Origin of the sequence: Pseudanabaena sp. BC1403 (assembly GCF_002914585.1) — a bacterium.
Taxonomy (GTDB): domain Bacteria; phylum Cyanobacteriota; class Cyanobacteriia; order Pseudanabaenales; family Pseudanabaenaceae; genus Pseudanabaena.
In genome coordinates, this window is the sequence record NZ_PDDM01000012.1 from 115,344 (window position 1) to 159,958 (window position 44,615).

General features: G+C 41.2%; 45 protein-coding genes and 1 pseudogene. 12 read left to right on the forward strand and 34 right to left on the reverse strand.

The genetic code is table 11. The annotated features are described in order from the left end of the window. Positions 1 to 84 precede the first annotated feature (84 nt). Entirely contained in the window at positions 85 to 2,868 is a 2,784-nt protein-coding gene (locus CQ839_RS12650; RefSeq protein ID WP_103668638.1) for a TrlF family AAA-like ATPase, read from the reverse strand. A gap of 211 nt (positions 2,869 to 3,079) precedes the next feature. Beyond that, positions 3,080 to 3,364 (reverse strand): DNA-binding protein, encoded by a 285-nt coding sequence (locus tag CQ839_RS12655; protein WP_103668639.1) that lies wholly within the window; start codon positions 3,362 to 3,364, stop codon positions 3,080 to 3,082. A 188-nt stretch (positions 3,365 to 3,552) separates the two neighbouring features. On the opposite strand from CQ839_RS12655, the gene gltX reads away from it, so the two are divergent. Continuing rightward, entirely contained in the window at positions 3,553 to 4,989 is a 1,437-nt protein-coding gene (gene gltX / locus CQ839_RS12660; RefSeq protein WP_103668640.1) for a glutamate--tRNA ligase, read from the forward strand. Between the two features lie 236 nt (positions 4,990 to 5,225). Here gltX and CQ839_RS12665 read toward each other — a convergent pair whose 3' ends face one another. The 10 genes from CQ839_RS12665 to CQ839_RS12710 all read right to left on the reverse strand — a co-directional run bounded on the left by CQ839_RS12665 (position 5,226) and on the right by CQ839_RS12710 (position 17,739). Next, positions 5,226 to 6,173 (reverse strand): DUF1152 domain-containing protein, encoded by a 948-nt coding sequence (locus tag CQ839_RS12665; RefSeq protein ID WP_103668641.1) that lies wholly within the window; start codon positions 6,171 to 6,173, stop codon positions 5,226 to 5,228. A 45-nt stretch (positions 6,174 to 6,218) separates the two neighbouring features. After that, positions 6,219 to 8,999, reverse strand: coding sequence for a GAF domain-containing protein (locus tag CQ839_RS12670; RefSeq protein ID WP_103668642.1), 2,781 nt, complete (start codon positions 8,997 to 8,999; stop codon positions 6,219 to 6,221). A 232-nt stretch (positions 9,000 to 9,231) separates the two neighbouring features. Continuing rightward, positions 9,232 to 9,546: a DUF3067 family protein gene (locus CQ839_RS12675; protein WP_103668643.1), complete on the reverse strand. Its 315-nt coding sequence runs from the start codon at positions 9,544 to 9,546 to the stop codon at positions 9,232 to 9,234. 257 nt (positions 9,547 to 9,803) lie between these two features. Continuing rightward, positions 9,804 to 10,715, reverse strand: a complete 912-nt coding sequence (gene murQ, locus CQ839_RS12680) for an N-acetylmuramic acid 6-phosphate etherase (RefSeq protein ID WP_103668644.1) — start codon at positions 10,713 to 10,715, stop codon at positions 9,804 to 9,806. Continuing rightward, positions 10,712 to 10,897 carry a PCP reductase family protein gene (locus CQ839_RS12685; RefSeq protein WP_103668645.1) on the reverse strand — a complete coding sequence of 62 codons (186 nt, stop codon included), beginning with the start codon at positions 10,895 to 10,897 and terminating at the stop codon, positions 10,712 to 10,714. The genes murQ and CQ839_RS12685 overlap by 4 nt, the downstream gene beginning before the upstream one ends. A 127-nt stretch (positions 10,898 to 11,024) precedes the next feature. After that, a complete protein-coding gene (locus tag CQ839_RS12690) occupies positions 11,025 to 12,611 on the reverse strand; it encodes a CHAT domain-containing protein (protein WP_103668646.1) in 1,587 nt (528 codons plus the stop codon). A gap of 29 nt (positions 12,612 to 12,640) precedes the next feature. Next, positions 12,641 to 13,993, reverse strand: coding sequence for a cytochrome P450 (locus CQ839_RS12695; RefSeq protein WP_103668647.1), 1,353 nt, complete (start codon positions 13,991 to 13,993; stop codon positions 12,641 to 12,643). Between the two features lie 178 nt (positions 13,994 to 14,171). Continuing rightward, positions 14,172 to 14,666 (reverse strand): hypothetical protein, encoded by a 495-nt coding sequence (locus CQ839_RS12700; protein ID WP_103668648.1) that lies wholly within the window; start codon positions 14,664 to 14,666, stop codon positions 14,172 to 14,174. Positions 14,667 to 14,793: 127 nt separating this feature from the next. Then, a complete protein-coding gene (locus CQ839_RS12705) occupies positions 14,794 to 15,270 on the reverse strand; it encodes a hypothetical protein (RefSeq protein ID WP_103668649.1) in 477 nt (158 codons plus the stop codon). A 144-nt stretch (positions 15,271 to 15,414) separates the two neighbouring features. Beyond that, positions 15,415 to 17,739 (reverse strand): NACHT domain-containing NTPase, encoded by a 2,325-nt coding sequence (locus CQ839_RS12710; protein ID WP_103668650.1) that lies wholly within the window; start codon positions 17,737 to 17,739, stop codon positions 15,415 to 15,417. Between the two features lie 540 nt (positions 17,740 to 18,279). Here CQ839_RS12710 and CQ839_RS26025 point away from each other — a divergent pair. The 3 genes and pseudogenes from CQ839_RS26025 to CQ839_RS12725 form a co-directional block, all read left to right on the forward strand. After that, positions 18,280 to 18,602: pseudogene (locus CQ839_RS26025) on the forward strand (sterol desaturase family protein); the annotation flags it as partial. Between the two features lie 141 nt (positions 18,603 to 18,743). Continuing rightward, on the forward strand, positions 18,744 to 18,926 hold the full coding sequence (locus CQ839_RS12720) for a CsbD family protein (RefSeq protein ID WP_103668651.1): 183 nt from the start codon (positions 18,744 to 18,746) through the stop codon (positions 18,924 to 18,926). A 116-nt stretch (positions 18,927 to 19,042) separates the two neighbouring features. Continuing rightward, positions 19,043 to 19,195 (forward strand): lmo0937 family membrane protein, encoded by a 153-nt coding sequence (locus CQ839_RS12725; protein WP_103668691.1) that lies wholly within the window; start codon positions 19,043 to 19,045, stop codon positions 19,193 to 19,195. Between the two features lie 75 nt (positions 19,196 to 19,270). Here CQ839_RS12725 and CQ839_RS12730 read toward each other — a convergent pair whose 3' ends face one another. After that, a complete protein-coding gene (locus CQ839_RS12730) occupies positions 19,271 to 21,808 on the reverse strand; it encodes an EAL domain-containing protein (RefSeq protein WP_103668652.1) in 2,538 nt (845 codons plus the stop codon). Positions 21,809 to 21,831: 23 nt separating this feature from the next. Then, the gene (locus CQ839_RS12735; protein WP_103668653.1) at positions 21,832 to 22,566 is read right to left on the reverse strand and encodes a sirohydrochlorin chelatase; all 735 of its coding nucleotides are present in this window, start codon (positions 22,564 to 22,566) and stop codon (positions 21,832 to 21,834) included. Positions 22,567 to 22,615: 49 nt separating this feature from the next. On the opposite strand from CQ839_RS12735, the gene hflX reads away from it, so the two are divergent. Beyond that, complete coding sequence (gene hflX / locus CQ839_RS12740) at positions 22,616 to 24,286, forward strand: GTPase HflX (RefSeq protein WP_103668654.1); 1,671 nt, start codon at positions 22,616 to 22,618, stop codon at positions 24,284 to 24,286. Positions 24,287 to 24,310: 24 nt separating this feature from the next. On the opposite strand, the gene CQ839_RS12745 is transcribed toward hflX, so the two are convergent. The 6 genes from CQ839_RS12745 to CQ839_RS12770 form a co-directional block, all read right to left on the reverse strand. Then, a complete protein-coding gene (locus CQ839_RS12745; RefSeq protein WP_103668655.1) occupies positions 24,311 to 24,880 on the reverse strand; it encodes a Uma2 family endonuclease in 570 nt (189 codons plus the stop codon). Positions 24,881 to 24,888: 8 nt separating this feature from the next. After that, the gene (locus CQ839_RS12750; RefSeq protein WP_103668656.1) at positions 24,889 to 25,488 is read right to left on the reverse strand and encodes a Uma2 family endonuclease; all 600 of its coding nucleotides are present in this window, start codon (positions 25,486 to 25,488) and stop codon (positions 24,889 to 24,891) included. Positions 25,489 to 25,624: 136 nt separating this feature from the next. Next, on the reverse strand, positions 25,625 to 25,894 hold the full coding sequence (locus CQ839_RS12755) for a type II toxin-antitoxin system RelE/ParE family toxin (protein WP_103668657.1): 270 nt from the start codon (positions 25,892 to 25,894) through the stop codon (positions 25,625 to 25,627). A 14-nt stretch (positions 25,895 to 25,908) separates the two neighbouring features. Continuing rightward, a complete protein-coding gene (locus CQ839_RS12760) occupies positions 25,909 to 26,130 on the reverse strand; it encodes a hypothetical protein (RefSeq protein ID WP_103668658.1) in 222 nt (73 codons plus the stop codon). Between the two features lie 112 nt (positions 26,131 to 26,242). Beyond that, positions 26,243 to 28,651 (reverse strand): tetratricopeptide repeat protein, encoded by a 2,409-nt coding sequence (locus CQ839_RS12765; RefSeq protein ID WP_103668659.1) that lies wholly within the window; start codon positions 28,649 to 28,651, stop codon positions 26,243 to 26,245. After that, positions 28,641 to 28,979 carry a nucleotidyltransferase family protein gene (locus CQ839_RS12770; protein WP_258040724.1) on the reverse strand — a complete coding sequence of 113 codons (339 nt, stop codon included), beginning with the start codon at positions 28,977 to 28,979 and terminating at the stop codon, positions 28,641 to 28,643. Before CQ839_RS12770 ends, CQ839_RS12765 begins: the two co-directional genes overlap by 11 nt. A 689-nt stretch (positions 28,980 to 29,668) precedes the next feature. On the opposite strand from CQ839_RS12770, the gene CQ839_RS25135 reads away from it, so the two are divergent. Next, positions 29,669 to 29,812, forward strand: a complete 144-nt coding sequence (locus tag CQ839_RS25135; RefSeq protein WP_181016191.1) for a hypothetical protein — start codon at positions 29,669 to 29,671, stop codon at positions 29,810 to 29,812. Between the two features lie 63 nt (positions 29,813 to 29,875). Here the strand turns inward: CQ839_RS25135 and CQ839_RS12780 are convergent, their stop codons facing one another. From CQ839_RS12780 to bchM, 5 genes are all read right to left on the reverse strand, one after another. Further along, positions 29,876 to 30,142, reverse strand: a complete 267-nt coding sequence (locus CQ839_RS12780; protein ID WP_103668662.1) for a hypothetical protein — start codon at positions 30,140 to 30,142, stop codon at positions 29,876 to 29,878. 163 nt (positions 30,143 to 30,305) lie between these two features. Further along, entirely contained in the window at positions 30,306 to 31,817 is a 1,512-nt protein-coding gene (ilvA, locus tag CQ839_RS12785; protein WP_103668663.1) for a threonine ammonia-lyase, biosynthetic, read from the reverse strand. Between the two features lie 326 nt (positions 31,818 to 32,143). Continuing rightward, positions 32,144 to 33,094, reverse strand: a complete 951-nt coding sequence (hemC, locus tag CQ839_RS12790; RefSeq protein WP_103668664.1) for a hydroxymethylbilane synthase — start codon at positions 33,092 to 33,094, stop codon at positions 32,144 to 32,146. A 220-nt stretch (positions 33,095 to 33,314) separates the two neighbouring features. Then, positions 33,315 to 33,974, reverse strand: coding sequence for a restriction endonuclease subunit R (locus tag CQ839_RS12795; RefSeq protein ID WP_103668665.1), 660 nt, complete (start codon positions 33,972 to 33,974; stop codon positions 33,315 to 33,317). Positions 33,975 to 34,088: 114 nt separating this feature from the next. Further along, entirely contained in the window at positions 34,089 to 34,796 is a 708-nt protein-coding gene (gene bchM / locus CQ839_RS12800) for a magnesium protoporphyrin IX methyltransferase (RefSeq protein ID WP_103668666.1), read from the reverse strand. A 120-nt stretch (positions 34,797 to 34,916) separates the two neighbouring features. Between bchM and sppA the strand changes: the two genes are divergently transcribed. Beyond that, positions 34,917 to 35,927 carry a signal peptide peptidase SppA gene (gene sppA / locus CQ839_RS12805; protein ID WP_103668667.1) on the forward strand — a complete coding sequence of 337 codons (1,011 nt, stop codon included), beginning with the start codon at positions 34,917 to 34,919 and terminating at the stop codon, positions 35,925 to 35,927. Between the two features lie 67 nt (positions 35,928 to 35,994). Further along, positions 35,995 to 36,993, forward strand: coding sequence for a 2OG-Fe(II) oxygenase (locus CQ839_RS12810; protein WP_103668668.1), 999 nt, complete (start codon positions 35,995 to 35,997; stop codon positions 36,991 to 36,993). Positions 36,994 to 37,065: 72 nt separating this feature from the next. On the opposite strand, the gene CQ839_RS12815 is transcribed toward CQ839_RS12810, so the two are convergent. Together CQ839_RS12815 and CQ839_RS12820 are read right to left on the reverse strand one after the other, a co-directional pair. After that, positions 37,066 to 37,305 (reverse strand): hypothetical protein, encoded by a 240-nt coding sequence (locus CQ839_RS12815; protein WP_103668669.1) that lies wholly within the window; start codon positions 37,303 to 37,305, stop codon positions 37,066 to 37,068. Positions 37,306 to 37,609: 304 nt separating this feature from the next. After that, positions 37,610 to 37,747 carry a photosystem II reaction center protein K gene (locus CQ839_RS12820; protein ID WP_103668670.1) on the reverse strand — a complete coding sequence of 46 codons (138 nt, stop codon included), beginning with the start codon at positions 37,745 to 37,747 and terminating at the stop codon, positions 37,610 to 37,612. A gap of 106 nt (positions 37,748 to 37,853) precedes the next feature. Here CQ839_RS12820 and CQ839_RS12825 point away from each other — a divergent pair, with 106 nt between their 5' ends. Further along, the gene (locus CQ839_RS12825) at positions 37,854 to 38,312 is read left to right on the forward strand and encodes a hypothetical protein (RefSeq protein WP_103668671.1); all 459 of its coding nucleotides are present in this window, start codon (positions 37,854 to 37,856) and stop codon (positions 38,310 to 38,312) included. Between the two features lie 111 nt (positions 38,313 to 38,423). Further along, positions 38,424 to 38,699 carry a MoaD/ThiS family protein gene (locus tag CQ839_RS12830; protein ID WP_103668672.1) on the forward strand — a complete coding sequence of 92 codons (276 nt, stop codon included), beginning with the start codon at positions 38,424 to 38,426 and terminating at the stop codon, positions 38,697 to 38,699. A 41-nt stretch (positions 38,700 to 38,740) separates the two neighbouring features. Here CQ839_RS12830 and CQ839_RS12835 read toward each other — a convergent pair whose 3' ends face one another. Beyond that, the gene (locus CQ839_RS12835; protein WP_103668673.1) at positions 38,741 to 39,049 is read right to left on the reverse strand and encodes a hypothetical protein; all 309 of its coding nucleotides are present in this window, start codon (positions 39,047 to 39,049) and stop codon (positions 38,741 to 38,743) included. 178 nt (positions 39,050 to 39,227) lie between these two features. Here CQ839_RS12835 and CQ839_RS12840 point away from each other — a divergent pair, with 178 nt between their 5' ends. Next, a complete protein-coding gene (locus CQ839_RS12840) occupies positions 39,228 to 39,872 on the forward strand; it encodes a 4'-phosphopantetheinyl transferase superfamily protein (RefSeq protein WP_103668674.1) in 645 nt (214 codons plus the stop codon). A 44-nt stretch (positions 39,873 to 39,916) separates the two neighbouring features. Here CQ839_RS12840 and CQ839_RS12845 read toward each other — a convergent pair whose 3' ends face one another. The 5 genes from CQ839_RS12845 to CQ839_RS12865 form a co-directional block, all read right to left on the reverse strand. Then, positions 39,917 to 40,603, reverse strand: coding sequence for a hypothetical protein (locus CQ839_RS12845; protein WP_103668675.1), 687 nt, complete (start codon positions 40,601 to 40,603; stop codon positions 39,917 to 39,919). Between the two features lie 73 nt (positions 40,604 to 40,676). Further along, a complete protein-coding gene (locus CQ839_RS12850; protein WP_103668676.1) occupies positions 40,677 to 41,324 on the reverse strand; it encodes a Uma2 family endonuclease in 648 nt (215 codons plus the stop codon). A 156-nt stretch (positions 41,325 to 41,480) separates the two neighbouring features. Beyond that, positions 41,481 to 41,831, reverse strand: a complete 351-nt coding sequence (locus CQ839_RS12855) for a DUF1257 domain-containing protein (RefSeq protein ID WP_103668677.1) — start codon at positions 41,829 to 41,831, stop codon at positions 41,481 to 41,483. Positions 41,832 to 42,005: 174 nt separating this feature from the next. Next, a complete protein-coding gene (locus CQ839_RS12860) occupies positions 42,006 to 43,529 on the reverse strand; it encodes an AAA family ATPase (protein ID WP_103668678.1) in 1,524 nt (507 codons plus the stop codon). A 77-nt stretch (positions 43,530 to 43,606) separates the two neighbouring features. Further along, the gene (locus CQ839_RS12865) at positions 43,607 to 43,924 is read right to left on the reverse strand and encodes a hypothetical protein (RefSeq protein ID WP_103668679.1); all 318 of its coding nucleotides are present in this window, start codon (positions 43,922 to 43,924) and stop codon (positions 43,607 to 43,609) included. Between the two features lie 126 nt (positions 43,925 to 44,050). Here CQ839_RS12865 and CQ839_RS25705 point away from each other — a divergent pair, with 126 nt between their 5' ends. Then, the gene (locus tag CQ839_RS25705) at positions 44,051 to 44,185 is read left to right on the forward strand and encodes a hypothetical protein (protein WP_258040726.1); all 135 of its coding nucleotides are present in this window, start codon (positions 44,051 to 44,053) and stop codon (positions 44,183 to 44,185) included. Here the strand turns inward: CQ839_RS25705 and CQ839_RS12870 are convergent. Continuing rightward, positions 44,175 to 44,426, reverse strand: a complete 252-nt coding sequence (locus CQ839_RS12870; RefSeq protein WP_103668680.1) for a DUF4926 domain-containing protein — start codon at positions 44,424 to 44,426, stop codon at positions 44,175 to 44,177. The two genes, CQ839_RS25705 and CQ839_RS12870, sit on opposite strands and share 11 nt — an antisense overlap. Positions 44,427 to 44,615 lie beyond the last annotated feature (189 nt).

Here is a 44,615-nt window from a genome sequence, read left to right on the forward strand (position 1 = left end):
GGCATATTTGGATTGGTGTTAGGCTTTGGCAGAGTTGCCCGATCGCCTCATTAGCACTTTTGCCATAAAGGGCGATCGCAAGAATTATTTAAATCCGTATTTTTGCTCTCTCTTTCTAAACGCTTCTTTTCCACCTTCGAGAACATCACATATTCTCTCTCTAATTTTTGGGCTTTCAAGAGAACCACTAAAATATGACAAATTTTCAGATTTGTTGTCTGCCACAATCACTTGCTCTGCATCGGCATTTACTACTAAGTTCGCATTATGTGTAGCGATGATGATTTGGCGATACTTTTTGATTGTTGTAAAGATAGGAACAAGACGCTTCATTATGAAATCATTATCAAGATCGTCTTCTGGCTGATCAATAATAATTGGATCGAAGAAGGATTCAGTCGCAAGTTTTAAGCAAAGATAAAGAGTTCCTCGCTGACCAATAGACAACTCTTCTGGACTTTTGTCATCATACTTAATTCTGGCAAGAACCTTGAGATATTTTTGCCTTTCTGATTCAGAGAAAAGAAGAGTTAAAAGCCTATCGATTCCATCTTGATTAAAGTAATCATCCTGTTCTAAAAAATCGTCTAACGTGGATGGGCTTTGAGCGTTAAACCAAATAACAGGTTGATTACTGATGAGAAGCTTATAGGCTTCATAGCTATTTACTGGAATCATGCTTTTAATTCTATCTAGAGGAGAAGAATCTTGTCTAGCTCTAAATTTTGTAAGATTCAAACAAGATTTTACGTGTTCATAGAACTTAGACTCATCAAAATATATCTCTCCGTGAATACTAATTGGTTGAAGAAGGTCTTTAATTAATTTTTTTTGCTGATCGACCCATTCTGACCTACCTTCTGACTTTTCAACCCACTTATCTTTAACGTGGGTAACTAACTTGTTAAATCTTATATCTAGCTGATTAACAAATGTATTTCTTCTCTCGCTGAGAGATTGCAGTTCACCACATTTTGTATCAATTTGGTGTATAGTTTCTTTCTCTTTCTCTATTTCAGAACGGTACTCTTCAACCTTTTGAAGTAAAGTAATTGGATCTCCCTCAATTTTTTCTTGCTCTAAACTCTCCTGAACTCGAATATTACTAAGTTTTAAATTAGCAGTCATTTCAGTTAGAGATGATACAGCCTCTTGAATAGATGAGACTTGCGAAGAAAAATCAACAATTGGAATGGAAAACCCAGTAAATTCATCGTTAACAGATCGAATTTCACTATTAATTTCGATTGCAAGGCTATCTAGTTTTGTCTTAAGGCGAGTCAGTCGGTTAGTGTGTTTTTCGTTGGCTTTAGTTGAAGAGATATTATTTGCATAACTCTCAATCAACTGTCTATTACTCTCTGTAGTTATGGTTGAAATAAGTTGAGTACGACGGTCGATAATTGCTTGGCTATCATCTCTAGGATGTTTATATAGCCAAGCTTTACATTCCTTAATCTGACGTAGTATATCGTCAATATCTTCTTCTTTGCCCAAAAGACTTTCTCCAACCAAAGAAATTCCTAACATATTCAAAATTGCATCGCTAAGGAATTCTGGATCTTTGACGATATCTTGAACTTCTCTTTGATGAACATGCAAATAAATTATTTCGGATTCACCACCAATCTGAAACTCTTCAGTTTCACCAGTATTTTTAGCATAGGTTACTGAAAAGCCCCCCTGCATAGAAATTTCGTCGGTTCTATCTTTGCTTTTCTTCTTGTTGAAGGTTTTCGCAATGGCATCCAGCAAAAGACTCTTCCCTGTCCCCCTACCACCGATAATGGCTATTAATCCTGAATTAAGTTCTAGCTTAGTGTCAGTAAAGCTAATCTTTTTGTTGAGTAATTTCGGGAAAATTTGTGCAGATTGGATTTTAATCTGCGAAAAATATGGTTTTGGAAATTCAGAAATAGGATTATTTTTTCCGATACGAACCCTCTCATATGGGTCATATATGGTATACCGTAGTCCTTCAAAAGTTGGATCAGCTTTTATCCATGTAATTTTGTCGCTTGGGTATTCACCATATTTAGAAACTTTATGAGCATCACTTCCAGACACAACAGGTTTTGGTTTACCGCCAAGTGCTCTTAAAAAGATATCGATAAAATGAGCATTCTGGGTATTTCTTTCTCCTAAAAACAGAGATATATGTTCGTCATTTCTCGCTTCAAACATATCTGCTAATTGCATAAAAAAATTGGCATCACTTGAATGCTTCTTCCAGTCAAGTTTCGCAAACCCATCAGATGTGTCATGAGGTAAGATAATTAAGCATAAATCTTCTGAAAGGCATTTTTGAGCTTCTTGCAGACAGCTTTGAGTGACCTTTGCCGTCTTACTACCAAGTTTCAAAAGTTTAACTTCATCGCAAAGATCCTCTTCACAAAATCCTTGTTCAGCAGCTTTACTAGAGTCTAAACTCTTTGCAAATTCGATCAGAGCCTCATCTGATAAGGAACGCTCTCTTTCTCCTATGCGTAACATGAGTTTAGATTTGAAATCAGATAACTGTTGAGGTGATAAATTATTTGATAAAAGGGCGTGTATATTCATCCTAAAAGACACTGGCGCTTCGATTCTTAATTCCATTCCAGGCAAAATAGTTTTATTGCATTTTACATCTGGATTCTGTTCTAGAAATTGTTTTAACTCAAGATAACCATCAAAAGACCAGTAATCCATGATTCCAAAAACTTCGACATCGGATTCATTGATTCTCTTTACGAGATTCGTTAATTCTGCATTTTTTTCCTCGTCTGTCATTTCACGGAAACGTTTACCCCCTTCCCAGTGAAATGATGCAGGAGTGTGAATATGCAGATCCCACTTTCTCCATTCCGATCCTTTTGAAAATCCCATCTTTATTTTTATTCTTAATAATTTAGATTGCTGATTAAACTTGAATTCGAGTTAGGTTTTAAACAAATAAAACAGATGCTTAAGCTCTGTTATGAAAATTCTTAACTTGTTTTTTCGTCTTAAATATCCTCTTAAATTTTAGCTTACTCAGACGATCAGGAGCTAATTTTTAAAAGGGTTTGTAGATTTTGTTTTTTATATCTTGCAAATCTCACTTAACTGATACAGTCAACTGTAATCCAAAACTATCCAACCAAGCCGCCAATTCATATACTGCTTGACTCTTATCACCTGCGCCAAAATCTTTCACCCATTGCCGATCGCCTTCACCACCCAAAGCCGCCACAACATGACCTAAACATAGAGGCAACAGCTCAGAATCAGGCTTTTCCTCTTCTAAAACAGCAGACACATAAGCTGCCGCTTCTTCAGGATCTTTGAGAGATTCAATTAAAAACTCTTCGTGAGTTTTAACCTGTACCTTTACGCTTTGCATAGTTTTTCCTGTAGATGTAGTTATTTAGTAATATCGCGATCACGATCCCCGACTTTTTTTTGCTATTACAGAACAATTTTGCCAGTCACAAAAAAAGTCGGGGATCTGCGCCTTCATACTTCCAGCTTAATTTTCGACACAGTAACGTGATATGAAGGATAATTGGATTTTATAACGTTTACAAATTCATGTCTGTTCGAGTTCGCATTGCACCAAGCCCCACGGGTAACCTACATATCGGCACAGCCCGTACCGCCGTATTTAACTGGCTGTATGCCCGTCATAACAAAGGGACATTTATCCTGAGAGTCGAAGACACCGATCGCGAACGCTCTAAGGACGAATACACCCAAAATATCTTAGAAGGCTTGGCTTGGCTAGGGATCAATTTTGATGAGGGGCCATTTTTTCAAACACAACGCAGCGATCGCTATATTGCCACCGTACAGAAGCTCCTAGCCGAGAAAAAAGCATACTTTTGCTACTGCACAGAATCTGAGCTAGAGACAATGCGGGAAACGCAAAAAGCCAACAAACAAGCACCCCGCTACGACAATCGCCATCGCAACCTTACCGACGAGCAACGCCAAGCCTTTGCCGCCGAAGGTCGTCGCGCCGTAGTTCGCTTCATCATCGAAGAACCACGTACAGTTGCATGGAATGACCTAGTTCGCGGCACTGTCTCATGGAGCAGCAGCGACCTCGGCGGTGACATGGTAATCGCCCGCGTCGATGAACAGGGCAATATTGGCTTACCTCTGTATAACTTTGCCGTAGTTGTCGATGACATCGATATGGAGATCACCCAAGTCATTCGCGGGGAAGATCATATTGCCAACACCGCCAAGCAAATTTTGATTTATGAAGCCCTAGGCGCAACACCACCTCAGTTCGGACATACGCCACTAATTCTCAATCAACAAGGCGCAAAAATTTCTAAACGTGATGGCGCAACTTCCGTTTGGGAATTTCGGAACATGGGTTATATTCCCGAAGCCTTTAATAACTACATGGCGCTGTTGGGATGGTCGCCTAGCGATGGCAAGGAATTATTCACTTTGCAAGAAGCCACGGAAATCTTTAGCTTCGATCGCGTTAATAAAGCAGGAGCAAAGTTTGATTGGGACAAACTAAATTGGATTAATAGCCAATATTTGCACTCATTGCCGACAGAGGATGTTTGCGATCGCATCACGCCATTCCTCAAGGAAGCTGGTTATGATTTGGAATCAGTTGATCGTCAATGGTTGCTCGATCTCACCAAACTAATTGCACCAAGTTTAACGCTGCTGACCGATGCCGCAACAATCAGCAAGTTCTTCTTCACTGAGTTTGAAGACTATACCGATGAGGCAAAAGCAACTCTCCAAGGCGATGCGATCGCGGGTATTATCACAGCACTAATCGAAGCACTAAAAGAAACTTCAGAACTAGATGCTGATAGTGCAGGAGAAGTTATTAAAACAGTCATGAAGTCTCAAGGTGTCAAGAAAGGAGTCGTGATGAAATCCTTACGAGCAGCGCTCACAGGCGATTTACATGGCCCCGAAATCTTGCCGACCTTTGTCTTACTCCATCGCAAAGGTTTAGCATTGTCGCGTTTGCAACGCGCCTTAACGGCATAACTGAATATAGCAATCCTAAATGGTTTGTGTAAGAGCGCTCCTTTCGGGAGCGCTCTTACACAAACAGAAAATCTACCAATGATTTAGGATTGCTATCTGATTGACTGACAGATCTCTGTAGTGGCAGGTTTAGTAGATCCGTGATTGGCTTACAGCAAAGCTTTTAGCAAAACCTGCCCCTACGGTTAAATGCGGATTTCAACAGTTTTGTCAGTCAATCAGGGATTGCTATATATCTATACAGGTATATCTTCCCATTTTCGGATGTTGTTACCCCTATTTAGACCTTCAATCAAAAACATGATGTCTGTGTAGGTGTTTGTTTGCTTCATGGCATCAAGGTAAATGATCCGCTTTGCAACTTGGGGCAATCGAAAGCACCAATACAGACTCATTAAAGGATTAATCCAAAGCTTGCTTCCTTTCGTTCTGGTAGAGGTGTGATAATCCCCATAGTGACCCATTAGGGCTGAAATTATAGAACTATTGACAATGCTAATATGTTCTGTCATTGCTTGAAAAACATACTCACTTGCCTCTTTATACTGTATTACTTCATCCATCTCCTGAAGTAAGGAAAATGCCCCTAAAAATCCACCACTCCCAATTAATTCTGCAATACCTTCAAGTACGTGAGCATGGCAGACACCATGATAGCGATCGATACCAAATCCCAAACAAACCAATAATTTTCGTTCAATAGCAAGTTCATCCACTGCGGCGATACTTGCGACATCTTCGTGCGGTGTACCTAGACCTATTTCATCTCCGCGCATTAAACTGTCCGTGCCTCCGTCCACTAGAATAATCGTATCTATCGATAACTCTTCAACCAAAGCTTGGTAACTAGCTAGAAGGGGCTTAAAACCAGTGTTCTCAAAACAATAAATGGGAGTTTCTTGCCCTTGTTGGCGAAACCAAGCTGCTAGATGTTGTTCGGGAAAGTAATTGCGAGGACGAGGAGTATCTGCTGTCACTTTAAGCAGGGATGGTGATAATCTTGGTTGATCATTTGGGAGAGAAGAAAATGACAAATTTGCAAGATAGACTGTTTTGCCTAATGCTTTTAAACTGAAGTAGAGTGGCAGTCCACAAAAAATGTCAAATCCACCTCCTGCTCCACTTAAGAGAATGGTCTTCGCCTGTTCCAGTTCTGTAAAAAGTGGCAAATTGAATAAATTCACAATAAATTTGGGGTGAGGGCTTTATGAACTCCCATGTAATACGAGTTATGAACTAGAAAGAGGCAAAATTAGACGACTGAGAATGCGATTGTCTTCTAGTTGATAGAGAGAGAGTTCTCCTCCAGCCTCCATCATAAGAGTCTGGCAGATTGCAAGATGCAATCCAGGGGGCTGATCTAATAGCGATGGAGATAGAGGATCGATCGCTCTGCCTTGATGTAACTCCTGTAATAAAGATGCATCAACCACACCATAATCGGTGATTGATAGCTCTAGAAGCTTTTCATCTATTTGACGACACCAAAGATCAATTCTGCCGCCAACATCCGATCGCCCACAGGCAAATAGCAGCAACTCGTTTAAGATCATCTCCATCTTAGCGATGTCACCACCAACCACCACATTGGCTTGGTTATGTACCTGCGACCATATTTGGCGTTGCTTTATGAGCGTATCTACTCTTTCTAAAGCCCGTTTGAGCATACCTGCTAAAGGAGCAGTCTCATAGTTGGGACGTAAGCGCCATTGCTCTTTGCGGATAATCTGTGGGAGTGGAGATAGAGAACCCTGTAATTGTTTAAGAGAACTTTGTAAGGTAATGTTGTTGATGCCTCCAGTTCCATTAGCACGAGCATCAGCATCCAACAAACGCTGGACACCCGAACTAACCGTACGATAGATATCTTCCAAACGACGATGCTTGTACCAATTAAGGCGTTCCAGTTCTTGACGATTGTGTTTGAGATGATCGACTAGTAATAGGTGGCGACGAGACCAAGATAGTTGATTTGCCAACATATTAAATGCCTGTAACTGGCGATCAACCCAACGCCGTCCTACGCGATCGGCAACCAAAATCATTCCAGTTGGCTGGTGATCGGGAGTTGTGCGTAATGCAGTTACTAATAAATGTCCAAGAGCAGGCGCATTTAGCCAAGCCTTAGTCTGTTCTGGTAAGTCATGAATACTTAGAGGCAGAATTCCTTCACTTTGAATCGCCCACTGTGCCAGCGGATCTTCTTCGATCGCAAGTAGGGTTTCGCTAATCGTGAGCTGATACTCATCACGACTAGCAAACACTGAAGCTATTTGTCCGCCTTGCCGACCTGGTAGCCATACTACTAATACGGCAAGAGGGGATTGCGTAACCTGCGCCATTAATTGCGTCGCCGTATGATGCAACTTCTCAAGAGCATTGCATTGTTGGAGTGCGACTAAACCAAACTGAACAGCTTGATGAGACTTTTGGCGTTCATCGGATAAGCGCTGCAACTCATTTTGGTGAACGATTAATCCAATTTGCTGAGCAACAGCTTGCACCATTTCTCTTTCTGGGCGCGACCATGTACGTGGGGCTTCATGGGCAACTGCGAGAATACCTTCGAGAGCCTTCCCAACCGAAGTACTACTGACGATCATCGATCGCACATCAAGATCAATTAATGAATTTCGCCATGACAGAAATTTAAAATCGCTGTCGAGATTCTCTACAGTTGCAGCATCTACAGACTGCTCCATCATCTGCACATCAACAGGAGCTAGACCTGGCAAAAGATTAGGAAGGGGGCGACGATTTTTGGGATGGTACTGAAAATCGATCCGAAACATGTCATTGTCTTTGTCATAGGTTGCCACCCAAAAACGTTCTAGTCCTAGTCGCTGGCATAACTGTTCCGCAGCTTGATCGAGGGCGCTTTGCCAATCGTTGTCTGAATATATAGCTCTGGCAATTCCTGCGGTAAGAATTTGATCAGAAGCAATGCGATCAAGAGTTACTTCCATTTCTTCCAAAGGCGCAGTAATGGCGGCAAGTTGCGCAGCACCACGGACAAAATTTCGCTCGTCATCAGTCCAGAGCCGAGGCTCATCTCCTTCTACTGACAAAAAGCCTAACAGTTCTGATTGGAAAAATATGGGCGCAATAATTATAGAAACTGCTCCAAATTGTTCCATAACTCGATTGCTAACCTCGCCCTTGGTCATGGACTTAGCATCAACTACCACCACCACCTGATCTTTAGATAGAGCCTGATACAAACTAGGGGCATTTTGGACTGTGACTCCAGCCGTATTGTCAACTGCTTGCTTGATTTTGGGGCCTGGCTGACGATTGGCAATCCGCCGCCAAAAATATTGATGTTCGCGTTCAAACCAATAAATATTGGTGTGATCTGGCATAACAAAATTATGGGTTTCCTGAACAATCTCTTCAAGCCGTTCAGTTAGTGCTGGCACATTCCGAATTTTTGAGAGGATTTGCAGTAGGGGTTCATCAGGACGCTTGGTATTGTGATGATGCCAATCGTCATCAAGACGGCTTAGGGTCGAGCCAAGCGCACCAAGCACAACAGAGAGTCTGGCTCTTTCTTCATTGCGTGGGGTGACATTCCACAGACTGGAGCCTAAGATGACCACTCCAAAACTGCGATCGCGATGATAGATCGGCCAAAACAAAGTGCCTTGGATATCAAATTTTTGGGCTAATTTTTGCCATTCACCACTACGTTTCTCTTGACGTAGATCAGCGATCGGCACAGGCTTACGTTGCAAAATCACCTGATCGAGCAAATCGCCTGCATTGAGATTAAACCGCTCTTTTAAAAATTTAATTTCACCAGCAGGCGTTGTACCACCTTTACCTGTAAGTCGATGGTTTTCTGCGTCATAAAGTCCAATCCAGAGCAGCTTGTACTCAAAATTGTCTCGAAGATAATCGAGAGTTGCCATCAATAGGTTGTCAATACTATCTTCATCACGCAAGAACTGCATGATTCGCCCAAGGTTAACAAATTGGCGATCCCATGGGTTAGCTCCTGCTTGACTCATATTTTTGCCCTGACGTATTTAGACTTAGGAATGGCTAGAGCGATGTAACTTAATAAAATGAAATTTTTTGAAAATTTAAGGATATAAAAAGTATTACAACACAATCGTACAATCTTTAGCTTAGAAAGTCAGCAACACATCATACTTTTATTGATTGTATTAACTTTTATAGCATTTACTCTCTTAGGAACAAGAATTGGCAGTTCGGCGCAAATTACCAACTCTTGGTTTATTAATTTCCTATGAGCCATTCTAGCGATCGCTCACCAATTTGCAGTGGAATGCTGACAGCTTTACCGAGACGGGGGCGTTCTTTGGTAATTTCGATAAATTTTTGAACTTGATCAACTACAGCCCAATCGCTGAGATATGAGGCAATCACATCAAGATGTTGAATAAATTCTGTCTCACTCATCGAAAAAGACTGTTGCTCTTGATAGCGCCACATTACCTGCAAGAAAATTTTGCCTTGGGTTTTGCGTAATTGTACGTCATAGGAGTAGTCCCATTTATTGGCGATCGCCTGACGAAGTTCTGCGCCTGTCATAGTTTCTACATTTTTTGCTTAACATATCTTACTTTAAACAGCTATTTGTGAAGTGTTTCACCAGCAATTCTCCTTATGATACCAAAACACAAAATGGCTACGCCATTTTGTGTTTCCAAAACCCTTACGGGGTTTGGTTTTTAATCCACGAAAGTGTTGCCACACTTTTGTGAATTGGTATGAAACCTATTTTTATAATGAGAATTACTGGTGTTGCACTAGCGAATAATGTAGATGAGGGAGTAAAGCGCCCTCATCTACATCATGGCTTTTCCAAGATGACCTTGAGTATTTTGCAACAATTGCTCGGCGGTGGCGACATCTACGCCCTTCCAATGCATTAGCAAAGCTAATTTTACTCGTTTGCCCGATCGCTCTAGTAATTTTGCAGCCTCCTCACGACTGAGTGAGGTGAGATCACGAATAATCCGAATAGCCCGATCTTCGAGCTTGCTATTGGTGACAGAGACATCAATCATCCGATTGCCATAGACCTTGCCTAGCTGCACCATTACCCCTGTCGAAACCGTATTTAAAACTAATTTTGTCGCTGTCCCTGCTTTAAGTCTGGTAGATCCCGCCAAGATCTCTGCCCCAACTAGCGGACGAATCTCAATATCGTACTGAATCGGAAATTGGTCAGGCGGTACACAGCAAAAAAAGATCGTTTTTGCACCACGTTTGTGGGCTTCCTTGAGCGCTCCATGAACATAGGGTGTGGTTCCGCCTGCGGTAATGCCAAAAACAACATCGCGATCGCTAATATTTCTTTCCGCGATCGCTGCTGCACCATCATCTTCGCGATCTTCAAGGGCTTCAGAGCTGCGTACCATTGCGTTCATCCCACCCGCCAAGATGCCTTGAATCAACTCAGGATCACTGCAAAAGGTGGGTGGACATTCGGCAGCATCAAGGACACCAAGTCGTCCACTTGTGCCAGCACCAACATAAAACAATCTGCCGCTATTAGCGATCGCTTCAGCAATGCAGGTAATCGCTGCCGCGATCGCTTCCTTTTCTTGTCCGACTGCGGCAACAGCCTTGGCATCTTCTTGATTAAAAAGTTCGACAATTTCTAAGGCACTGAGCCGATCCAGATTTTGACTATGGGGATTTGCTTGCTCGGTTAACAAATAACCGCGATCGCCACTCTTTAAAACATTATTCACTGGCCAAACTCAATCCTTGCTTTTTCGACAATTTCTGCGGTGATCGTATCACTACCTGCGGCTTGAGCTAGTTGCTCGATTTTCAGGCGAGCCTGCGCTCGCACAAAGTAGGGAATATTTTTGTACTTGATTTTTGCTTCTGCTGTCCAAGTTAAGCTTTCAAAATAATCTGGATTTTGCATGATCTTTTCGATAATTAGCGATCGCTAGTATGCCATTCCCTTCGTTTTCATCAAAATTTACTTCGCGTAGATTTACAATCCTGTTATAAAACAGAAAATACAGCGCTTTGCGCTGTATTTTCTGTATTTATAACCAGTTACCAATCAAGGTGAATGAAGACCAAAAGAAAGGATGCTTCAGATCAACGCCTCTGGTATCAATGAGAAAGGGAATATTTGGGAATCCTTTCACCCCAATAATCTGATTATTCTTAATTGTTACTTCACCGCGCAAAAATGCTAACTGAGCCTCTTGCAAAGCGATCGCTTTACTCGGTGCGGTGGGTAAGCCACGATAAAAACGAATCATCAAGGGAGCCGTGCCTGCATCGCTGACTGTCCATAGAGAAGCCAAAACGCTTTTAGCACCAGAATCTACTGCCAAACCTGCTAAGCCGAGATTTTGACCAACGGCAGTTTCACAAGCACTGAGAGTTAAGAGATCGGTGACGAGATTCATTTTGGAGATTTGATTCATTTGCAAGCGATCGCCCCAAAATTGAATGAAAGATTCCTGTGGTGAATTTTTGACAAATTTGGCATGGGTCGCTAGATGGATAATCCCAAAATTTTGACTACTGATTTGCGATCGCAGATTATCCTTGGTAAAGGCACTATTCATAAAGGTTTTGCCAACTAGTACCTGTGATGATATCGTCTCAACCTCTACTTTCGTTGCTGGCAATGGTGACCAGCCTTCGACAGATTCAGACAGTCCCATAGCTAAGATTTGCGGAGTCAGAGCGCGATCGGGATGATTTGGTTCCGTTAACTGCCATGATGGAATCGTCACAACCGCATATTTCTCGACGAGATAACGCTTGCCATCATGAAAGGCGGCGGGCGGCACTACGCGCAAATTACCATTCATCACGAATACCAGTGTTTTGACCTGTGCCTTTTCTAGCTCAGGTTCCATCGGGCGCACCACCCAGTCATAAAGCTGCTGTGACTGCGGTAAAAAGTCATTGGAACTGGTATCACGTAAATTATTGCGAAAGTCAATGATCACGCGATCGACTTCTTCCGTGGTGACATTGTACGCAACCTTCCGAAAGGGAGTGCCGTTGCTTTGATTGGTTTGAGCGATCGGTATACCAACTTTTTCTTGTAACGACTTTGCCCCAATTCGAGTGCGTGAGAATATTCCCGCAGGTCGGTTGGGACTAGATGGCGGTACGCCAATTAGTTCTAAACCACCTTTAGAAGTAGTGACATAAATCAGGGCGGTCGGACTTCCTGTCAGTTGTGAGATGCGCTGCACCTCTGAGGCATAGCAGTCATCACTGTCAGGCTTTAGCGATCGCATCCGTTTGAGTAAATAAGCCTCTAATTCGGCGCTATATCCTTTTTCGAGAGCATTACATGCTTGAGGCAATTGGTTCTGAGCAGCATATTGCCTCGCTAAGAGAAAATACAAGCGACCAATTTGTCCACGAATTTCAGCGATGTCAGGGGACAAATCAACTTGCTGTTGGTCGTTATTGCCAGAGCGACTTAAGGAATTGATCAGATTTAAAAGTATTAACGGATTAAAGCTGCCGCTAGAAGGATTTCGGGAAGGGGAATCAGGAAATTGCGATGGGGAATTAGATTGCGATCGCGCAGGTTTGGGCAAACTTAGCGACATCATCGCAAACATTAAGGAAAGAAACCATAACAGAAAATATCGCATACGAGTTTGCTCCCAAACTTCCTTAAGATCTATTTTAAAGTCATTTTGATGCCACCCGCAGGGGCAAGAGTCACACCTCGGCGTTGTGGCTTAACTGGTTTGCGATCGCTTAACTCCAAATCATAATTTAAGAGAATTGTTGCCAAAACGATCTTCATTTCAAATTGGGCTAATGCCTCACCCACACAGCGCCTTACACCACCGCCAAAGGGCATAAACTCATAGGGAGAAAATTGGCGATCGAGAAACCGCTCTGGTTTAAATTGTTCGGCATCAGGATACAATTCTTCACGATGATGTAAGAGATAGATGCAACCAATCACAATTGTATTTGACTCCAGTTTGTGTCCCAATAGTTCCACAGGTTCTACAACAACTCTAGGAAAAGTCAGCATCGCCACAGGATGAATCCGCAAAGTTTCATTACAAACTGCGGTCAGGTATGGCAATCGAAAAATGCTCATCCAATCCATTGGATCGGTTACGTTTTTTAACTCTTTTAGTAGTTTCTCTTTAACATCTGGCAAACTATGAATCCAATACAAAGCCCAAGACATTGCTGTTGCTGTAGTTTCATGCCCCGCCAGTAACAAGGCTAGAAGTTCATCATGGACTTCAGCATCCGTCATTCCATTCCCATCTTCATGACTTGCAGATAATAGCATTGTGAGAATATCAGTACGACTTGGTTCAGGGTTAGCATGACGTTCTGCTATTTCTGCATAGATTAATTGATCAATTTGTTGTTTCTGACGGACAAAATTTCCCCAAGGACTCCAAGCACCTAGATCTTTTTGTAGAGAAGGAAAAAATAGGGCTGCTGAGGTAAATGGGGAATTGAATAGTTCCGTCATTTGACTCATTAGCCTTTTAAGTTGCTGACAGCGATCGCCTTCATACAAACCAAATACTGCTTGCAAGATAATTTGCAGCGAAATATCCTGCATGGCATTGCGGACGAGAAAGCTGCTATTTATAGTTTTATTGGCATATAAGTTGTTGAATACTTTGGTAGTTACTTCAAAAATCAACTGCCCATAATTTTGCATTCGTGAGCCATGAAAAGCAGGCATTACCAGCTGTCGCCGTTTTTTGTGAAGATCGCCATCTAGCATCATCACCGATGCGTCGCCCAATATAGGCTTTAAAATTCCATTCAATTCCCCAGGAGCGCTAAATTGTTTGCGATCGTTGGTTAGCATCTGCTGAATGGCTTGAGGTTCGTTCAGGAATACGATCGCGTTGCCAAAGCCAATAATCTGAGAGGTAAAAATATCTGGATATTTTCTCGCCGCTGTCTCCATATAACCCACAGGATCGGCAACCCATTGAATTTGTTGAAATAATGAGATGGTATCGATTTGGTTAATAGCTGTGAGCATATTTACTCTATGTGATTTGAGTTTTTTCTATTTTATATCAAGCATCAAAATAGAGTTGCAGCGCAAAGCATTTCGTAGGGTGCGTTACGCTGACGCTAACACACCCTACAGAAGATCTGTCTTAAAAAAGACAAAGCGATCGCAATGCGATCGCTTTGCCTTTTTGGTTTCAAGGTACTTAATAAACGGAGATAACTCTATGTCCAATGTTTTCTAAAAGATATTGAGCCTGACTGGCGGAATGTTCGGTAACAATTGCTGCCACCAAAAATTTACCCTTTTTAACTGCATATTCAAATTGCGAAACGTCATGAATATCAATTCCTAAACCTGTTAAAACTGCTTGTAAACTATCATCCGCAGCAATATATTCCCAGTTCATTGAATTTTCATGTTCTTGATAATTCTTAGTAATAACGACAATCTGAGAAGAGTGTAAGCCTTGACGTTGTAGTTCCGATATGGCTTTTCTCGCTTCTAGCCTCGAAGGGAATGTATCTACCACAGTAAATATTTTTTTTGATGATGAGGCATTGCCATTTTCTGCATCCATCTCTGGCGCGATCGCATAATTGTTTGGCAACCTTGCACTAGTTTCTGTGTGGACATCCTCCATTCCCAGATTACTCGCATGATCAGAATTAATAGTTTTGTACTGAGTTCGCATCATCATCAATTCTCTCCCTAAATATTTAGAATTGGAATATAGAAATTCTGATTCATTAGGACTTACGCATTAACCACAATTCGTAGGGGCAATTCATGAATTGCCCCTACGAATTGTGGTTAATGCACCGCCTTTACTGCATGGTATGTCCAGCTTTTTCTAGGACATGCTGTACTTGAGTAGCTTCGCGATCGTTGCCAATCTCGATCACCAAGAACTGACCATTGTCAACAGCTTCTACGAATTTTGAAATTGACTGCTTGCTGATTCCTAATTTGGTTAAAACCGCAGCCAATCCACCTTCCGCAGTAATGGTTTTCCAATTTATTGAGCTTTTAGGGTCTTGATAGGTTTTAGCCACGATCGACATATTCGTAACTCGCAGACCTTTTTGCTCCATTGACAACACAGCATTTTGAGCTTCTTCTTCAGAACCAAAGATATCAACTACAGTGACTCTATTGATTAATTCGGATAGAGAGTTGCCATCTTCTTCATACATTTCTGGCTCGATCGCATAGTTATTGAGTAAGCCTTCAGTATCGACTGTTTGACCATGAGCCTGATTAATTTCGTCAGGCATAGTTTTTTGCTCAGTTGATATAGTCATAGAGTATCTCCTAAAGATTTCTATAAACTACTTTGTCAAAGCAATGATTGACTTGATGTTTGAGATCAAGAAATTGAATGACTTCATTGCAAAACTTATGAAAGTAATGGAGAAAGATATACCCATAGGGTATATCTTTCTCCATTACTTCCATTCGCGGATTTCTAGTTCTTTTTGTGGCAACAATAAACTTGCTTCTATTTCTTCACGAATGCCCGTTGTGACTTCGCAATCACTATTGAGGCAATCGAGTAGTAACTGATTAGCGTCGTAATAGCTTTGTAATACCATATGCTGATTAGGATTAAAGTCCCATTGATTACCAATGTCGCGATGGGTGGCGATCGACTCATGCAACTGCTTTACCCAAGCCGCATAGTTGTTTTTACACCATTTCTCAAAACTGGTTTTACTGTGATCGCCATTGGGTAATTTATCACTAAGTTGTTGTAGCGATTTATGGAATCCTAAATCTACCACCATCCCTAAAATATTGCTCAGGGCATCGCTACAGGCATGGACACAGGCAAAGTCCTTGCTCTTGTTTAACACACATTCATGTAATAAGTCATCTAAAGCCGCATCTAATAATGCACCTTTATCTAAGGTACAGGCTAGAACGAAATCAGTCACTAGATGCGGTGTACGGGACAAAGCCAAATAAAAAGCGCGTTCTGTAGCAGGTTTAGATTCAGGGGGATTACTTTCTGCTTTTTTGTTTGCCCAAGTCAAAAACTCTTGCAGATAAGGATCTTTAGAGACAAGGGCATCAATTTGTTGCTTCATTAACTCCACTAATCCGTCAGCACTGCGGAGCATACTTGCGGTCAGCAAAAAGATTTCTCGCCAATAGGGATCGGTAATATGGTTTACAAGTCCCTGCAAAGAGTCGCCTAATGATTGGAGATTATGACTAGCGACGATCTTTCGTGCCGTGAAATATTCTTGTAACGCCAAATAGGAGAATGAGAAGATCCCGCGTGCCCGTTCGGCTAGAAGCCCATGTTGAGATTCGATCGCCCTAAGTATTGACGCACTTGCTTGTTGAATCTCTTCAGGATCGGTACTTGCATCAGGGAGAGCTTGCATATAGTCACTGATATGTTGCTCAATCACACCTTCTTCAAAAAAGTACTGACCTTTCTCAAAGGTGGCTGAGGCGATTTGACTCAATAGCTTCAGCTTCTGCGGCAGCAAAAATCCTTGATATACTTGATCCCTTTCAATGCCTCTTGCTTCATCCCATTTCCCTAGTAGCAGATCCATACCTTGCTTATAAAATTCCGCTTGCTTCAGAGGAAACTTATCTTGGCGTTGAAATATGGAGCAGGCTAAATGCAAAAATAGTGGCGTGGTAACCAGTCGGCGAAATCGCCAATTTTCTGGTAATTCCAACTTTTCCATAAACTCTGATGCAGTCACCAGACCCTTTGATTCATTCGTTCTGCTAAATTCGACGAACCATTTCTGAGCAAAAGCAACTATTTGGGTTTCGGTAAATGGAGAAATCTCTACGTCAGTGAATCCATTGAGTGATAGCCTCTGAGCCGCCGTGCGACAAGCTACAACAAACTGATTTCGATGATATTTGTCGCAAAATCGACGAACCTCATTTAAAATAATATGCTCATCTTCATGGCAGACTTCATCCATGCCATCAATTAAGAGTAAAACTCGACCACTTTGCAGGAGTTTCTTAATGATCGCTGGTTGGGAGATATCGGAGGTGAGAAACTCTTGATGGATATATTCTAATAAATCTGCATGATGACTATCTTGACAACTTTCGGCAAAATCCCGCAATACAATAAAGATAGGGATTTTATCCGAACCAAACTGATTGCTGTTACATTGCATTGCTAAATGTTTGAGAAATGTAGACTTGCCAGATCCAGGTCGGCCTAGTACGCGCAGTTTGTTAAACTTTTCTACTGCTTGCATACCAGAAATCTGGCTTTCTGAGATTTCACCTAATCCGAAGCGATCGATATCTTCTGGCTTGAGGCTATTGATTTCAGAGACTTCTAACCATTGCTGACTAGAGATTTGCTCTAAAATATTTACGTCAATATAGATATGATCGATGGAAACAGGACGATTAATATCTAATAGTTGCAAGATGCCGCATTGATGGTTGATCTTATCCATTCGTTGCGATCGCACCATCTGTACCAAAGCATCTATTCCTAAGTTTGCTATATCATCAATAGTTTTATTGCTGTCAGTGCGATCAATATAGTCTAATGGAGGGTTAAGAGCAATATCTCGCCAATCCAAATCTAATCTTGTACAAAGCTCAAAAAATGTATAACGTTCGATCGCTTGTCCCGCAAAAAAACGCCAAATTGGTTGTCTCGTTTTAATTCCTACTTCGTTAGCTAGATACTCCTGTGTCCATCCTTTAGCGATAAATTGCTGTTTAGCTTTTTTGGCTCCAGATGACGATGTTTGTAGTGATCGCTTTGCCATAGGTCGTTAAGCTCCAATACTTTTTTAATGCTTTCGTTATCCAAATCGCAATTAAAAAGTCAGACATACGATTGAAATGTATGTATAACTTAATCACATCCAAACAATACGTCTTCAAAGCACGAATAAGTATTTAGTTAACTATCTATTTATGTTTTGTATCAATAGGTAGCATTTGTGAATTTTGCCTAACAACGTTTGACCGTAAACCTTTTAGGCGCAAAGGGATTGTCAATCATCCCTTTCAGTTAAGGCTGAAACATTAATTAAATATAAACAGTATAGTAATTAAGCCCCTTGGATCTAGACAATACAGCGATCGCCCATGCAATTTTGAGCTATCTGTTGATTTTCTTGGTCAGATTTATTTTCTATAATATTAGGATAGGAATCCTAAATAGTTTGTGAGAGTGTGCGGCTTATGGCACACTCCCACAAACCATTTAATACCAAAACGCAAAATGGCTACGCCATTTTGTATTTTTAAAACCCTTACGGGGTTTTGTTTTTAATTCACAGAATTGTTGTCACACACTCATTTTATTTCATCACCCATCACTTTTTCATTGCTTACATCAAGGACATCACCGCTCGCGCTATCCCACTCCTTAGACATCCTTCTCTTTTGATTCCTTAGAAGCGATCATTAGTTCTCTTTTTTTAGTTGCGATTGTCTTTATCATTCCACTACATTTCATTACCATTGGCTAGGTAAGTGGTTCATTGAGTCTGCTCATCATTCAATTCATCATCTCAAGTGCACTTTCCATTATGGTCTTTATTTCACCTTCTGGGATAAATTGTTAAATACTCAAGACACTAGTTATGAGAAGAGATTTAATGAACAATCTCCTAAGAAATAATAAAGAGTGATTACAATTTGTATCATACTCAATCAATTCATTCAGAAAATCAAACGTTCGCCTGTCACAGTGGTTTTAGAAACCCAGAGATATTAATTCGACTCGGGTAAATAGTTCTCAAACCAAATTAAGGAGTCAATCATGAGTTTAGAAAATAGAGTTACAGCAACTGCTAAAAATGTTGAAGGCAAAGTGCAAGAAGCAGTCGGAGATATGACTGGTGACACTAAAAATCAGTTAGAAGGCAAGGCAAAGCAAGCTGAAGCAAAAGTTCGTCATGCTGCTGAAGATGTCAAAGACGAAGCCAAAAAAATTATTGACTAGCAGTTCTTTGTTACAAATCTTGCAGTTCAAGATTTGTAACAATTGATTTAGCTACCCATGATGTGGATGGCATCAGCAATTTTCTATCAATTTACTTTAACGAGAAAGAGAAAATCATGTTAAATCTAATCTGGACTGGCGTTGGTGTACTTATTATTCTCTGGATTTTAGGATTCTCAATTAACGTTGGAGGCGGCTTAATCCATATACTTTTGGTTTTAGCAGTGATTGGGATTGTCTACAACTTACTTATAGGGCGAACAGTCTAATCAACCAATATTCAACTAGAGGTTGGGATAGGCGGCGCTTTGCGCCGCCTATCCTTGTTGCTTTTTCAGTAAGTCCTAATTAAGTTGTGCTTGTAGTAACAAAGTAGCTTCATGGGCAGGAACGGGACGACTGAAAAGATAGCCCTGTACGGCTTCACAATCAAGCGATCGCAAAAATTCTAATTGCTCTTTGCGCTCTACACCTTCCGCAATCACCCTAAGATTAAGACTATGAGCCATTGCAATAATTGCTGAGGTAATTGCGGCATCATCTTTATTCTGAGGAGTTTCGCGAATAAAGCTAGCATCAATTTTGACCTTACTAACAGGCAGCAATCGTAAATAACTCAGCGAAGAATAGCCAGTCCCAAAATCATCAATCGATACGCTCATTCCTAAGGATTTTAACTCCTTTAACATCGTAATCGTTATATGTTGGTCTTGCATTACCAAGCTTTCAGTAATTTCTATTTCTAAATATTGAGGCTCTAAATCTGTCTCTGCAAGGATTTTCATAATGCGATCGCAAAGATCGATTACTTGAAATTGTTTTGCAGAGAAATTTACTGCCATCCGAATTGGTGGTAATCCCTGCTTTTGCCATTCCCGATTTTGCTCACAGGCAGTTCGCAACACCCATTCGCCCAAGCGCACGATCAAGCCATGCTCTTCCGCAGCTGGAATGAATTGATTAGGGGGAACCCACCCGAGTTCAGGATGGAGCCATCGTGCCAATGCCTCCATACAATCAACCTCGCCAGTGACAAGATTAATTTGTGGTTGATAGAAAACCTGAAACTCTGAACGCTCCAGAGCTTGACGAATCCCATACTCGATCGCTACATATTCCTTAACTTTTGCCCCGATCGCATGGTTATAGAGTTGATAATGATTACGCCCACGCTCTTTCGCTCGAAACATTGCGGTATCAGCATTTTTCATCAAAGCCTCTTCATCTATACCGTCATTGGGATAGAGACTAATGCCAATACTAGTACCAATATAAAGTGACATTTCTTCGACGAAGAAAGGGTTTTCAAAGGATTGTAAAATCATTTGGGCGAATTGTTGAATTGACTCTACACTTTGCAGCTCTGGGACAAGAATCATAAACTCATCTCCCCCCATCCGTGCCAAGAAAGTCTTATCAATCATGCATTCGCTCAGCCTTTTAGCAACTTCAATAAGGAGGCGATCGCCTGCGGCATGTCCCATCGTGTCGTTTACTAACTTAAAGCGATCTAAATCAAGAAACATTACCGCTAATATTGGTGGAATGATGTTGATTTCGGAAATACTATGGTGATCGAGATAGATTTGCAATTGATCATGGGCATTTACTAAAGCCGTTGAAAGGCGATCGCGAAAAAGAACACGATTTGGTAAATTGGTGAGAGAGTCATGAAAAGCGAGATGTTCGATCTCAGCTTTAGCCCGCTTGCTTTCCGTAATATCTTCAACCGTTCCCTCAAAATAGAGGATATTCCCAGCCTTATCCCGCACTGCATGAACATTCTCTGAAGTCCAAATGATTGATTTGTCTTGACGATAAACCTCAGACTCAAAAAGTTTAACTTCCTCTTGTTCTTCTAAAAGTTTGATTAACTCCAACCGACGTTGAGGATCAACATAAAGTTGATGCTCGATATCCGTAAGATTAGTAATCAAATCTTCAGGAGATCCATATCCATATATTTCAGCTAACATTGGATTGGCAATTAAAAATTTTCCATCAACAGTTGACTGAAAAATCCCTTCGATCGCATGTTCAAAAATACCACGATACTTAGCTTCAGCCCTTTTGAGTGCTTCTTCAGACTGTATTTTTTGAGTGACATCATTTACTAAAATTAGTTCGCATTTTCGATTTTGATAGTCCAGCGTATGTGCTGAAACATCCACAAAAATCTGTGTGCCATCTTTTTTGCAATGTCTCCATACTTCAGGCACACTAAATCCAGTTGACACCTTGGAGATCACCTCTAAGAGTTTTGGAATATCTTCAGAAGGACGAATGTCTTGCAATGTCATCGATAGAAATTCATCTTCACTATAGCCATAGTGATTTATTGCAGCCTGATTTACTGCCAAAAAGCCCAGTGTTTCCATATCATAAATCCACATGGGGTTTGGATTATTCTCGAATAGATAGCGAGTCCGATTTTCAAAATCTTGCTGATTCTTCGCGGTTCGTTCCCAATCAGTAATATCTTCAAATCGATTCACAAAATGCGGCTCTTTCGAGCCGCTAACATCAAGATCGGAGCTTTGGAGGACTTGCACAATTTGTCCATCTTCACGGATATAACGCACATTGATATAACAATGATCAATTTCTCCCGACAGCAATCGCTCCTTAAGAAAATAGTAAGCGGATAAATCATCAGGATGACAAATCTGCTCATACTTAAGTTGGCAAATTTGCTCAGAGCTATATCCTAATAAATCGCAAAAAGATACGCTAATTCCCCGAATTTGGTCATCTAGAGTTGTCTCAAAAACACCCACAGTACTATTCTCGATGCATTTAGCAATTCGCATCAAGTTTTTGAGACGCTCTTGCTTGAGGATCTCTTGATATATGGGATTAAGATGTTTATATCTTTCAGCCAACTTTTTTTACCTTGTCGGTCTTACTAGGCGAACTTCAATGCTAAATCTACAATCTGCTCATTTGATAATGGCACAGGTAACTGCTGAATCTGAATGCGATCGCTATATGGTTTTAGTTTATTAGAGATCGCTTCAGTGATCCCACCCTCGGTTAAAAAATACGGCAACACTGTGACTTTATTTGTTCCCTGTGATATTAAATTCTCGATTTGAGTCTCAATTTTTGGCTCTACTCCCCAGTAGGCTGCGATCGCTTGAATCTGTTTTGCCAAGTCCTCAACCACTTGATTTGCCCCAGCCCGACGACTTCCATGCGCCATTAAAATGCGTCCCTGATTTTCTAATTTACTTTGTTCAGTATATTTCGCAAAGTGTTGTAATAGTAAACTGGGAATCTGAAAAGCTGTGCCTAAGTGAGCTGTTGTCCGAAATCTAAGCTTATTTGGCAGCAAATCGGGAAATGTTGTTTGTAAATTACTTTGGGCGATCGCAACTTGTTCAGGAATATCATCGCTGACATGCACACCTTCTAGTAAGAACAAAGGCAAGATCGTAATTTCGGAAATGCCAACTTTGATTACCTCAGTTGCAAACTTTTCTAATTGTTGCGATAGGCTAAGTTCCTGTCCTTCCAGACACCCGCCGCTGATATAGCGATCACTTTGCGATCGCGCCACTGTGACTAAATTTTGTAATGCTATCCATGAACGGCGATCGCTACTGCCATGGGTTACCAAAAAAAGGGCTGCGGCTTTCATCGCATCATACTCAGTATAATTGTAGTGACAATTATACTGAGTAACGCATATCGAAACTATTTACGGAAAAACTCAAGGACTAAAGGCGCATCAATTAAAGCAACTAGATCGGCTATATCGATCGCGCTTACCTCAAGATAGCCTTGTCACACCCGAATTAGCTCAACGCCTTGCCGCAGTAAGTGCTGAGCTCAAAGAATCTATCTGCATCTATATCAATCGACGCGGACAGGTGATCCGTGTCGCGATCGGTACACCCAATCAAACCAAGATCCCACCCTTGGAATTACCGCGTTATGGTAGCGATCGCCTCAGTGGATTGCGCTGCATTTGTTCAAGTCCTGATGCTGAGTACCCCAATCCCACCGACTTAACGGCGATGTTGATGCAACGTCTTGATGCATTGGTAATTTTGACAGCAAATCTTAAAGGTCATACTGAGCGCGGCTATTTGGCTCATTTATTGCCAGCTACAGATACAGAATTACCCGAACAGCAGGATGCTTGGCGAGTGTCCAAACTGTTGACGATTGAAGCGCTAGCGAAGCAAGATTTCTTAGAATTAGTGGAAGGGCTAGAAGAAGAATTTAGCCGTAATTTTGCTGGCCGCGCCACCGACGACAATCAAGATCGGGTGATGCTAGTAGGATTGATGCATCAAAAAGAAAAATCTGACTCCATGCCCTTTGCAATGATTGAACTCGGTCATTTGGTGGAAAGCGCAGGCGGCAAAGTGTTAGATGCTCTCTGGCAAAAACGCGAGCGCCCCCATCCTCAGACCGTTCTCGGTGAAGGCAAGGTATTAGAACTAGCGATCGCCGCACAGACTAAAGGGGCAAATCTTGTGGTATTTGATCGCGAACTCACGGCTTCCCAAACTCGCAATATCGAAAGAATGATCGGTCTACGAGTTAGCGATCGCACGGAAGTAATTCTCGATATTTTTGCCCAACGCGCTCAGTCGTCGGAAGGGAAGTTACAAGTAGAGCTAGCTCAACTCGAATATCGCTTACCTCGATTAGCTGGACATGGACAAGCTCTATCCAGACTCGGCGGTGGTATTGGCACACGCGGGCCTGGTGAAACTAAATTAGAAACCGATCGCCGTGTAATCCAGAAGCGAATTACGTTCCTTCAGCAGCAAGTTAATCATCTGCAAGCACAGCGATCGCGCATTCGCCAAAAGCGTGTCGATCAAGAGGTTCCTACGGTTGCGATCGTTGGTTATACCAATGCTGGCAAATCGACTTTGCTGAATGCTATGACTAAAGCCGATGTCTATGCTGCCGACAAGTTATTTGCCACCCTCGATCCCACCACGCGCCGCCTCAGACTTACAGGTGAAGATGATGAAATCCATACGGTTCTACTTACTGACACTGTAGGATTCATCCATGAATTGCCAAAATCCCTTGTTGATGCTTTTCGCGCCACACTCGAAGAAGTATCAGAAGCTGATGTACTAGTGCATCTAGTCGATGCTTCTCATTCTGCTTGGGAAGATCAACTCAAATCAGTGGATAAAATCCTCAAAGATATGCCGATCGCTGTTGGTCCAATTTTATTAGTTTTCAATAAAATCGATGCGGTTGAAGATCCAAAGGCTATTCTAGAGAAATATCCTGACGCGATCGCAATTTCTGCCCTCAAGCGTCAAGGATTCGAGCAAATGAGTAAGTCTATGCTCAAGTTGATCGAATATGCGATCGGTGAACTGTAACAGTTAGATGGTGCTTTGCGCCATCTAACTGAATAAAACATCTTCATAAAGATCCGTAAATTTCCCTTCAAAGTTAATGCTTGATAGTTGAAAAATATCTTGCTCTCCAGAATACGATTTTAAAAACCAAATTCCTTCTTCATTGCGGCGAAAGCAGTCAAGGCGTTGACGTTTGGTATTCACTAAAACATATTCTTCGAGACTCTCTATTTGTTGATAATCGGCAAATTTATCACCACGATCAAACGCTTCAGTAGATTTAGATAAAACTTCAATGATTAGCTTTGGGAATCTCTTTTGATTTTGTGATTGTGTATCTCTAGGATCGCAAGTCACCATCACATCTGGATAATAAAAGCGATTTAACAAATCTATTCTCGCTTTCATGTCTGACATATAGACTCGGCAATTAGAGCCGCGTAAATGATTGCGGATTACAAAAGCCATGTTTAATGAGATCGTAACATGGGGATCGTTTGCGCCAGCCATCGCATAAACATATCCATCAATATATTCGTGTTTAATTTCGCTTTTCTCTTCCATTGCGAGGTATTCGTCTGGAGTGATGTAATCAAACTTTGGTGCTGCTATCATAATTTACCTCATGAAATGGGAGGGAGTATAGAAGTTAAAGCGATCGCAAAATCAGGAAATGCTAAAAGAGAAGCTTGACTGGGCTCAGAAAGGATTAAATGTTCGGTGTATCCTATAGCTGTTGGTTTACGGAAAATATGCAGTTGACGTTTTTGGGGAGCCAGTACCCAGTAGTCAGCGATACCAGCTTTAGCATAGAGCTTATCTTTGATTTCACAATCCTGTTTTAGAGTGGAGTCGGCAACTTCTACGACGAGATAAATTTGCTCAGGACGTGGATGTTGTTCAACATAATCTAAAACTGACCCTTGGACGATCGCTAAATCTGGTTCTGGCTCTGAGAAATCATCTAGATGAACTGGATCTTGGGTGCGAACTAATGCTGAAGTGCCGAGGCGATCGCGCAAAAAATTGGCAAGTAAATGTAATGATGTGACGTGGGGCGTTCCTTTGGCTTCCATTAGCGTGATTTGTCCAGCAATTAGTTCAGTTTTTTCGCCACTGAGAAGCCCCAACTCACTCATGCGATGATAGTCCTGTACTCTCCAACGCTTGAGATTTACTGGCTCTATTGTAATGACTGTTTGGGGGATGTTTGCAAGAGTCATGATCTTAGACAGTCAGTAATATTTGACATCTCCTATTTTATACCTTGAGTTAGCGGCGATCGCTATAAAACTCTTGTAACTCTCGATTGAGTTCGTTAAGTACTGACTTAATGCTAATTAAACTCGTAGTCATTTTCTAAGGAAAGTAACGATAAAATTCTTTGCGGTGTAATGTGCGGATGACTTCTACTGTGTTGTCAGAAATTTCTATGCCAATGCGATAGTCACCGACTCTAATGCGGTAACGGGTTGAATATCCTTGCATGGCTTTAATGTTTGGTAGTTCCTGCAAGCTCTGAGCTTCAGGTAAAGTTGTAAAGGTAATTTCAGAGATGCGTTGATATACTGATGTGCCTTTTAGATTTTTGAGATCTTTCAAAAATGACTGACGATACTTAACTTCCATTTTAGTCTTCCAATCTAATCCTCTAAAAAAGCTAGAGCTTCTGCATGGGAATAAAGAGGAGTGTTTTTGCCTTCGTCCATTGCTTTATTAAGACAATAATCTTCTATAGCTTCGCTAAGATTTTCTAGAGAGATATTGTCGATGGGTAAAAGTTGCCGCCAAATCTCGATGGGGATGACAACTGCGGTGGGCTGTCCTTCTTGGTTGGTTATATACTCAACGTTTAATAGGGGCATTACATTTACCTTGGTGAATGTTTTTTATGAAATCTGCTTTCATTGTATCAAAAGTCTTTGTGTTACTCATGCGCTTAACTATTCTCTTAAATCGCGTCAACTATTTGAGTATTCATTGTATGTTTCCTCCAAAGGCTTGGTTAACTCTCTCGATTTGTTTCGGTGCTTCCATTTGCGCGAAAAGTTGTAGTGCTTTTGCTTTATATTCTTCTGCTTGGTCATGTTCTCCCATTGCCTGATATGTTAGCCCAAGTTGAAAATATGCTTCTGCAAGATCACATTTAGCTCTAAGTTTATTAAGTATTTCTATTGACCCTATATGACAAACAATTGCTATGTCAAAATTTTGCTGTATTCGATAAATCTCTGCAATTCCAGTTAGTGCTTTGGCTCTTGCTTGAGTATAGTTAGTCTCATCAGCATAAGATATAGCCTTATAATAACTCTCCAATGCTTCCTGAGTCATTCCTAATCTTTTAAATGTTAAACCTAAAAGTATTGATGAGTAGATATTAGACCATACAGATCCAATTCCCTGCTGATTAAAATAGACGTTAGTGGGAGATTTTTTTATAAAATCTAATGCCTGTTCTCTCAACCCTAAAACGGAACTTAAAAATGCTAAGTAAGCATATCTCCCACCATCCGAATTTGCTTCATTGGATGTGAATTTATTCGCGGTAGCTATTGCGTCAGCTTTTAAGAGGAAATCTAATGCTTTTTGGGGTTCCCATAGATCTAATTTGCATAGTCCCATATTAAATAATACATGAAATTCAAGTGTTTTGTTACCTAGTTTTACTGCCAATTCACCCGAATTAAGATTAGACTCAATACTTTTATTGATATAACCTGTCATCCAATAAAGAGAGCCTAATATACTGTAAATCTCGCTTAAATAATCCTCTCTGTGAATATTATCTATTATTTGATTTATTGCAGTAATCATTTGTTGGAATAATCCTAGCCTATAAAATGACATGCCAAGTAACTCTTGAGAGTCCCATTTATTTGCTCTTTTTTTTATTATGGTAAAAGCTGCATCTTCATACCTATTAATCGATACATAATGATAATATGGTTCAAATGCTTTAAATGCATCTTCAATTGTTTCAACAGTTTGAACGTTATTAGTCCAAAAGTTTGCTGATGCGTGGTTTGCGGTTTCCCAATCTGTTCTATTCTCTCGCAAACGTAATTTTGCAGCTTCGCGAACAGCATAATGTAAATAATATCCACCTTTAACTTCAATCAAAGAAGTTTTACTTAAATAATCTATAACGCCAATCCTTTGAGACTCGTTTACATCCCATAACAAACAAATCACCCCCTCAAAAGGAACAGTTTTTACATCTTGATAACGATAGCAACCCATCCGACAGATTAACTTATAAGCATCAGGTTGATTATCTCGTAACAAATCCATTTCCACCGAAATCAAAGTTTCTAATTCCGAATCTGCCAGCAAAGCATCCTTGTATCGACTCCAATAGGCTCCAATATTGCCATCAAAACGGTTCTTAATCGCACCATGCAGAATATCCATTACCTTCGCATTACCGTTATAGGCATCACGCATCTGCAATAGTGCCTCCGAATCTACCCCATTCTCACAATCATGAAAATATTGCCGCCATGCCGTAATGTCTAACCCCTCCAGTAAATACTCATGTACCTTTACCCGTTGAGCAATCAGCGATCGCCGACTAGTGATCAGCGTAAATGAACAAGCATCGCGATCGCCTAATACCGCCAATAAAGCATCATAGCCGCGCAACTTCTCCCGAAAGCGATAATTCTCATCTAGCGCAGGTTCGAGATTATCGATTAGCACTCCGATGGGATTTGCCCGATCCGCTAACTTCTCTCTCAAAATATCCAAATTAATCCCAAAATCCCGACTAGGCTCCTCATCAAAATCCTTCCGCAAGATTTGCGACACCTTCTCTTCCGCAGGCGTAACGTTCCCCGACTCCAAACCCATCTCTATCCGAATCACTTTTTTAAACTGCGTCTGCAAAAACTCCCGCGCTAGTGTTGATTTGCCCACACCCGCCCCAGCCTTGACTAAGACTATTTTGGCTTGTCTGATGAGGTTTGCGAGATTAATTAAATCGCGATCGCGTCCAATAAACTCAAGGGTTGTTAATTCTGGGATTGATTCGGGAGTAGGGATATTCTGGGGATTAGTTGAGGGTTGGGGGCGATCGCTAATATTGTCTGAAACCTTCTGAGTTTCATAAAGTTTCAACAAACATTCAGTTAATGCCTGTCTTTTACCCTTACCTTGATTCTTAAGGTCTGGATAATCAGAATCAAAAAGTTTGTATATTTCTCGTAAATGCTCTCCTATTGTTTTAACAGGCTGCTCAAGAAGCTTTTCAGAACATTCTTCAAGCGTTTTACTACGACCTATTTCACTAAATACTAAAGTGAAAGTTCGGTATAGCCTTGGGCTTGATATTTTTGATTTTGCAATCTCGGCGATAAATTCATCCCAATTTGTAGCTTTATAAGACACGCTTTGCCCCCTCTATTACTAGTACTAAATCCTGTATATAGGATTTGAGCGAGTCAGGCGTACCCAAATTGATCGCACAACCTAATAACTGTTCGAGATAAATTTGCAATCGCGCCAAAGTAAACAAACCAACACGCTGCGAAAACTCCACTAATAGATCGACATCACTACTAACCTTAGCCTCATTTCGTACCACCGAGCCAAACAAAAACAGTGACGCAGCAAGAAAAGCACAAATCGCCTCACGCTGTTGGCGCAAGGTACTGATGACCTCACCACAGCGCAAAACCGATGCAGTAATAGTGTTGGACTCGCCCGAAAGTGTCACATTCAAGGTGTTCGCTAATTTGCTTATTGGTATTATAAGGTGTTTTTTCGGGCTGCAATCGCTATTCCAGTGTTTAACCAAGGGTAAATCAAGGGGATACATGGGTTTATCTAAGCCGAAACCAAGGGTAAATCAAGGGGATACATGGGTTTATCTAAATCAAAATTAGAGGGAACATCAACTCATACAAATTCCTTGCAAAAATATGCAAATTCCTTGCAAAAATATAGCTAGGGTATTTTACATAAAAAAGCGAGTAAATGCTACGAACATTTACCCGCCTGTAATTCTCTAACTGAGCCTTCATCTAGTCCTTTTCGGTTAGTTTTGCTCCTAATACAGCCATAAGAGTTGTAGTTACAACGGGAATGTTTTGTGATCCTATTGAACCGTAAGCTACTCCAAAAGCAAGTACGAGAGCCGATAACCCGCCAAAGAATTGAATCATAAGTACACCTCTACTGTTTTGTTATATAGTGTCATAAGCTTGCTAGCTTTGCCACATAGGGCTAGAGGGTCAGGGTTAAAGTAAAGGCAAAATCTTTACTTTAACCCGATTGTATTGTCAAAAATCTTATCACAGATTTTTTTAATTGCAATATTATTGGATTGTTAATTTTTATAAAGTCTTTGATAGCGCATTTAGATTTTTTGTCTTTGGCGTATTTCTCGCATTCCGCATATCAGCCATGTTTGGCGCGATCTCACTACTCTTCACCTATCTCCCCTTCATCTGGCAAATCCTTTGGCGGACAGGCTTAGGATTAATGATGATGACTGCGATCACTTTATTTATCGAAGGCTTAAACAATGGCTCAAAAGGCAATTCCTAAATTTCTGATTGCTCTTGTTGCCACATAAAAGCCTCAACAATATCCTCAATTTCCGTAGGCTGATTAGTTTCCATCCAGACTATCCCAAAGTTGAGAAATTGGATTTGTTTGTCCTGTCTTTACCTCATGTAGTGCTCTATAAAGACTAGCCGCAATTTGTTCTGGACTTGGATCGAAGACTTCATCCTGATCTTCTAAATTAATATCTACTAATTCTTCAATCAAAACAATTACCCTAACTTTTGGCTGTTTCGGCAAATTTTTCAGATGCTTTGGTAACTCAAGCTTCCCATCAGGTGTAATCGTAGTAGAAAATTCGTAGGCTTTCATAGTTTTTATGACAACAGGTAATCTTCAGGATAACAAATTAGATAGCTCTATTCCTTACACATCTTCAAATTGTTTAGCAAATCCTTTGTTGGAAATGATTAGGAATAATGATTTTGACTGTGATCGCACTTTTCTTTGAAGGTGTAAAAAAGCCAAAAACAACTCAACCTAAGAACAATTTATAGACTGGATTTTGGCTTTCGTCCCAATAGCGATAACCAAGAGTATCAAGAAATGCTTGCCACTCTTCCATCTCTAACGGAGGTACTTGCACACCGACAACAATCCTTCCATAATCTGCACCATTATTGCGATAATGGAACAAGCTAATATTCCAATTAGGACTCATCGATCCGACAAACTTCATCAATGCACCTGGACGCTCAGGAAACTCAAAGCGATAGAGAAGCTCATTATGAGCAAGGGGCGATCGCCCTCCGACCATATGTCGTAGATGTAGCTTCGTGAGTTCATCATCGGTAATCTCGATCGCAGTAAACCTATTCTCCGCAAAAGTGATTGCTAGATTTGCCGCATCAGCCCGATTGACAATTTGCACACCTACAAAAATATGAGCAATTTCCTGATCAGCAATCCGATAACTAAACTCAGTTAAGTTTCGCTTGCCCATCAGCTCGCAAAACTTCCGCAAACTGCCAGCATGTTCAGGAATCGTCACTGCAAAAATCGCTTCGCGATGTTCGCCTAGTTCCGCTCGTTCAGCAACAAATCGCAGGCGATCGAAGTTCATATTCGCGCCACAGGCGATCGCAACTAAAGTCTGTCCTTCGATTCCTTCGCGTTCGACATATGCCTTTGCGCCTGCGATCGCCAAAGCGCCAGCAGGTTCTAAAATCGAGCGTGTATCTTCAAAAACATCCTTAATCGCCGCACAAGTATTATCAGTATCGACTAGCAAAATCTCATCGACATATTGCTGACAGAGTCGAAAAGTCTCTTGCCCAACTTCGCGCACCGCCACGCCATCAGCAAATAGACCAACTTGATCTAGACGCACTCGATGTCCAGCCTGTAGCGATCGGGACATCGCATCAGAATCAACTGGCTCTACACCAATGATTTTAATTTCAGGTCGTAATCTCTTCACATAAGCTGCCACTCCTGAAATTAGCCCGCCGCCTCCGATCGCTATAAAAATCGCATGGATTGGTTTCTGATATTGGCGCAAAATCTCCATGCCAATTGTTCCCTGTCCTGCAATCACGTCAGGATCATCAAAGGGATGGATAAAGGTGAGATTCTTCTCTGCTTCCAACTGCCTTGCATGGGCATAGGCATCATCGTAGGTGTCACCATGCAAGACCACCTCACCACCACGCATTTTTACAGCGTTCACTTTTACCTGTGGTGTAGTCACTGGCATGACAATAATTGCTTTTGTCCCTAACTCGCGAGCACTGAGGGCGACTCCCTGAGCATGGTTTCCTGCCGATGCAGCAATCACACCCTGAGAAAGCAAGTCAGGAGATAATTGCGCCATTTTGTTATAAGCTCCACGCAATTTAAAAGAGAAGACTGATTGCATATCTTCTCTTTTCAGCAGCAACCGATTATTCAATCGCGCCGATAGGTTAGGGGCAAATTCTAATGGTGTTTCTTGCGCGACATCGTACACGCGAGCTTTGAGGATACGTTCTAAATAGTCAGTCTGCACAACGCTATCAACTTAATTATTAATTTTTATAGGTTGCTACGCTATGAGAGCAGCAATTCTCATTATGAAACCGATTTTGGTGTTTCCAGCGCCGAAGGCGCTGGAAACACCAAAATCGGTTGTTTGAAAGCTCGCCAAAGGCGAGCTTTCAAACAACCGATTTTTATAATGAGAACTGCTGCTATGAGAGACTGCAAACTATAAAAAATTGGTTTAGTGAGCTATAATTCTACTCTTTTTCTCGTATCTTTAATCAGAAACTTACCCCAAAAAAGCAAAGCGCCCGCTAAACAGGCGCTTTGCTTTTTTGAGTAAGGGACTCATCCTCAAGAACGAACTTCTGCAAAAATCTTGTTAAGAATATCTTGAGCGCCCTTATCCTTGAGTTGATGGGCTAGCTCTAGACCGATCGCATCAGGTTTGGTTAAATCACCAGTGACTTCTCCTTTGATTAGAGTTTTACCATCAAGGCTAGCAACAATTCCTTTTAATGTGAGCTTGTCAGCATTAATGGAAGTATTCACCCCAATAGGAACTTGGCATCCACCTTCCAGTTCGCGCAAGAATGAACGCTCCGCGAGGCAGCGTTGAGTGGTGGGATAGTGGCTGATTGGTGCAAATAAAGCAAGGATATCTGGATCTTCAGCACGACATTCGATGCCTAAAGCACCTTGTCCGACGGCATGGAGAGAAATCTCAGCATCAATTACCTCATGAACGCGATCGCCCATTCCTAAACGTTGCAAACCTGCGGCAGCGAGAATTAGTGCATCATATTCACCAGAATCTAGCTTTTGCAGACGAGTATTGAGATTCCCGCGTACATCCTTAAAGGTAAGGTGAGGATAGTAATGGCGCAACTGAGCTAAGCGACGCAGTGAAGACGTACCAACGACAGTACCTGATGGCAAAGTTTCGAGGGTTTTGTCCTTAAACTTTTCATGAACAACTAGGGCATCGGCAGGATTTTCGCGCTCAGTTACAGCACCAAGCATTAGACCTTCAGGCAAATTTGTTGGTAGATCTTTGAGGCTATGCACTGCTAAGTCTGACTGCTTAGACAGCATTGAGACTTCTAATTCTTTGGTAAATAAACCTTTGTCGCCGATTTTAGCAAGAGGAACATCAAGGATTTTGTCACCCTGTGTGCTCATGGTGACGACATCAAACTGGAGATTAGGATGTGCTTTGCTTAGTTCAGCCTGTATCCAATGGGTTTGTACCAGTGCTAGCTGACTTTTGCGAGAACTAATGCGAACTGTGGAGGATGCGACCATAGGACAAACTAAATAATATGAAAAACAATAAAAAACAACAGAATTTAAAGATGAGTACGGGTGGCGCGTAGCGCTAACCATACTTAATTAAAAGCACTATTTTCTATTCAAACAGGTTTTGCGGCTATTTCTATGCGATCGCTTAAATTTAAAGTGTAAAGAATTCTTAACTCAAAAAGAGAGTTGCAGCGCACCGCACCGCAACTCTCTTTTTCGGTAGCTATATGGAATTTTGCAATTTGCAAATCGCTTTCAAAACTTGCAGTAACTTTTCTGAAGACTCAGGCTCCATTAGATGGAGTGATGGCAATGGTTGATAAGTTGGAGATGAAGCATTCTGGGAATTTTGCTGAATGTAGAAAAATTCGTAATACACTCCATTAGTAGTTAATCCCCAGACTGTTTTTTGCTGTTCCAAACTTTTGTATGCATAGGTAAGTAATTGTGGCAACCCTTCCGATGCACTAATACTCGTATTTTTTGCCTCGATCGCTAAAATCCAAAAAGCAATATCATTAATTGTCGGACGATTTTTATTAATACAAATCAGGTCTAATCTACCTGTGATGCTAATATCACCATCTTCAAGATTAATGCGTTCTATTTCCTGTTCCATTCGCATCTTGATCGGCGCACGATAAAAACCTGCTAGCCTCAGCAATGGCATCACCGTCAGCGCCATCACCATATCTTCTAGCACTTTTCCATCGTTAAGATAGTTTTCAAAATCAATACGAATCTGGCTAAGTTCAACTCGTTCAAATTCTGACAATGGCTCTAACTGAAGTAAAGATGTAAAAGAGCTATAGGGTAATTTCTGGAATTTGAGGTGAACATAAACTTGATCTAGGGTCAAGGTACTGGCATTGAGGACAGGCATAATTTTATTTTGGCAATCCTTTTGTAAATTATACGAGATTGATCCGTTCAAACCGCAAAGAGTGAGATGCGGCGCTTCGCGCCGCATCTCACTCTTTGCGGTTTATGATTTATTTTAATTGCGGACAGCTTCAAACAGACGAGAGAAATAAAATGAGGTAGCTGTAAATTCTTTGCGTTTGATCGTGAAACCTAACTTCTTCAGAACTTGGCGCACATCTGACTCCTTGTGCAAATAAGCGCGAGTCGCTTTGCTTGGGCCTGGAACCATATCTCCAACTTTCTTCATCAATACATAGTAAGGATTTTTAGGGGCAAAGCTGAGGATTAAACGAGATTTAGCAAGAGAAGCTAGATGGGAGATCATCGCTTCTGATTCGCGATCGGGATAGTGGATCAATACATCCAGACAAATTACAGTGTCATATTCTCCAGACAAAGCTGCCAAATCCTTGACTTCAAAGATCGGGTTTTCAGGATCGGCAGCTCGGCTCTTGCCTTCACCTACCATCTTTTCGGAAATATCACTGGCATATACCTTTGCACCCATTGCCGAGAGGGGAATGCTGAGACTACCAGTACCGCAACCTGCATCACAGACGGTTTGTCCTAGGGCATTTTTGTCATTTTTAAACCAATCCAATACATAATCGACGGTCTGTTGATGCCCAGTCCGAATATCTTGCTGCACTCGGTTGACATCACCTTCACCATAAATCCGTCGCCAGCGATCGAAGCCTGTGGAATTAAAATAATCGCGAACTATTTCTTTGTCTTTGGGGGATTCTTTAGCTGATGTATTGTTGAGTGCTTTATTAGCCATGATTGTGAAGAAAGCTTACAAAAAGATGATTTTAACCTAGAAAGGAGAAGCAGCACGAAGCGATGCCTCCCCTTATCTAGGTTTTATACTAAACTAAAGCAGCCGCCAGAAAAATTTGCTATGCAACTCAATCGCATCATTGCTCTCGTTTTAGTCGCCGTTTGCTTTATCTCAGCCACATTTGGTATTCAGCGCCGCCAAATGGATGAAGCTTTAAATTTAAAGAAAGTACTCGATCGCGATCGCCTTGAACTAGTCTCCCTAGATGGTGCAATTTCTGGAGCAAGGGCTTCATCATCGGGTGCGATGGCAGTACGAGATCGCTTGCGCGAACTAATCGAAGAAGACTCTGTAAAGGGTGTATTGCTATCAATTAATAGCCCTGGAGGAACCGTCGGCGCAAGCAAGGAACTCTACGAAGCGGTTAAGGACTTGAGCGCGAAAAAACCCGTTGTGGTGAGTATGCTCGATCAGGCGACTAGTGGTGGTTATTATGCAGCAAGTTCAGCAACTAAAATTTATGCCAATGCTGGCACATTGACAGGTAGTATCGGCGTAATTTTGAGTGGGTTTAATGCCAAGGAATTACTAGATCGCGTAGGTATCCAATCCCAAACGATTAAAACTGGCCCCTACAAAGATATTTTTTCGCCATTTCGTGAGCTAGGTGATCCAGAGCGTGCCCTATTGCAAGAACTGTTGCAAAGTACCTATCAAGAATTTATTACCGATGTATCCAAGGGGCGCAAACTAGATTTAGAAGTGGTGCGCAAGCTGGCGGACGGACGCATTTATACGGGACAACAAGCTAAAGAGAATAAACTGGTTGATGCCTTAGGAACTTTGGATACAGCGATCGCAGATTTACGTGATTTATCCAGAAAAAAATTCAAGTTGCCAGAGCAAAGCGAATTACCAATTCGTAAATCTCCTGCTTCCTTTGAAAGACTTTTAGATCAATTGCTCAGTCAAACTAGTGTTAGTATTGCCTTGCCATTTTTTGATATTGCTGGTGCTGGCAATATTTCTGGTGCGATCGCTGATCAGCTAACCTCAAAACTAACAGGTCACAATATGCAAGCAGGAAATTACGATCCACCAATTTTATTAATGCCAAGCTGGTTTAATTAAAGTGGCTTGAGACATATTACATAGTTATTAGATGGCTTAAAGCGTCAAAAAGTAGTTGTTTAAATTTATGAAAGCCCAGCATCTGAAATCCAAAACAATTTCTGAAGATACTAGTTATCAAGTCGAGCACTTAATTCTTCAGCTTGACAATGTAAAACATATTGCTGAGTCAGATTTTTGGATTTCAACCGATGAGCTTAAGATTTTACTAAGTCTTGATGATAACTTCGTTGAAAGACTGAATAAAGAAGTATCATCTCAAATTCAAGACTATAGGTTTTCTTGGCGAAACTTTGAATGTATTTTAGTTGATCGTCAATTTGGAAAAGGCTTTTGGGCTATTAGGCAAAAAACAGATGTATTCGTAAATACTAATAATAGTTCTCTTCAAATACCAGCTTATCTTCCTGCTATTCAAGACCCCAAACCATCCACAACTAGAGAGTCAATCCTCTTAAAGATTCCGCCAGATCCTGAAATCATTCCATCTCCCTATGCACTAATTGATGATTTTCTTACGCCAAATCAACTAAACGATTTATTGCGATATAGCATTAGTAAACAACCTGAGTTTATCCCCACCACTAACTCAGCTGCTGACCCCAACTATCGGCGCTCATTTTATCTGATGCACTTCCCTGAGTTCTCAGAACTTATGATTAATCTAGTAAGAAAAATTACACCTCAAATCATCACTCACTTAGATATAAATAACTTTGCGATTGGGCAAATTGAGTCGCAAATGACTGCCCATAATCACGGCAATTATTACAAAATTCATAATGATAACGGCAGTCCAGACTGTGCAACAAGAGTACTTACCTATGTGTATTACTACTGTCGCGAGCCTAAACCTTTCACTGGTGGCGAGTTAGTAATCTATGACAGTAAAATCGAAAATGGCCATTACGTTGCTGCAGACTCCCGCAAAGTGATTCAGCCCACTAATAACACGATTGTCTTTTTCCCAAGCGGATGTATGCATGAAGTATTACCTGTGAGTTGCCCAACGGAATATTTTGCTGATAGTCGCTTCACGATTAATGGTTGGGTGAGGCATATCTAAGCCGATTCTTCGAGTTTTCAGAGTCTACAGCGCTGAAAACTCGAAAATAATATCTTTACTTCTTTGTTGTTGTTATGGTTTAGCTAGTTTTTGTTTAACTTTGGAGATTATGCCACTAGCGATCGCACCAGCCATAACGATGCCTAGTACAGGTTGAATCAATGGTTCCCATAGTTGCCTCCATAGCTCCAAGCCAAGATTCACTTTTAGGGTTTCGCCACCAAGAGCAACTAGCAGCCATGCAAAGAAGAAAAATACTAAGAACAAATTGAACATCAAAAATTTGTTCGTCCAACGTCCGATGGTTTCCATATTTTATTAAAAATAATATTTTTAGCCTATAAGTGTGTGCCGCAAAGCGGCACACACTTATAAAGCGATTTTTAGCCCTTTTATAAGTGTGTACCGTGAAGCGGAACACCTTATAAAGCGATTTTTAGCCCTTTTATAAGTGTGTACCGCGAAGCGGAACACCTTATAAAGCGATCGGGGTAACGTTGCCGCTACCCCGATCGCTTATATCGTTTTTGTTTTATAAATGAATCAGTAGAAATGTACTAGGTGTACTTAAAAGTTTTTATAAGTTTTTTTATTAAGTTAAGACTTAAATTGAAACCTATTTGAAACCGACTGAAGCTTGCCATACAAAAGCGAGTAGCAAGAAAAATACAGGAATCACGGGAAGAACGTTTACCAGTGGATCGAAAATTCTATACGCTTCAGGTAATGTTGCAATCAATAGACTAAGTGGCATTAAAAATAGACCTCCTTCAAGAGCTAAGATGAATTTTACCACGTCAAAGAAGCCATTCTTTTTTCTGAAATTTTTTTATTACAGGGTTTATAAAATAGGTTTATTTATGGCGATCGCAAAGACTGAAAATCTCAAAAAATTATTGCAGGTTTGTAAGGCTACCGTCTTGTCTCTCCTACTATGTATTTGTACCTTTGCCATTAGTGCACCTGCTTGGGCAGTGCAAATAAAGCTGACTAATGTTACTTACGAGTCATGTACTGGCGATGCTGGTAAAAACATGGTGCTAGGCGGTGGCGTGATGTCGGCAAAGTGCTACATGATCAAAGGAAATGCAACCAATCCTTCAGGCAAAGTTGTGTACAATGCCGATATTTTTGGGCGTATATATGATGCCAATGGCAATGATGCTATGCCTGAAAGAGCGAGACTGGGTGCTGTTGAGGAGATTCCCGCAGGCAATAGCGACTTTCAAATTATGGTAGCGATTCCTGCTGAACAGCCTGAACCTTTAGAGCTTAAGCAATTTAAAGCTTCGGGATTTGCAGGCAAAGTTAGGCGGTAATCGCACTCGCGTTAAAATATAACAAATCCAGTCACATAGAAGCGGAGTTTTGCGCCACCTCTATATGACTGTCCAAAAAAGTCTAAAGTTCTCTGAATTGACACAAAAAATATGACCGTTAAAGTTTTAATTCCCACTCCACTCCAACAATTGACTAACAATCAAGCTACTGTCGAGTGTACTGGTGATTCCGTTCAAGCAATTATTGATTCGCTCGAAACTAGTTGCCCAGGTATCAAAGCTCGCATTTGTGATGAAAAAGGCAATCTCCGCCGCTTTGTTAATTTTTATGTCAACAGCGAAGATATCCGCTTTCTAGATGGAGCCAATACTGCCCTCAATGATGGCGATGAAGTAAGCATCATTCCTGCGATCGCAGGAGGCTAGTCCCAACAAAAAAAGGGATGCAAAGCATCCCTTTTTTTGTTTCATGGATTTATTAAGGCGATCGCAATTTGCATCATCCAAACTAATGATTGCTTCTTACTATCTGGGTCAACCTTGCCCTTGTCACCCCAATTTTGTAACCATTTTCCCAAGCCTCCCATTGAGTCGCCCATCCATTGACCGACTTGAGCGAAAATTTGCTGGGGACCAACACCAGTCAATACCTGAATTGCAAAAATCACGGCAACTACTAAAAATGCAGTTTTAAAGCTAGCCTTAATCACGCTCAGCAACCACCACAACAGCAGTAAAGAGACTATTAATGCACCGATTACTAGGGGCAAGTTCATAGAGTTTTTTCCAATCGCATCTCAAGTTCAAAGATTTTATACCAATTCTTGATAGTGTAACCAGACTTTCGAGAATTGAAAATCAAACCCAGTAAGGTTTTTGTATTCTAAAAATGGCAACACCATTTTTAGAATTGTATTGATTTTGGCATGATCATATCGTTTTTAGGGTTCACTCATGTCTCCAGACTTGCAACTTTATCAAGCTAGGCTAGACATCTCTGCAACAGAGTGCGATCGTCTATGGCAGTTTCTTTCAGCGGATGAGCGATCGCGTGCGGATCGATTCAAACAGGAACATCTCAAACGTAATTTTATTGCCGCAAGAGGTAATTTACGAGAGATTCTAGCGTCAAGGATAGGCTGCGAACCCAAGAAAATTCAGTTTATTTATAGCGATCGCGGAAAGCCATACGTTCAAAATAGCCAATATGTTTATTTTAATCTGTCACATTCTCAAGATTGGGCAATCTATGCAGTGTGTAGCGATCGCGAGGTGGGAATTGATTTGGAATATATCAATCCTCAATGTGATGTTGATAGTATTGCCGAACGCTATTTTTTACCTTCAGAGCAAAAAATTATTCAAAGCTTGAGCGATCGAAATAAGTACTTATCTTTTTATCACGCATGGACTCTCAAGGAAGCCTATGGCAAAGCAACAGGAGAAGGCATTGCCAATATTCTTGACTATGTGGATGTATCGTCATTGCTAGAAATGCCTATCGGCAAGACTTTGCAAATTAAAGAATGGACTCTAAAACTACTAGCCCCAGAATTAAATATAGATTCAAACTATGCTGCCGCATTGTGTATCGCGTAGATAATTATTGATAGGGCTCAGTACTAAATTTGATTGAACAGAATCTAATTCTCAATCATAACTTCTTCCCTATCGAGATTAGTTCTAATCTCAGGAATTGGAAGAACTAGGCGATCGCTACACATTGCTCGCAGCTTATCAACAAACATTGAAGATTCGGCAAGCAAAGTCATATTTTCATAGGCAGATTGAAAGACTTCAGAATACTCTGTATTAGAGGCGGTGGGATAAACTTTTGCGGCGGCTGTCGTTCCTGAGGGTGTAGTTAGACGAATAGGGTATCTTTGAGGTTTAGGCTGCGCAACTGGATTAACTTGAGGCGAAACTTGAGGGATTTTAGCAGTTCCAAGCATTGGACGGACAGGAAATGGTAGTGGTGAATTTGCTTCCGCAATGCTTGCAAATGAAGGGATTTCCGCGATCGCTGCTTCGCGAGTAGAAGTACGAGGAGGGGTGTAAAAAATTCTATCTTCATAAATCACAGCAACATCACCGCACACCAAGCGCTCAAATTCATGGTTATAACGGCAATTTGGTTCGCCTTTGCGTTCCCATAAATGCAAAATCTGATTAACCGAAACGGCTTTATATCTTCCTTGAAATAACGATTCGATTACAGCTTGACGCACCCATTCAGGTTTAAACCCACTCCATGCACGAATCAAATCTTTGATGGTATAGCCACCAAGATCAAAACTGTAATGTTGCAAGAGGGAGATCGCAATTTCCATCGGGGCGACGTTAACTTAAATTATGTATCCATATATTACATTTAAAAGCGAGAAATGTGAAGATCCTCAGCCATCATAAATCTTGGATTTGCTGTGAAAACCAGATTGCTGCTTCAGTATTAGTTTTTGTATCTAGTAATTCCATCGTTTTCTCCAATAAAGAGATCGCCAAATTTGGCAAGACTTTAGAGACCGCACGCTCCTCATAAATCCCTTCTTCATCTAATCTAAATGCAAATATTCGATAAGCTCTCACATCAATTACCCAGTATTCAGATATTCCCAAATTTGCGTAGAGCCGCTTTTTTTCATCTAAATCGATCGCCAAAGTCGTATCCGAAATTTCACCAACAAGATCAGGCGATCGCCACTGTTCTAAATCAATAAATCTTGACTGTCCAGTTTTCCAAGTTGGCGCATCATCACCAACATACAAAACAATATCGGGAGCTACAGCCCGCTTGCCTTTTCTTTCCATCTGGCATCCACCAAAGGTACTTAATTTGATGTCAGGAAATTTTATTGCCCAAAAAGCGATAATCATGGGAAACAAATCGCCAAATTTAGCGTGATTAATTCCTTCTGCACCCATTTCTACCCACAAATGTTGATTATCAAAAAATAATTTACAGCGATCGCTTTTATCATCATCACGCAGCGCCACATAATCATCCCAAGTTGCTTGCTGCCACTGTTGTTTAGGTTTTATTGCCACAATCATTGTTTAGCCCTCACAATGTATAGAAATTATGGAATTTAATTAAGCAAATAAAGGAGCGCAAAGCTCCTCTTTATTTTATTAACAAAGAAAAAACAGGCTAGTCAAAGATATGACTAGCCTGTTAATTTGCATAATTAACTCGCAAGATTCGGTACCTTACTGCAAAACGAGTTTGACATTGGCATTGCTTAGACCAGGACGTTTCACTTCAGTCAAAGCCTTGTTCACAGCATACTTCTGGTTAATCGAGTTGATCAACTCAGTCTGATTGTGCTTCTTAGCAACACCCCAGAGATCAGCAATTAGATCAAACGAACCGTCGGCATTGCGCGACCAGCCCAAATCATAATCACCTTCTAGAGTTGCCACGATGTCAGCACGAATGCGTTGGCTATTGTATCCACGAACATCGGCTTCAGTGTTAACACTGATACCCAGATCGCGCAAAGACGACTTGAGGACTTCGGCATCAGTAATTTTTGTGCGAAGAGTGCTGAAATGAGACATAATAGTTTTGCTCCTGTGAATAATTGTGAACGCAATTGTTAACTAGAACGTGAGACATAAGAGTACTGGTGGTTCTTACTCCTATGTTAGCTGCTAGCCTAAAGATCTTTTAATAAGATATCTTTAGAATCTAGCCTTAAATCTGCTGCCTGCAAAAACAGCAGAATAAGCTTTTTAAAACTCCATACGCTGATATTCAGCGACTGAAGTAGCGGCGGGTCTAGCCCGCATTCTTGCCCAGTCACGCAAAGCAGCAACCTGCTCAGTCATCGTGCGTGACAGGGGAGTTGTCGATTTCACAGCCGAAATGATATCTAGCTGTGTAAACTCCCGATCTTGGGCAAAAGCTTCATACATGGCGGCAATTACCGCCTGCTCGATTTCCGCCCCCGAAAAACCATCACTTACTTTTGATAGTTGTTCAAAATCGAATCTTTCTAATTTTTCAACATCTGGACGACGCTTGCACAGATGGATTTTAAAGATATCTCTGCGTTCTTCACCGTTAGGTAAATCAACAAAGAAAAGCTCGTCAAAACGTCCCTTGCGGAGAAATTCTCCAGGTAATTTTTCGATGCGATTGGCGGTTGCCATCACGAATACAGGCGATTTCTTCTCCTGCATCCATGTCAGGAATGTACCAAAGATGCGCGATGACGTACCACCGTCAGAATCAGCAGAACCAGCTCCACCAGCAAAAGCCTTATCAAGCTCATCAATAAATAGGATCATCGGTGAAATTGATTCGGCAACCTTGAGGGCATTTCGCAAATTTGCCTCCGACTTGCCAACGGTTGAGCCATCATAGACGCGACCCATATCGAGACGTATCAATGGTAATGACCACAGCCTTGCAGTTGTTTTGGCAATTAGGGATTTACCGCAACCAGGAACACCGAGAATTAGCATTCCTTTGGGTTGAGGTAATCCATAATTTCTAGCTCTCTGGCTAAAAGCATTTGATCGCTGTTGCAGCCAATGCTTTAGCTCTTCGAGTCCCCCGACAGCATCTAAATCTTCTTCATCTTCAATATATTCAAGAATGCCGTTACGACGAATTAATTGCTGCTTTTCTGAAAGGACAATGTCAACTTCCTCCTCAGTCAGCTTGCCATTGGTAACTTGGGCTTTACGATAGACTTTTTCAGCTTCATCTTGGGTTAAGCCCAAAGTCGCTCTGACTAGTTTTTCACGAGTTTCAGCTGATACTTTTTTAGTGCGCACCTGTCCAAGTTGTTGGTCTAGAACCTCTTCAATTGCCTTCATATCTGGCAGAGGGAAATCGAGTACGACGATTTCTTTTTCTAACTCAACGGGGATTACTTGGATAGGCGACATCAAAATAATTGTTTTCTGAGTACCTTTGAAATTAGCAACCGCATCTCGTAAACAACGGACAATAACTGGATGATCAAAGAAAGGATGTGCATCTTTGAATATATATATAGCGGGATCTTTCGGATCAGCACGAATAACCCATTTTAGAGCTGCTTCCGCCGATTCTGTATTGTGTTGGGCTGCTCCAGTAGTTTGACCGTACTCAACTATTCCATGGGTCACAGTCCAAGTGAACATGCGTCGAACTGGCTTGAGTTGAGAAATGGTTGCGATCGCCCTTTCTGCTCTATCTTCCTCTGGTGTATTGAGGTAGATCAAGGGATATTGGGCTTGAATTAAAATGCTAAGTTGCTCTTGCATATAGTAATACCGAGGTTTGCGCCTCTGTCCTCACCTTGTCTACAGAAAAAATTTCTAGGAAGTGCAGTCGAGCTAATCTAACTAATTGAAACTAACTCTTCGTCTGGGCTGTCAGCTTTGCCAACAGTAACAGGGATTGCTTGTGTTCGGTTGCCCCCGATCGCTAGCAGTTCACCCTCACGGATCACAACTGTTTGAGAGCAGCTCGGGCAGTTGTAAGTTTGATGGGTATGACCGACACCTGAAGATTCAACTATGTCAGCATGGGCTAAGTAAAAGCTAATAGCTTTGTCAGCCAAGTCTGACATCGAATCACCATCAATAGCAGAGCGAATCTTAAGCTGTTGATGTAGCCGTTCGGGGAGATAAAAAGTTACCTTTTGCTTGTCTTGCATAATGGTTAAGAGCAGTGAATACCCGGGTATGTGATTAAGTTACAGGTAGAATCTTAAGCTGTCAAGGCTCCATGCCATTATGACAGCAATAACTTAATATTTCTTTACAAATAAACCCTGTAGACAATGCCGCAGGGAAACCCGTCAACGTGGCAGCGATCGCCGAAAATAAAACCCATCAAAAAGCGATCGCTCCCAAATCAATCTCTAAAAAACGAGATCGCCTCAAATACTGACATTCCTGCTAAGACTACGCTGTGACTAATTGAGATTTTGGATTAGGTAATATTGGCTCGAAACGTAGGATCATAAATTCTTCTGGGGTTAATCCTAGAGACTCGTATGTTCGACCATTGCGATCGCTAAATTCGACTTCAAAGGCTTGACCATTGGCAAGTATCTCAACGACTGTGCCAACTTGTCCTCTCCATAAATTATCTTGGGGAAGATCAATAGTCAGAGCTAAGACATCTAGAAGTTTTACTGAACTTGTTAATACCAAAACACAAAGAAGAGGCAACAGATGATATAAGAGAAAAAGGAGAAAGAGGATAAAAAAATGGCAGGGGTATATAGATTAGAAATAAGTGAAAGCGAAGAAGATCTAAAAGAGATGCTAGGGCGGCAGAAAACAGGCTCAGATAAAGAACGAGTGCAAGTATTGTACTTACTGAAAAGCAAGCAAGTTGGT

Bases quoted from the DNA above. Each gene is read 5' to 3' on its own strand.
- CQ839_RS12825 (WP_103668671.1), top strand. From the start codon at position 37,854: ATGGCGATCGCAAAGACTGAAAATCTCAAAAAATTATTGCAGGTTTGT.
- CQ839_RS12750 (WP_103668656.1), bottom strand. From the start codon at position 25,488: ATGACTCTTGCAAACATCCCCCAAACAGTCATTACAATAGAGCCAGTA.
- CQ839_RS12745 (WP_103668655.1), bottom strand. From the start codon at position 24,880: ATGATAGCAGCACCAAAGTTTGATTACATCACTCCAGACGAATACCTC.
- CQ839_RS12700 (WP_103668648.1), bottom strand. From the start codon at position 14,666: ATGATGATGCGAACTCAGTACAAAACTATTAATTCTGATCATGCGAGT.
- CQ839_RS12710 (WP_103668650.1), bottom strand. From the start codon at position 17,739: ATGGCAAAGCGATCACTACAAACATCGTCATCTGGAGCCAAAAAAGCT.
- CQ839_RS12670 (WP_103668642.1), bottom strand. From the start codon at position 8,999: ATGAGTCAAGCAGGAGCTAACCCATGGGATCGCCAATTTGTTAACCTT.
- CQ839_RS12810 (WP_103668668.1), top strand. From the start codon at position 35,995: ATGAAAGCCCAGCATCTGAAATCCAAAACAATTTCTGAAGATACTAGT.
- CQ839_RS12695 (WP_103668647.1), bottom strand. From the start codon at position 13,993: ATGCTCACAGCTATTAACCAAATCGATACCATCTCATTATTTCAACAA.
- CQ839_RS12830 (WP_103668672.1), top strand. From the start codon at position 38,424: ATGACCGTTAAAGTTTTAATTCCCACTCCACTCCAACAATTGACTAAC.
- CQ839_RS12685 (WP_103668645.1), bottom strand. From the start codon at position 10,897: ATGCAAAATCCAGATTATTTTGAAAGCTTAACTTGGACAGCAGAAGCA.
- CQ839_RS12860 (WP_103668678.1), bottom strand. From the start codon at position 43,529: ATGCAAGAGCAACTTAGCATTTTAATTCAAGCCCAATATCCCTTGATC.
- CQ839_RS12855 (WP_103668677.1), bottom strand. From the start codon at position 41,831: ATGTCTCATTTCAGCACTCTTCGCACAAAAATTACTGATGCCGAAGTC.
- CQ839_RS12845 (WP_103668675.1), bottom strand. From the start codon at position 40,603: ATGGAAATTGCGATCTCCCTCTTGCAACATTACAGTTTTGATCTTGGT.
- CQ839_RS12735 (WP_103668653.1), bottom strand. From the start codon at position 22,566: ATGAAAGCCGCAGCCCTTTTTTTGGTAACCCATGGCAGTAGCGATCGC.
- CQ839_RS25705 (WP_258040726.1), top strand. From the start codon at position 44,051: ATGCCGCAGGGAAACCCGTCAACGTGGCAGCGATCGCCGAAAATAAAA.
- CQ839_RS12760 (WP_103668658.1), bottom strand. From the start codon at position 26,130: ATGCCCCTATTAAACGTTGAGTATATAACCAACCAAGAAGGACAGCCC.
- CQ839_RS12705 (WP_103668649.1), bottom strand. From the start codon at position 15,270: ATGACTATATCAACTGAGCAAAAAACTATGCCTGACGAAATTAATCAG.
- CQ839_RS25135 (WP_181016191.1), top strand. From the start codon at position 29,669: ATGTTTGGCGCGATCTCACTACTCTTCACCTATCTCCCCTTCATCTGG.
- CQ839_RS12795 (WP_103668665.1), bottom strand. From the start codon at position 33,974: ATGCCTGTCCTCAATGCCAGTACCTTGACCCTAGATCAAGTTTATGTT.
- CQ839_RS12840 (WP_103668674.1), top strand. From the start codon at position 39,228: ATGTCTCCAGACTTGCAACTTTATCAAGCTAGGCTAGACATCTCTGCA.
- CQ839_RS12850 (WP_103668676.1), bottom strand. From the start codon at position 41,324: ATGATTGTGGCAATAAAACCTAAACAACAGTGGCAGCAAGCAACTTGG.
- gltX (WP_103668640.1), top strand. From the start codon at position 3,553: ATGTCTGTTCGAGTTCGCATTGCACCAAGCCCCACGGGTAACCTACAT.
- CQ839_RS12815 (WP_103668669.1), bottom strand. From the start codon at position 37,305: ATGGAAACCATCGGACGTTGGACGAACAAATTTTTGATGTTCAATTTG.
- sppA (WP_103668667.1), top strand. From the start codon at position 34,917: ATGCAACTCAATCGCATCATTGCTCTCGTTTTAGTCGCCGTTTGCTTT.
- bchM (WP_103668666.1), bottom strand. From the start codon at position 34,796: ATGGCTAATAAAGCACTCAACAATACATCAGCTAAAGAATCCCCCAAA.
- CQ839_RS12675 (WP_103668643.1), bottom strand. From the start codon at position 9,546: ATGACAGGCGCAGAACTTCGTCAGGCGATCGCCAATAAATGGGACTAC.
- CQ839_RS12720 (WP_103668651.1), top strand. From the start codon at position 18,744: ATGAGTTTAGAAAATAGAGTTACAGCAACTGCTAAAAATGTTGAAGGC.
- CQ839_RS12780 (WP_103668662.1), bottom strand. From the start codon at position 30,142: ATGAAAGCCTACGAATTTTCTACTACGATTACACCTGATGGGAAGCTT.
- CQ839_RS12650 (WP_103668638.1), bottom strand. From the start codon at position 2,868: ATGGGATTTTCAAAAGGATCGGAATGGAGAAAGTGGGATCTGCATATT.
- CQ839_RS12820 (WP_103668670.1), bottom strand. From the start codon at position 37,747: ATGCCACTTAGTCTATTGATTGCAACATTACCTGAAGCGTATAGAATT.
- CQ839_RS12865 (WP_103668679.1), bottom strand. From the start codon at position 43,924: ATGCAAGACAAGCAAAAGGTAACTTTTTATCTCCCCGAACGGCTACAT.
- CQ839_RS12835 (WP_103668673.1), bottom strand. From the start codon at position 39,049: ATGAACTTGCCCCTAGTAATCGGTGCATTAATAGTCTCTTTACTGCTG.
- CQ839_RS12725 (WP_103668691.1), top strand. From the start codon at position 19,043: ATGTTAAATCTAATCTGGACTGGCGTTGGTGTACTTATTATTCTCTGG.
- CQ839_RS12655 (WP_103668639.1), bottom strand. From the start codon at position 3,364: ATGCAAAGCGTAAAGGTACAGGTTAAAACTCACGAAGAGTTTTTAATT.
- CQ839_RS12755 (WP_103668657.1), bottom strand. From the start codon at position 25,894: ATGGAAGTTAAGTATCGTCAGTCATTTTTGAAAGATCTCAAAAATCTA.
- CQ839_RS12690 (WP_103668646.1), bottom strand. From the start codon at position 12,611: ATGCGATATTTTCTGTTATGGTTTCTTTCCTTAATGTTTGCGATGATG.
- hemC (WP_103668664.1), bottom strand. From the start codon at position 33,094: ATGGTCGCATCCTCCACAGTTCGCATTAGTTCTCGCAAAAGTCAGCTA.